At 42.9% G+C, this 57671-nt stretch carries 61 protein-coding genes (2 of these 61 cut by a window edge); 28 read left to right on the plus strand and 33 right to left on the minus strand.

The window, feature by feature from the left end; all coding sequences use genetic code 11:
• Both QSH61_RS05135 and QSH61_RS05140 read left to right on the plus strand, forming a co-directional pair.
• Window positions 1-1788, plus strand: partial view of an RCC1 domain-containing protein gene (locus QSH61_RS05135; RefSeq protein WP_206473639.1) — the 3' portion only. Its footprint begins 501 nt before the window's first position; 1788 of the gene's 2289 nt are visible here — the last part of the coding sequence; its start codon lies off the left edge, out of view; the stop codon is at window positions 1786-1788.
• A 212-nt stretch (window positions 1789-2000) separates the two neighbouring features.
• Complete coding sequence (locus QSH61_RS05140) at window positions 2001-2183, plus strand: hypothetical protein (RefSeq protein WP_010607278.1); 183 nt, start codon at window positions 2001-2003, stop codon at window positions 2181-2183.
• Window positions 2184-2345: 162 nt separating this feature from the next.
• Here the strand turns inward: QSH61_RS05140 and QSH61_RS05145 are convergent, their stop codons facing one another.
• On the minus strand, window positions 2346-2960 hold the full coding sequence (locus QSH61_RS05145) for a response regulator (RefSeq protein ID WP_206473641.1): 615 nt from the start codon (window positions 2958-2960) through the stop codon (window positions 2346-2348).
• Complete coding sequence (locus QSH61_RS05150) at window positions 2957-4093, minus strand: sensor histidine kinase (protein ID WP_248298756.1); 1137 nt, start codon at window positions 4091-4093, stop codon at window positions 2957-2959. The genes QSH61_RS05145 and QSH61_RS05150 overlap by 4 nt, the downstream gene beginning before the upstream one ends.
• Before the next feature lie 154 nt (window positions 4094-4247).
• Here QSH61_RS05150 and QSH61_RS05155 point away from each other — a divergent pair, with 154 nt between their 5' ends.
• From QSH61_RS05155 to QSH61_RS05165, 3 genes are all read left to right on the plus strand, one after another.
• Window positions 4248-4556 carry a hypothetical protein gene (locus QSH61_RS05155; RefSeq protein WP_174170791.1) on the plus strand — a complete coding sequence of 103 codons (309 nt, stop codon included), beginning with the start codon at window positions 4248-4250 and terminating at the stop codon, window positions 4554-4556.
• A gap of 232 nt (window positions 4557-4788) precedes the next feature.
• Window positions 4789-5037, plus strand: coding sequence for a hypothetical protein (locus QSH61_RS05160; RefSeq protein WP_010370628.1), 249 nt, complete (start codon window positions 4789-4791; stop codon window positions 5035-5037).
• A 128-nt stretch (window positions 5038-5165) separates the two neighbouring features.
• A complete protein-coding gene (locus tag QSH61_RS05165) occupies window positions 5166-5732 on the plus strand; it encodes a hypothetical protein (protein WP_017217868.1) in 567 nt (188 codons plus the stop codon).
• Window positions 5733-5928: 196 nt separating this feature from the next.
• On the opposite strand, the gene QSH61_RS05170 is transcribed toward QSH61_RS05165, so the two are convergent.
• Window positions 5929-6477 carry a CIA30 family protein gene (locus QSH61_RS05170; RefSeq protein WP_206473643.1) on the minus strand — a complete coding sequence of 183 codons (549 nt, stop codon included), beginning with the start codon at window positions 6475-6477 and terminating at the stop codon, window positions 5929-5931.
• A gap of 242 nt (window positions 6478-6719) precedes the next feature.
• Between QSH61_RS05170 and QSH61_RS05175 the strand changes: the two genes are divergently transcribed.
• A complete protein-coding gene (locus tag QSH61_RS05175; protein WP_206473645.1) occupies window positions 6720-9401 on the plus strand; it encodes a DUF2339 domain-containing protein in 2682 nt (893 codons plus the stop codon).
• 11 nt (window positions 9402-9412) lie between these two features.
• Here the strand turns inward: QSH61_RS05175 and QSH61_RS05180 are convergent, their stop codons facing one another.
• Complete coding sequence (locus tag QSH61_RS05180; RefSeq protein ID WP_248298757.1) at window positions 9413-9649, minus strand: hypothetical protein; 237 nt, start codon at window positions 9647-9649, stop codon at window positions 9413-9415.
• A gap of 90 nt (window positions 9650-9739) precedes the next feature.
• Entirely contained in the window at window positions 9740-9964 is a 225-nt protein-coding gene (locus QSH61_RS05185; protein ID WP_227387340.1) for a hypothetical protein, read from the minus strand.
• Window positions 9965-10016: 52 nt separating this feature from the next.
• Between QSH61_RS05185 and QSH61_RS05190 the strand changes: the two genes are divergently transcribed.
• Window positions 10017-10265 carry a hypothetical protein gene (locus QSH61_RS05190; protein WP_130126743.1) on the plus strand — a complete coding sequence of 83 codons (249 nt, stop codon included), beginning with the start codon at window positions 10017-10019 and terminating at the stop codon, window positions 10263-10265.
• Between the two features lie 100 nt (window positions 10266-10365).
• On the opposite strand, the gene QSH61_RS05195 is transcribed toward QSH61_RS05190, so the two are convergent.
• Window positions 10366-11751 (minus strand): hypothetical protein, encoded by a 1386-nt coding sequence (locus tag QSH61_RS05195; protein WP_102056308.1) that lies wholly within the window; start codon window positions 11749-11751, stop codon window positions 10366-10368.
• 133 nt (window positions 11752-11884) lie between these two features.
• Between QSH61_RS05195 and QSH61_RS05200 the strand changes: the two genes are divergently transcribed.
• Entirely contained in the window at window positions 11885-13255 is a 1371-nt protein-coding gene (locus QSH61_RS05200; RefSeq protein WP_206473647.1) for a hypothetical protein, read from the plus strand.
• Window positions 13256-13307: 52 nt separating this feature from the next.
• Here QSH61_RS05200 and QSH61_RS05205 read toward each other — a convergent pair whose 3' ends face one another.
• The 7 genes from QSH61_RS05205 to QSH61_RS05235 all read right to left on the minus strand — a co-directional run bounded on the left by QSH61_RS05205 (window position 13308) and on the right by QSH61_RS05235 (window position 20988).
• Window positions 13308-14030 (minus strand): hypothetical protein, encoded by a 723-nt coding sequence (locus tag QSH61_RS05205; protein WP_102056310.1) that lies wholly within the window; start codon window positions 14028-14030, stop codon window positions 13308-13310.
• Between the two features lie 100 nt (window positions 14031-14130).
• On the minus strand, window positions 14131-15213 hold the full coding sequence (locus QSH61_RS05210) for an MBL fold metallo-hydrolase (RefSeq protein WP_206473649.1): 1083 nt from the start codon (window positions 15211-15213) through the stop codon (window positions 14131-14133).
• 132 nt (window positions 15214-15345) lie between these two features.
• Window positions 15346-16044 carry a response regulator gene (locus QSH61_RS05215; protein ID WP_206473651.1) on the minus strand — a complete coding sequence of 233 codons (699 nt, stop codon included), beginning with the start codon at window positions 16042-16044 and terminating at the stop codon, window positions 15346-15348.
• A gap of 12 nt (window positions 16045-16056) precedes the next feature.
• Window positions 16057-17529 (minus strand): ATP-binding protein, encoded by a 1473-nt coding sequence (locus QSH61_RS05220; RefSeq protein ID WP_010607266.1) that lies wholly within the window; start codon window positions 17527-17529, stop codon window positions 16057-16059.
• A 20-nt stretch (window positions 17530-17549) separates the two neighbouring features.
• Window positions 17550-19046: a cytochrome-c peroxidase gene (locus QSH61_RS05225; RefSeq protein WP_206473652.1), complete on the minus strand. Its 1497-nt coding sequence runs from the start codon at window positions 19044-19046 to the stop codon at window positions 17550-17552.
• Window positions 19047-19291: 245 nt separating this feature from the next.
• On the minus strand, window positions 19292-19924 hold the full coding sequence (locus QSH61_RS05230) for a hypothetical protein (RefSeq protein WP_206473653.1): 633 nt from the start codon (window positions 19922-19924) through the stop codon (window positions 19292-19294).
• A gap of 155 nt (window positions 19925-20079) precedes the next feature.
• Window positions 20080-20988 (minus strand): hypothetical protein, encoded by a 909-nt coding sequence (locus QSH61_RS05235; RefSeq protein ID WP_010607263.1) that lies wholly within the window; start codon window positions 20986-20988, stop codon window positions 20080-20082.
• A gap of 168 nt (window positions 20989-21156) precedes the next feature.
• On the opposite strand from QSH61_RS05235, the gene QSH61_RS05240 reads away from it, so the two are divergent.
• Complete coding sequence (locus tag QSH61_RS05240; RefSeq protein WP_029215912.1) at window positions 21157-22269, plus strand: TRAP transporter substrate-binding protein; 1113 nt, start codon at window positions 21157-21159, stop codon at window positions 22267-22269.
• 71 nt (window positions 22270-22340) lie between these two features.
• On the opposite strand, the gene QSH61_RS05245 is transcribed toward QSH61_RS05240, so the two are convergent.
• On the minus strand, window positions 22341-23180 hold the full coding sequence (locus QSH61_RS05245; protein WP_010607261.1) for an SPFH domain-containing protein: 840 nt from the start codon (window positions 23178-23180) through the stop codon (window positions 22341-22343).
• Between the two features lie 99 nt (window positions 23181-23279).
• Between QSH61_RS05245 and QSH61_RS05250 the strand changes: the two genes are divergently transcribed.
• A complete protein-coding gene (locus QSH61_RS05250) occupies window positions 23280-23693 on the plus strand; it encodes a GNAT family N-acetyltransferase (protein ID WP_029215910.1) in 414 nt (137 codons plus the stop codon).
• Between the two features lie 39 nt (window positions 23694-23732).
• On the opposite strand, the gene QSH61_RS05255 is transcribed toward QSH61_RS05250, so the two are convergent.
• On the minus strand, window positions 23733-23918 hold the full coding sequence (locus tag QSH61_RS05255) for a hypothetical protein (RefSeq protein WP_010607259.1): 186 nt from the start codon (window positions 23916-23918) through the stop codon (window positions 23733-23735).
• Between the two features lie 95 nt (window positions 23919-24013).
• On the opposite strand from QSH61_RS05255, the gene QSH61_RS05260 reads away from it, so the two are divergent.
• Window positions 24014-24337 (plus strand): DUF7709 family protein, encoded by a 324-nt coding sequence (locus tag QSH61_RS05260; RefSeq protein ID WP_010607258.1) that lies wholly within the window; start codon window positions 24014-24016, stop codon window positions 24335-24337.
• A gap of 132 nt (window positions 24338-24469) precedes the next feature.
• Window positions 24470-24718, plus strand: a complete 249-nt coding sequence (locus QSH61_RS05265; protein WP_102056316.1) for a DUF3297 family protein — start codon at window positions 24470-24472, stop codon at window positions 24716-24718.
• Window positions 24719-24773: 55 nt separating this feature from the next.
• Here the strand turns inward: QSH61_RS05265 and QSH61_RS05270 are convergent, their stop codons facing one another.
• Together QSH61_RS05270 and QSH61_RS05275 are read right to left on the minus strand one after the other, a co-directional pair.
• Window positions 24774-25415, minus strand: a complete 642-nt coding sequence (locus QSH61_RS05270) for a response regulator (RefSeq protein WP_206473654.1) — start codon at window positions 25413-25415, stop codon at window positions 24774-24776.
• Between the two features lie 11 nt (window positions 25416-25426).
• Window positions 25427-26521, minus strand: coding sequence for a sensor histidine kinase (locus tag QSH61_RS05275; RefSeq protein ID WP_248298758.1), 1095 nt, complete (start codon window positions 26519-26521; stop codon window positions 25427-25429).
• Window positions 26522-26713: 192 nt separating this feature from the next.
• On the opposite strand from QSH61_RS05275, the gene QSH61_RS05280 reads away from it, so the two are divergent.
• Together QSH61_RS05280 and QSH61_RS05285 are read left to right on the plus strand one after the other, a co-directional pair.
• Entirely contained in the window at window positions 26714-27460 is a 747-nt protein-coding gene (locus QSH61_RS05280; RefSeq protein WP_174170779.1) for a hypothetical protein, read from the plus strand.
• Window positions 27460-28446 (plus strand): tetratricopeptide repeat protein, encoded by a 987-nt coding sequence (locus QSH61_RS05285; protein ID WP_206473656.1) that lies wholly within the window; start codon window positions 27460-27462, stop codon window positions 28444-28446. Before QSH61_RS05280 ends, QSH61_RS05285 begins: the two co-directional genes overlap by 1 nt.
• 61 nt (window positions 28447-28507) lie before the next feature.
• On the opposite strand, the gene QSH61_RS05290 is transcribed toward QSH61_RS05285, so the two are convergent.
• From QSH61_RS05290 to QSH61_RS05310, 5 genes are all read right to left on the minus strand, one after another.
• Entirely contained in the window at window positions 28508-28678 is a 171-nt protein-coding gene (locus QSH61_RS05290; protein ID WP_099642116.1) for a hypothetical protein, read from the minus strand.
• A gap of 399 nt (window positions 28679-29077) precedes the next feature.
• Window positions 29078-29707: an SDR family oxidoreductase gene (locus QSH61_RS05295; RefSeq protein ID WP_206473657.1), complete on the minus strand. Its 630-nt coding sequence runs from the start codon at window positions 29705-29707 to the stop codon at window positions 29078-29080.
• Between the two features lie 179 nt (window positions 29708-29886).
• The gene (dbpA, locus tag QSH61_RS05300) at window positions 29887-31275 is read right to left on the minus strand and encodes an ATP-dependent RNA helicase DbpA (RefSeq protein WP_206473658.1); all 1389 of its coding nucleotides are present in this window, start codon (window positions 31273-31275) and stop codon (window positions 29887-29889) included.
• A 98-nt stretch (window positions 31276-31373) separates the two neighbouring features.
• Window positions 31374-32183 (minus strand): fascin domain-containing protein, encoded by an 810-nt coding sequence (locus QSH61_RS05305; protein ID WP_206473660.1) that lies wholly within the window; start codon window positions 32181-32183, stop codon window positions 31374-31376.
• Between the two features lie 94 nt (window positions 32184-32277).
• The gene (locus QSH61_RS05310) at window positions 32278-33699 is read right to left on the minus strand and encodes a DEAD/DEAH box helicase (RefSeq protein ID WP_174170774.1); all 1422 of its coding nucleotides are present in this window, start codon (window positions 33697-33699) and stop codon (window positions 32278-32280) included.
• 266 nt (window positions 33700-33965) lie between these two features.
• Between QSH61_RS05310 and QSH61_RS05315 the strand changes: the two genes are divergently transcribed.
• Window positions 33966-34976 (plus strand): catalase family peroxidase, encoded by a 1011-nt coding sequence (locus QSH61_RS05315; protein ID WP_174170773.1) that lies wholly within the window; start codon window positions 33966-33968, stop codon window positions 34974-34976.
• A complete protein-coding gene (locus QSH61_RS05320) occupies window positions 34969-35496 on the plus strand; it encodes a cytochrome b (protein ID WP_174170772.1) in 528 nt (175 codons plus the stop codon). The genes QSH61_RS05315 and QSH61_RS05320 overlap by 8 nt, the downstream gene beginning before the upstream one ends.
• 32 nt (window positions 35497-35528) lie before the next feature.
• On the opposite strand, the gene QSH61_RS05325 is transcribed toward QSH61_RS05320, so the two are convergent.
• Window positions 35529-35858 (minus strand): hypothetical protein, encoded by a 330-nt coding sequence (locus tag QSH61_RS05325; RefSeq protein ID WP_286123395.1) that lies wholly within the window; start codon window positions 35856-35858, stop codon window positions 35529-35531.
• A gap of 134 nt (window positions 35859-35992) precedes the next feature.
• On the opposite strand from QSH61_RS05325, the gene QSH61_RS05330 reads away from it, so the two are divergent.
• Complete coding sequence (locus QSH61_RS05330; protein ID WP_286123397.1) at window positions 35993-36187, plus strand: hypothetical protein; 195 nt, start codon at window positions 35993-35995, stop codon at window positions 36185-36187.
• A gap of 282 nt (window positions 36188-36469) precedes the next feature.
• Window positions 36470-36883: a hypothetical protein gene (locus QSH61_RS05335; protein WP_206473665.1), complete on the plus strand. Its 414-nt coding sequence runs from the start codon at window positions 36470-36472 to the stop codon at window positions 36881-36883.
• Between the two features lie 340 nt (window positions 36884-37223).
• Here the strand turns inward: QSH61_RS05335 and QSH61_RS05340 are convergent, their stop codons facing one another.
• Window positions 37224-38195, minus strand: coding sequence for a transposase (locus QSH61_RS05340; protein ID WP_211868213.1), 972 nt, complete (start codon window positions 38193-38195; stop codon window positions 37224-37226).
• Window positions 38196-38545: 350 nt separating this feature from the next.
• On the opposite strand from QSH61_RS05340, the gene QSH61_RS05345 reads away from it, so the two are divergent.
• The 5 genes from QSH61_RS05345 to QSH61_RS05365 all read left to right on the plus strand — a co-directional run bounded on the left by QSH61_RS05345 (window position 38546) and on the right by QSH61_RS05365 (window position 42314).
• Window positions 38546-38704: a hypothetical protein gene (locus tag QSH61_RS05345; protein WP_227387324.1), complete on the plus strand. Its 159-nt coding sequence runs from the start codon at window positions 38546-38548 to the stop codon at window positions 38702-38704.
• Window positions 38705-39014: 310 nt separating this feature from the next.
• Window positions 39015-39392 (plus strand): MerC domain-containing protein, encoded by a 378-nt coding sequence (locus QSH61_RS05350; protein ID WP_010607824.1) that lies wholly within the window; start codon window positions 39015-39017, stop codon window positions 39390-39392.
• 23 nt (window positions 39393-39415) lie between these two features.
• Window positions 39416-40054 (plus strand): DUF1826 domain-containing protein, encoded by a 639-nt coding sequence (locus tag QSH61_RS05355; protein WP_206472638.1) that lies wholly within the window; start codon window positions 39416-39418, stop codon window positions 40052-40054.
• A gap of 12 nt (window positions 40055-40066) precedes the next feature.
• Entirely contained in the window at window positions 40067-41002 is a 936-nt protein-coding gene (locus tag QSH61_RS05360; protein WP_206472637.1) for an endonuclease/exonuclease/phosphatase family protein, read from the plus strand.
• 409 nt (window positions 41003-41411) lie between these two features.
• Complete coding sequence (locus tag QSH61_RS05365; protein ID WP_206472636.1) at window positions 41412-42314, plus strand: DUF808 domain-containing protein; 903 nt, start codon at window positions 41412-41414, stop codon at window positions 42312-42314.
• A gap of 54 nt (window positions 42315-42368) precedes the next feature.
• Here QSH61_RS05365 and QSH61_RS05370 read toward each other — a convergent pair whose 3' ends face one another.
• Window positions 42369-44144 (minus strand): sulfatase family protein, encoded by a 1776-nt coding sequence (locus QSH61_RS05370; RefSeq protein ID WP_206472635.1) that lies wholly within the window; start codon window positions 44142-44144, stop codon window positions 42369-42371.
• Between the two features lie 195 nt (window positions 44145-44339).
• Complete coding sequence (locus tag QSH61_RS05375; protein ID WP_039492137.1) at window positions 44340-45080, minus strand: hypothetical protein; 741 nt, start codon at window positions 45078-45080, stop codon at window positions 44340-44342.
• 405 nt (window positions 45081-45485) lie between these two features.
• Here QSH61_RS05375 and QSH61_RS05380 point away from each other — a divergent pair, with 405 nt between their 5' ends.
• A complete protein-coding gene (locus tag QSH61_RS05380; protein WP_206472634.1) occupies window positions 45486-46352 on the plus strand; it encodes an alpha/beta hydrolase in 867 nt (288 codons plus the stop codon).
• Here the strand turns inward: QSH61_RS05380 and QSH61_RS05385 are convergent.
• From QSH61_RS05385 to QSH61_RS05395, 3 genes are all read right to left on the minus strand, one after another.
• On the minus strand, window positions 46344-47519 hold the full coding sequence (locus QSH61_RS05385) for an alpha/beta hydrolase (RefSeq protein ID WP_206472633.1): 1176 nt from the start codon (window positions 47517-47519) through the stop codon (window positions 46344-46346). The two genes, QSH61_RS05380 and QSH61_RS05385, sit on opposite strands and share 9 nt — an antisense overlap.
• A gap of 121 nt (window positions 47520-47640) precedes the next feature.
• A complete protein-coding gene (locus QSH61_RS05390) occupies window positions 47641-48210 on the minus strand; it encodes a hypothetical protein (protein WP_095727337.1) in 570 nt (189 codons plus the stop codon).
• Window positions 48211-48240: 30 nt separating this feature from the next.
• Window positions 48241-49074: a DUF2306 domain-containing protein gene (locus QSH61_RS05395; protein WP_206472632.1), complete on the minus strand. Its 834-nt coding sequence runs from the start codon at window positions 49072-49074 to the stop codon at window positions 48241-48243.
• A 50-nt stretch (window positions 49075-49124) separates the two neighbouring features.
• Here QSH61_RS05395 and QSH61_RS05400 point away from each other — a divergent pair, with 50 nt between their 5' ends.
• On the plus strand, window positions 49125-50357 hold the full coding sequence (locus QSH61_RS05400) for a helix-turn-helix domain-containing protein (RefSeq protein ID WP_206472631.1): 1233 nt from the start codon (window positions 49125-49127) through the stop codon (window positions 50355-50357).
• A 14-nt stretch (window positions 50358-50371) separates the two neighbouring features.
• Here QSH61_RS05400 and QSH61_RS05405 read toward each other — a convergent pair whose 3' ends face one another.
• Window positions 50372-51331: a hypothetical protein gene (locus QSH61_RS05405; RefSeq protein WP_206472630.1), complete on the minus strand. Its 960-nt coding sequence runs from the start codon at window positions 51329-51331 to the stop codon at window positions 50372-50374.
• Window positions 51332-51368: 37 nt separating this feature from the next.
• Window positions 51369-52139: an NAD(P)H-dependent oxidoreductase gene (locus QSH61_RS05410; RefSeq protein ID WP_206472627.1), complete on the minus strand. Its 771-nt coding sequence runs from the start codon at window positions 52137-52139 to the stop codon at window positions 51369-51371.
• 91 nt (window positions 52140-52230) lie between these two features.
• Here QSH61_RS05410 and QSH61_RS05415 point away from each other — a divergent pair, with 91 nt between their 5' ends.
• Window positions 52231-53136 carry a LysR family transcriptional regulator gene (locus QSH61_RS05415; RefSeq protein WP_174170757.1) on the plus strand — a complete coding sequence of 302 codons (906 nt, stop codon included), beginning with the start codon at window positions 52231-52233 and terminating at the stop codon, window positions 53134-53136.
• Here QSH61_RS05415 and QSH61_RS05420 read toward each other — a convergent pair.
• The gene (locus QSH61_RS05420) at window positions 53117-54466 is read right to left on the minus strand and encodes an MFS transporter (protein ID WP_174170756.1); all 1350 of its coding nucleotides are present in this window, start codon (window positions 54464-54466) and stop codon (window positions 53117-53119) included. The two genes, QSH61_RS05415 and QSH61_RS05420, sit on opposite strands and share 20 nt — an antisense overlap.
• A gap of 380 nt (window positions 54467-54846) precedes the next feature.
• On the opposite strand from QSH61_RS05420, the gene QSH61_RS05425 reads away from it, so the two are divergent.
• Together QSH61_RS05425 and QSH61_RS05430 are read left to right on the plus strand one after the other, a co-directional pair.
• Window positions 54847-55635 carry a CPBP family intramembrane glutamic endopeptidase gene (locus QSH61_RS05425; protein ID WP_102056341.1) on the plus strand — a complete coding sequence of 263 codons (789 nt, stop codon included), beginning with the start codon at window positions 54847-54849 and terminating at the stop codon, window positions 55633-55635.
• A complete protein-coding gene (locus QSH61_RS05430) occupies window positions 55632-56696 on the plus strand; it encodes a helix-turn-helix domain-containing protein (RefSeq protein WP_174170755.1) in 1065 nt (354 codons plus the stop codon). Before QSH61_RS05425 ends, QSH61_RS05430 begins: the two co-directional genes overlap by 4 nt.
• A gap of 267 nt (window positions 56697-56963) precedes the next feature.
• Here the strand turns inward: QSH61_RS05430 and QSH61_RS05435 are convergent, their stop codons facing one another.
• Window positions 56964-57671: the end of an Ig-like domain-containing protein gene (locus QSH61_RS05435; protein WP_206472625.1), read on the minus strand. The gene runs 1845 nt beyond the window's last position; 708 of the gene's 2553 nt are visible here — the last part of the coding sequence; its start codon lies beyond the right edge, outside the window — the gene reads right to left on this strand; the stop codon is at window positions 56964-56966.

Raw genomic sequence — 57671 nt, forward strand, 5'->3', positions numbered from 1 at the left:
AACGTGCTCAAAAACGTGAATTTTCCAATTGAGTTACCTGCAGCTTGGAACGACTTTCAAAATACCTACTTTATTGCAGAAAAAGTGGTTGGTCATGTAAAAAGTTTAAGTAATGAAGTCACCACAACACACCAACATATTGCGGGCAACTGGGGCCGGCTATGTGCAGTTGAGGGGAGCAGTATTAGCTGTTGGGGTGATACTAGATACCGAAGCCATAAAATTATTGCACAACAGCCTGAAATAGTTGATGAAATTAAGCAGCTAGCAGTTGGTACAGTGCATCAGTGTAGTTTAAGCAAGGTTGGAGTCACATGCTGGGGAAATAGTGAAGATGAACGATTAGCTGTTCCTGAATTATCAGACCCCAGCTTCATCGCGATAGATGGTTCAACATCGTGCGCTATAGATAGTAAAGGAATGAAGTGCTGGGGTGAAAACGCATCTGCTCACAATAGGGTCGTATTACAAAACCCTAAAGAAGTTAAATTGAACGACTTCTCTCAAAATTGTGCGATAGACGATAGCGGTATAGTTTGTTGGGACAATTACGGTAATGTAAAACTTAAATTACCAGAGCTGAAAGCTTCGCACTCTTTGACGATTAGTAACCGCTTTGCTTGTGCGATTAGTGACAATAAAGTTGCTTGTTGGACGAAAAACGGTACACCTGTTGAGTTAGAGAGCATATTCAAAAACCCGAGTCAAGTTACAGTAAACAATGCAAGTATCTGCGTGCTGGATGATACGGGTGTAAAATGTATTGGTGACCAACAACATCCGGGCCAAAATGTTCCTCACCTAACAAATCCTCGTTCAATATTTAGCGATGATCAATACAATTGTGCAATTGATGACAATGGTTCACATTGTTGGGGAAGAACAGAGTATATATACAATGAGTTACCTCATTTGACTAATCCAACACAAGTCGCATTTGATAGCTTTACGGGTGAGAATCCTCTTAGCTGCTTTGCTGATGAAAGTGGCTTAGAGTGTTCAAGTAATTCTTACGGTCAGGTTTTGTTTGATAAACAATACTATCCTGATGACATTTCTTTGAGAGATGACAACTTATGTATCGTTGAAAATGGTAAGTTGGAGTGTTTCGAGTTGGTAAAAGAATGGAGCCAAGAAGACCCTAAAATTCGACTGCAAGCGCGTCCAACAAATTTAGATTCTATTAGTAATGGAAGCGCAGCAAGAAAATCTTACCTTAGTTGGGAAGGTATTAGCGTATGCGCTTTATACACAGGCGGCTTTTTGTGTGACAGCGACAACTCTGGGGCTGATTGGAGTTATCCTAGTATGTATTTTGATAACATATTATCTCTGGATTTAAGTGAGGACCGTATTTGCATGGTTAGAGGTTATCAGCAGATTAATTCTCGCTTTGTGCAATGTATCAAGGAGGGAACTCATGAAGAACTGTTTGTTCCTGGTGACTTATTAACTACAAAAAGTGTCTCAGTTGGTGCTATAGAAACATGTGTTTTAGAACTTGATAGAGCGGTGTGCTGGAATCGCGCTAATGATGTATATAGCAAACCACTCGTTAATCCGACGCAACTCAAAGTATACACTTACCAAGCTTGTGCAGTAGATGATAACGGTCTATCTTGCTGGCCCTTAGGGAGTAATGAAGGAAAGGGGATAACGCTTCCTTCGATTCAAAATGTGACGAAATTAATGGAAGACTCAACCTGTGCGGTGGGAGAAGATGGTTTATTTTGCTGGGATATTTTTCCATATTATGGGTATGGGCAAAGAGACCGAGCACTATACTAGTTTAAAGGCATTGGGCTGGGTTGAGCTCAGTCCATTGCACGCAGCAAATTATCCGATATGTAAAGATTGCATGCTAAGCCCTTAGTTAAAACTGAGCGAAAGAATTATTTACAATTTTAGTATTTGCTGAATTATTGTTCTTTATCTCTAAAGGTGATACTTTGGGGTACCCTTTTAAAAAGGGTACAAATTATCAATAAGGAAAATAAAGAATGAAATTGAAATTACAAAAAAAACCACTTAAATCTCTATCTAATAATACCGAACTCAATGCGCAAGCGACTCCTCAAGTTGCAGGTGGCGTGAAGCAAACTGAGTGGTGCAGCATGGGTCCAAAATGTTTAGTTACCGGCACTTGCTATCCTACGGATAAAGTTGCCTGTACGGAAATGTAATATTGATTCGTGATGCGGACCTAGTTCGTATCACGTTTTATGCTTTTTTGTATAAATAACCTTAGCTTCGGATAGTTAATGCCATCCTAGCCGTCAGCTTTGGCGCTAACCGGATTGAGCTCACTTTCAATAACCAGCTATCGTCACGGTTAAGCTCTTCATTTAAATCAAACTCTGGTTAATCGCCTTTATGACCGCTTGGGTTCTGTCTTTAACTTCAAGTTTTGCGAGTATTTGAGAGACATGGTTGCGAATGGTGCCTTCGGAATTGTGTAAGGTGTTGGCGATGATTTTGTTTGACATGCCGAGAGATAAACAGCGCAACACTGCTTGTTCTTTTTCAGTCAATTTTTCTTGTGGTGCTAATTGCTGATCTAGAAGGTAAGTCGTCAAAACGCTTTGTAGCACTTTTTTCCCTGCAATCACTTGTTGGATGGCGTCGATTAATGCCTCTAGTTCAATATTTTTAAGTACATAGCCCCGTGCACCAAGATTAATGGCCTTTACCAATACATCGCAATCTTCAAAGGTAGTGATAATCAAAACTGGAGTGGGTATTGCGTTAGTGCGCAATGCATTAAGTACACCTAGTCCATCTAAATTAGGCATGCGCATATCCAGTAAGATGATGTCAAATTGTTGTGAAGCGAGTAACTCAAGTGCCTGTATACCGTCTTCAGCTTGCCCTTTTATACAAATGTTTTCGTCAAGGTTAAGCAAGTTGGCTAGGCCTAACCTCACCAAGGTTTGGTCTTCCACGAGTAGGCAATTGATCATGTAATATTCTCGGATAAAAGGTTAAGTTCGGGTACAGGTATGGTTATCGAGCTGATGAGCTTTTGATTTTTAATTTTTTGTGTGAATGAGCCGTTAAGTAGTGCTAGTCGCTCATGTAGCCCAGATAAGCCATTGCCTTGTTTTGGCAAGCTAGACTCGCTTTGGTTGTGAAAGGCGCTAGCTTTTAGATTATGGTTTGCTGTGTCAATTACGACCTCAAAATTGATATGATTTGCTTTGGTATGTTTGAGCGTATTGCTTACCATTTCTTGACAAAAACGGATCACGCAGAGTGAATGCGCTTGCGAGATTTGTTCTGAACCACGGTCTAGCTCTAAGGTGTAGCGCAAATTGGGTGTAGCCGTGAAAATTGCTTCTAGTGCTTGTTTCAAGAGTGTTTTATTGTGGCGCTGAGTGGATACGATACTTCTTACTTCCTCAAGCAAAGTTTGGCTTAGTTGATGGCAACTTGCTAGGGTTGGCTCTATATCTTCGCTTGCCGTTCTTTTTGCGAAATCAAGATTAATACTCAGTGCTGTGAGTTTATGGCCTAGTGAATCATGCAATTCTCGGGAAATATTGAGTCTTTCTTGCGCTGCTGATATGGCTTCCATCATGTGTTGCGTGGCTTTAAGCTCTTTGTAATTTTGCCGAGATTGGTAGTGCATATTGAGGCTCTCAACTATGCGTCTGCTGACAAACCAGTTCATTGCACAAAAAAATAGCCAAACAGCAAAGATGATCCAAGGTACGCTACCTTCCCACATTGTATAGTGTGTAAATCCGTATACCAGCATAGCAAGTAACACGGCAGACAGAACTTTAGGGAATGAAAAGTGCGGACTAAAAATTGCAGAAAACATGACCAAATGAATAAAAACTAATGAAGTTGTTGATACCTGCATAAGTAGCGCTATCAATACTAGGTAGGTACAGGCTGCCGCATGGACTCGCTTATTTGGGTTGTTAATGATAAAAAACAGCAATGTCAAAATGGCACCGCTAATGATTAGCTGGCCGACCAATGCGAGCTGAGAGTTACGGTAATACATACATGCAAGTGTGACACCTAACCAAGAAGCAAGTGTTGAAAAACGCCAGTCTGTTGTATGGCGGATAGGAGAGTCCATCATTTCTGCGCAAAGTTTTTATTTTCGATTATTACAGAATCGCTATGGTGAGAACAGTGATAATTGTCATAGTCAAAATATGAGATTTATCACTGGTGACGTGACATCACTTTACTAAGATAGTGATGGGTATCGGTAATTCATATGAGGCTTATTTATGACGGATATGGCAACGGTTTCTTCAATGGCCACTGTTCAATGTGGCGTCGCTCGTGCTGATGGAAGATTATGGGCGACGGCAGATACACTGCATTTTACTCCTTTCAATACCTTGCTGGGGCTAGGTCCATATCAAATTGATATCGTTGATGTGATTAAGGTTGAACAGTGCCTTGGCAAAGGCGCAGGACTGCTTCCTCTTACAACTCAAGCGATCCAAATTACATTAAAGAGTAATCAAACGTTCAAATTTATTTTATCAGAACCTGAATCATGGGTAAGGTGGTTCAATTCTATTGACTGTTGATTAAATGAAAAGGATTTAAACCCCATAATTTATAGATGGCTTTCTTTAAGTTATTGTAAATTTTTAATTTTTATTTTTATTTTCTTGGTTGGTTTCATTTGATAACTGGTTTAAAAAAAGGGATTGTTCAGTTTGATAATTAACCTATAATTAATTTGGCAGGTAGAAATAAAGCTGATAACCTATTGTCCGTCTCAAAATAATCTCACTTAAACACAAGGATTATAGTGTTATGAATGCTCAAAGATTGGAGCGCATATTAAGTGCGTTTTTACCTTCTTTTATTGCCAAGCAACTAGCTAAATCACCAAAACTTTTGCTGTTTGTTGTGCTATTTATCACCTTGCTCGTCATTTTTATTATTAAAGTTGCCTCTTTTGCCATTTACTCTTTGGTCGTGGGAGCTGTGTTATTCGGCTGTTGGATGGCGTGGAGTGGCACTAAACGCATCATGTCGAAGCGCAAGAAACGAGTGTCTTAAAGTTAAATCAAGATACTCTGGGTTTAATACCTATTACTTAATTAATCTGAAATATATTTTGTCTGTTTGTCTGCTGGACTAGATATTACATAAATTGAAAATCTCAATCTATTTAAGGAAAAATAACCATGAGTCTATTAAATAAATTCAAAACTCAAGCGCAATCTATTGGCAGTAGTATTGGTGAATCTACCAGTAAACTAAGCGGTGATATTGTGTCTTCAACGAAAGACAATGCAAAGCTTGCTGGTTTGAAATCAGATATCGCGTCAATCGATGGTCAACTTAATATTGCATACCAAGATATTGGCCGCAAATATATTGAAAACCTAATCAAAAACGATGGTGCAAATCTTGAAGCTGTATTGCAAGACACTATCGAGCGTATCGATCCGTTAATTAAGCGTAAAGACGATCTGGAAGCGGAAGTTATCGCTATTGAGAAGCAACTAAAAGATCAGATAGTTATCCAGGAAAAAGCGGTTTTCCAAAAAGAATTTGATGGTGAAAAAGAGAAGCTAGAAAAAGCGCTAAAGCTTGATGTTATCTCGCAAGACGAGTTTGATACTAAGCTGGCTAAAGCACGTTTGAAACTAGACAATTTCGATGAAATTCGTAAAACCAAAAAGCAGCACGAAATGGGTCTAATCAATAAAGAAGAATTAAAAGAAAAGCTAACTGCGTTAGGTGCGTAATCTAACGCTTAATGACTCCCTGATTAGCCAGCGCTATTAATTTAACAATTATATGAGCTGGCTACACTATGCTTTATTGAAAAATCACATTCAAATCATTGCGTTTACGTTATTCGTTTTAACCTTAAATTGGCAGCGATTGTTTAGTAAAGTGGAATACCCCACATGTAGATGCACATCAATTTAATTGGCTAAATTACTCAATTCGAAGACTCTTTATTGCAAGGCTTGCTTCGCCACCTTCTGTGTCTGTCAAGTCTGGTACAAAGTAAAGTGCGGAAACATGCTTGAGTATGACCCCTTTGTCTTTTGACCAAGCAGGTGTCCAGTTGGGTCTGGCAAAATCATTCAGAGCTACGTTGATTGTTTGCCAAGTATCTGATGCTGGTAATTTAGATTGGTAGTGCGCATAGCTTTTATCACCTGAGCCGCCATACTCCTGCTGCGATAACTTAACTATCAAAGCGTTATCACTTTTATACGTCAATGCAATGTTGAATTGAGAGGGGAGCTGTTTAGTGGGCAAGTCGTAAATAAGCTCTACCCAAGAGTTGTTTTGTTTATCGACTCGCGGCACGCGTTTAAACTGAATAGCAACTTGCTCTTCATTAACAAGCGGGCCGTTCAGAATTGCTTGGCTGCCATGCGGATCGGTCGCATAACGCCATTGTTTTGGCTTTAAGTTCGGCTGAGTATAGCTACAGCCAGAAACCGCAATAACGAATAAAAGTGATAAAAAACGCATAGAAAAATCCTTAGAACAACGTCCCTAAAATATAATTTTTTAGTTTATTTACAAGAAGGTAATATGACAACGGGGCGCATGTGCATTTTTGGCCAATGTTAGAAAATTTCAAGTCATCATACTTCAATGTGGCTTGCTAAAGTTATGGCACCTATCATGAGAGATTGATTTATTGGTGTGGTTGATCTCATACTGTTTCTAATACAGGTTAGCTAGGGTCTAGCAAACAAATAAGGAATCGTATGGAAACGGAGTTTATCTCTTTTATTTTTTATCTTTTTGTATTTATTGGCGCTGTTTTTGCTCTACAAGATAGACAAAGGCTTAAGCAACTTGTCAAAAAAGTACATCAGTTACAAAATACGATAGAGCAGCAAAGTCGCCGGATCTCGACACTTGAAGGTCGTGAATTTTCAGATCAAGCACGTTCAGAGAAGAAGCTTTCTGTGCGTGGACAAAGGAATGACGAAACAGCTGATAGCACATCATTAACTGCACGAACAGCATTGGGTGGCTCCATTGCAACAGCCAATCCTACACAACCTCAGCAGCCTGAAAGCGACAGTATGGTGACTATCGCAAGAGCCAAGCCTAGTAAGAGTAAACCAGCCTTTGAATTTGACTTTACTTTAGATTCTTTATTAAAAGGGAATGGACTTTTTTGGATAGGTGCCGTAGTGCTAGCCTTGGGCGGCGTTTTTCTAGCTAAGTACTCTATTGAAGCCGGACTTCTTCCCCCTAGTGTGCGAGTGATACTGGGGGCCCTTTTTGGAGTTAGCTTGGTTACTGCCGCTGAAGTTGTAAATCGCTACAAAGAAAAGCTAAAAATTAATACGCCATACATTTCTGCAGCACTTGCCAGTGGTGGCGTGATCACTTGCTTTGCCATGACATTGGTTGCTTTTGATTTCTATCATTTTATACCGGCTAATATGGCCTTTGTTTTACTCGCCATTATTTCATTGGCTGCGACCTCTTTGGCACTGAGATTTGGCCCTGTGCTCGCAGGTATCGGCATCGTTGGTGCGTATGTCGTGCCTGCTTTGGTATCGACCGGTTCTAATAATATCGGTGCGTTACTGCTGTATATCAGCTTTGTTTCACTCTCTGCGATTTGGGTTGCGGATTATGTGAAGCGCAAATGGCTGTGGTGGCAAAGCTTTGTTGGGCATTTCTTATGGTTTTGCACCGCGGTTGCGGTTGGTGGAAGCGGCGACTTTTGGGTGCTGCTGATTTTTGCGCTTATCTCTATGTACTTATATGTGTTGGTAGACGTACTGGGTTGGCGGCTGACGAATTCAATGATAAGTCCGTTGCCGGTCAAAGATCTATTAATGCCAAGAAAAGAGCAATTGGGAATTTTACTCCCACTGTTACTTATCGCATGTGCGCTAATAATAAAAACCCAAATCGATACGCTTATTTGGGCTAATGTCTTATTTGCTAGCGTGGTTTTGTGCGCGGCTTATAGACATAGTGCATTGGATAGTTGGCCATTTTATTTACTATTGTTTGTACTTCTCTCATTCTACTTGATGCCCAAAGTGGGCACTTACGGCGACGTACTTTTTCCTTTCACCGGTAAGTATTTGTTTATCCAAGTAGCAGTGGTCATCACGATGTTATTTAGCATGATGATGATTAAGCGATATCCATCAAGACTCGCTTATTTGATGCTGTTGAACGTGGCACCACTTGCGCTTTACGGTGTAAGCTACGCTATTTCTCCTAGAGTCGCAGAAGCAATTTTATATCCTGTATGGGCGGTTGAGATGTTGGCCATCGGGCTCTTCGCTTCGTATTGTGCGATGAAAACGGATACTAATATTCAGCAGGTCACTTACCTTATTTTGGCGAATGCCATGCTGAGTTTGTGTTTTACGATGTTACTCTCGGCAAGCTCGTTGACTTTAGCGATTGCGGCACAGGTAGCGTCTATGAGTTATTTGAGCTGGAAGTACAAAGTGCGTATACCTGATTGGTTGTATAAGGCTGCACTTATTGCCGTTGTTACCCGTCTTACTTTTGCGCCTTGGCTTGCAGATTACAAGCACGAAACGATTTTAACTATACATTGGACACTTGTGGTCTATCCGCTAGTGCTGGGCATCATTTGGTTTGCTACCAAATACAACCCTTCAAAGGCCCTGAACACTTGGTTTATGGGCGTCGCAATGCATATTGTGGCGCTTCTGGTTACGACCGAAACAAGTTATCTCTTGATTGGTGACTACCCTGATTTTACTAATCTCGGTTTCCAAGAATCCGTGTTGCTTGCTTTGAATTGGCTGGTGCTTGGCGCTGTATATCTGTGGCGAGGGCAGCTCAGCGACAAGGGCAACAGACTTTATCCGCTTGCCGCGAGCTTGCTATTACTTGGAAGCGTGTCGCTCCACTTTGATATTTCGTTTGCCAATAATCCGTTTTTTGACAGGCAATATATTGGAGACGGCGTGTTTAATTGGTTACTTTTGCAGTGGTTGGTACCAGCATGCGTATTCGCTTTCATGCTCCAGTTTAAGTTAATACCACCGCAATTTAAGCGGTTGGTATACGGGCTGATAGCCTTGCTAGGGGTCTTGTTTATCAATGGTGAAATTCGGGCGTTATTTCATGAGGGTTTCCTTGTGCTGTCGATGCCGATGGAGCAATCCGAGTTATATACCTATTCGATTGTTTGGCTATTGATTTCAACCGTATTAATTTTTGTTGCCAAGCGGATAGAGCATAAAGTGCTGATTAACGCCGGTTTTGCAGGGCTAGCCATTGTTATTTTAAAAGCTTTTGTGGTCGATATGGCAAACCTCGAAGGCTTGCTGCGCGCCTTGTCTTTTATCGGTTTAGGCTTATGTCTGGTGGGAATTGGTTGGCTGTTTCAAAAAATGCAGGATCAGCCCAGAGAGGTAAAACCAACGGCGGACTGATCCTTACATTTTTACAAGCAGTAACCACCGTCAACAGTGATGTGCGCGCCGCGCATTGCTGTTGACCCTTCACCAGTTAAAAAGTCTAAGCTTGCTAGGGCCTGTTGACCTTTGCTGTTTGATTTTTGTTCTTCTGAGTGTGTTTTGGTCGCGACGCTCGACTTGCCGCCTAGTAATCTAGGCAAAAGTTGAGCAACAATGAACAAAGCGCACTCAGATGAACCCAAAGGGCAGCGCTTGATTAGCATTTCTTCTGTGTTGCCCCACAAGGATGTGGGGTAAGGTGACTTTGCAGGAGCACAAAGTCTTTATCGCCAGACTTACATAGAATGACTATGCTACGCTGGCTCTGCCTTGTATAAATACCAATCAAACTGCTGCAAAAACAAACTTGAAAGATCAACAGGCCCTAGTATTTCTGTGGCTTGTAACATGCGCCCTAATGGAATCGACGACAACCCTACATTTAGCTCGGCTATTTGTTGCTCGCTCATTCCCGCTTCGTTTTGGATTTCAGTATGGGTCAAACTGGTTAAACGCCATTTGGTGTTGGGTTCAATCATTTCAGCAGAACTGGTATTCTACGCGGCATACTGAGTAAGTGAGAGTGAAGAGATGATCAACGATAAAGATATCATTGAAACCTTGGACGAGCTGGAAGCTTTTTTGTTGCTAATTGATAACGGTGGCTTAGGTTTACAAAACGTGGCTGGTGTGGCGCTGGCAACGAACAACAGCGATGGTAGACCATTTATTGCGATTTTGGATGATAAACACCAATTGTTGTTGGGTCGTTGGGTATCTCAAGACGTGTTCGAAAACGGCAAAGACATGGTTCGTTACGGACCAAAGAAAGCACATTAATATCTTTTGAGTAGCCGCATCACTGGATTTGGGATTGGAGTGCAGGATAAACCTGCTTCCAATCCGTTTTGTCGGTGGTTATACGAAGCTGCGTCAGTGCTTAAGCGTCGTTTTCAATATAGACGGAATCGCTTGCCATAAGCTCTATGGCGACGATTTCAGAGCGGTTCATGGTGAGTTTATACCTTTCTAACTGTATTCCTTGAGAAGATTTAAACCGCATTACCAAGTTGATTTGATAGCGACGTTCAACTGACTTTTTCGAGACCTTTTTCCCTTCAAGGCTATAAAGCTTTCCTGCGCCTTTTTTTAGATAGCGTACAAACGAACTCATGTTAAAGGTGATACGTTGCTGTACTTCTTCGTAACCGGGTAAAAACTCATCAATATGTACTTGGTTTTTACAGCAAAAATGCAGTAGATGCGCAGCTTGTTTATTTTGCTGTCGACGTTTTTTTAGCAGCTTATCAACGTCTTCTGGTAGGTCTTTTTTGCGAATATGTTCCAGCCATATCGTTTGTGTACAAACGATGGCGTCCGTTACTGAATTTTTAAACTTGTTGCGCCACTTTGGCCGGCCGCGTTGAATATGACGCCATGCCCACTGGGTTAAGTCTTCTTTGAACGTTTCTCTAAGGCCATAAATTACGCCAAGCAAAGCAATAAGGGCGACGGTGACTTCTTGAAAGTTAGAGCGGGCGTTGAGCACAATAAACATCACAAAGGCCATGATAATACCAGTAACCACTCCGCGAACTAAACGCTTTAGGTTGGTACTTAAGTCGATGGTTTGTTTGTTAAAAACAACACCATATTCAATGAGTCTTTCAAGCAACTTCATTTTATTGGTAATGCGGTTTGGGTCATCCAACGTGACTTGCGAGTTGTAGCTCTGCTCCTCGCGGTATTGGCTCTCTCGTTGACAGAAACTAACAATACAGCTTCGCTCATGACTAAAGTCGCTTGACTTAGGCCCGCTAGCGATGAGTTTTAAAAACGCTTGCTCAGTATGCCAACTGAGGTAGTTATCTGCGTTTTGATAGTAAGGCTTAAGCTTATTGTCTGGTGGCGTGTAACGCCTGAGTTTTTTCAATAGGCGTTCGGTTTCTTCCACTAATAATTGTGCGGCTGGATAAAACTCATCAGCCTCTTTTAGCTTCAATGTCTGTTTTACATCGGCATCTAGCGCAATGCGGATCTGGTAGCAAAATAGGTTTAGATTAACGCGGTAATCGGTTTTTTGACCTTTGCTTTGGCTGATAAAGCGGCTACGTACCAAGGGGAGATGAAGCTGCTCCGAGTAATATGCACTGTGACTTTTTATATTGGCATTAAAGTAGTCTACTTCGTTCAATGTGTTGGTATTAATCCCCATATCGGTTGGGATTGAAAAATACAGGTCGAGTTGGTTTGTCTCTTTGGGAAGGAGTTGATAGTTGATTTTAAAAGATAAGCTTTCGTCTTGACTTAGTTTGGCTCTGCTCACTCGGGTATGGTGCCTCCTGATATTGTGCGCTTAAATATTACCATAAAATATTAGATAAAATGAGTGTAATTAAATTGTAATTACCTGTTCTTTTGTTTATTTTGTGTAATCTTATATTTAAAAGGAAAGTTAAATGAAATTATCATATCATCTAGTTGGTCTCTTGGCTTTTGGTGTGGGTTTTAATTGTGTCGCTGCTGCGCATGAACTCCCATCAATGGGAGAGATTGGACAGTTTAATGTAGATGAAAGAATGCGAACTCTATTTACAAATCCATCAAACGTTAAGCCGCTTCAGAAAGTATCATTTGCGATTAAAGAGAGTGTGGCGCAAATAACACCAGCATGTCCAACATTACATACTGGAAACCTATATACGTTAACAAATTCTCAGGCTGGGAATATAAATTGCTACCATTTTGAAATTACGGAACGAAGTAAGACCACTGCTATTTTAGTGGATCAAGTTGGTGCTACTAATGTAGATCTTTCTATTCTACGCCATAACAATGACGATACATATACGTTACTGGGTTCTTCGAAAAATCCCGGAAATCAGGATGAATCAGTTGTTATATTGACGGAACCTGGGCATTATTACTGGTATATCGAAGTTGTGGAGTCAGATGGTACACCATTTAACTTCGGTGCTGCAGTTGCAACTGAGCTTGATGCAAATGAATTCAATGATACAGTCGCTTCATCAACGATTTTACCTGATAGACAAAATAATATTGTCGGGAACATGGATAGTATTACGGACATAGATTATTTTCAGTTTACAGCTGTTCGAGGACAAGATCTTTCTTTGAAGCTTGAAAGTACAAACATTAATGAATATATTTTCGAGATTTACAATAATGGGTGGATGCCAATAAATAAAGGTAAATATATCCCAGTTACAGGTCTGCAGGAAAATCAACCAATCAACATCAGGGTTAGGGCTAACACAGCTATTTCGGCTAACCCGAGTAACACCTACAGTTTGCAAGTTGCTTCTATCATCACCTCATTTAGCAATCACGTTGTTTCTGGGGAAAATGGTGTAATTCGCATCCCTTATTCCGCATTTAGTAACCCATACCTCACAACTCAAGCTTATCACAAACTGAATTGGTCATTAGTGCTACAAGATTCTACAGGAGCACCGGTTCAGGGAGCTACGGCTACATTGAAGTTTGTAAAGGATTGGTACAACCCAGTTGACAGTATGGTAGGTTATCAGCAAACCTCTAATTCGGATGGTATAATTTCCGGGCTAGTTGATCTGAATCTCTGCGATGAAAACGAAGCGCGAGTTAGGCATGTCGACTATAGTATGGGCTATAAAAATACTTGGGAGTCGCAATTTGAACGAGGTGCATGGCGAATCGAGATACCTACCAATGTTGACTTAAATGATGATGAAGAAGTGGATTTGATAGGTGTTGGCGGTGATAACTTTCCATGGGTACATTTCGCACATATATGTTACCAAAGGTTAGTTTCCAGTACGCCTTCATAGACCAAAGGTATATTAGAGGCTTTAACGGATATTAGAGCCTCTTGATTAAAGATTAAGAATACCTAACCGTTGCATTTTGTCCCAGCTGCTCAGCAATATTTTGAATAAACCCATGCCCAGTCAATTGTCTTCCTAGTGCTAGAGTCGTTTGTTGTGTTTCTCTAGGACCATCCATCAGTGCTTTGAAGTCGATTATATCTGCGAAATTTTCGCTAGTAACATCATACTTTCCCCAGAGTTTACTGGTGCCGCCATTATCGTCTCGTTCCATCTGCGTATATTGTAAGAAGTTGGCTTTTACTTCATTTGCAAGGTTGACTAGTGCCTTATTGCTATTGAGCTTTCCTTCTAAATAAGTAATATCTTCAGCCGAGATATTACCTGTCACCTTCAATTCGCCCTGTTCGTTGACTGAAAACCCCCACTCATTTTCAGTCAGTTCAGGTCGTTCAGTGGCAATATCCGAGAGTGTTTTGTCATATTCTTTAGACATGCTGTCCGCCGATTTAAACATGCTGCCACCCAGATAAAGCTCGGCGATTGCTTCACCAGTCATAACGCTTGCACTTTTTATCGTTTGCTCGACCTCTTTTGATACACCTATCGTTATTGGTCGCTCATAAACTGGTGGGGTCACATGCTTAGCTGTTTGAGAAAATGTATCATTTTTCAGTGCGTCTCCGGATCTCTCGACTTTAGTCTGAGCAACTGTATCTGAGCTTACAGTTGATAGACTGTTTACCAACGTTTCTCTTGGTTGATTTATAATCTTCATATATTTCCTTATCTACGTATAGGTAACGATCTTTTATCGACAACTTAGAATTATAGTTTAATGTTATTTTTATGTAATCTGACTATGGTGCCTTTTTGGATTAGAGATGGATTTTTTCGCCTTCATTTAAAATATACAGTGGCGTTTGGGCTTTTAGTACTTGTTGCATATGCAGTAAGCGGAACAGCGCTGAATGTGAGGTTTTATCTCCCATTTTCCAACTAGCATTGCCATAGCCCCAAGGCATCATAACCTTGCAGCCCAGATCTTTTGCGGCAGTCAGTGCATCTTCTGGTGTGGTGTGTACTTTACGATACCAATCAGGATGTTCTTCGCTGTAGTATGAAGCAATTGGAAGTAGGCACACATCAATATCACCGTATTTTTCTTGAATGTCTTTAAAGTGCGGTGAATATCCAGTATCTCCAGCAAAAAATAGAGTCTTGCCTTGGTGTTCTAATATCCAGCCTCCCCATAGTGCAGCGCCATGATCTTCGTATAAAAACGGCACCCAAATACGGCTGCTAAAGTGATTTGCAGGCACAAAGTGTGCGGTTACTTCACCAAGTTGTTTGCTTGAATACCACTCCATTTCAGAAACCTTGTATCCATCTTCAGGAAAGTGCTCAGCAAATCCTAGTGGAGTAAGATAATTAGGCCCAGTACCAATCGCTTCGATATCGTTCTTGTTAAAATGATCGTAATGAATATGGGAGTACATTACGGCATTGGTTTGTTGTAACTCTGTTTGACTGAGCTGTGCAGGTTGCTTGCGATTAAACCCTTCTGAGAGGCGAAATGCCCAGTTTACAGGCCAGTCAAATTGAGCCGTGACGGGGTCAAACAAAAACTGTTGCCCATCTTTGGTGTTGACTTTAAAACTCGCATGTCCGAGCCATTGGATAGCAAAGCCGGTATTGAGCGAGAGAGTGGGGTTGTTGCCAACGTAAGTGCAATCTTGCATTTCGGACTGACATTGAATTTGTTGGGTGACTGGATAGCAGTTTTCTTCGCAGGTCACGGGATAATCTTTAAACTTATTGTAGATGTTGGAATATCTATCTTCATACCCTTCTACAGAGCTATGTTTTACCACGGAAGACTCTGATTTTATTCGCTCTACAACATTACTATTACTGCAGCCTGTTAATGTGATTATGACTGCCAAAGTAAGTCTTTTCATGCCCATTCCTTTTTATAATTATTAGTTATTTTTTGGAGTTTACCAATAAAAGGGAATGGGGTGTAGCGGTGAATTAATCCTTAGGTGAGCGTTGGATTAGTGTATAACCCAACTCTCATTGTAGGTTAGAGATTAAGAATTACGTTCCTGCGCCTCAAACTTATACCCCGCTCCGTAAATGGAGTGGATAAAATCGTATTTAGGTGCGATGCTTTGCAACTTTTTACGAATATTTTTAATATGGCTATCTATGGTTCTGTCGCTAACAATGTGGCTGTCATCGTAGATGTGATCCATCAATAAGTCGCGGCTATAAATTCGGCACGGGTGTCCGTACATTGCCTTTAAGAGCATAAACTCGACATAAGTGAACGTCGCTCTCGCGTCGAGGAAGGAGACAAACAAGCTCTCTTCGTCTAGTTTAAGTTTGCTCTCTGTTTCTGACACTGTGCCGCGCTCGTTTAGCGCCACGCGTCTTAAAATCGCCTTCACTCTTGCGACGACTTCTTTTGGACTATAGGGTTTGCACACGTAATCATCAGCACCCACTTCAAGACCAAGAAGACGATCGATTTCTTCTACTTTGGCAGTGATCATGACAATTGGCACGTTTGAATAAGCTCTGATCCGCTTGCAAATTTCGATACCGTCAAGATTAGGCAGCATGAGGTCGAGTAAGATAAGGGCAGGTTGCTGTTGTTTAAAAGCCTCTTCAGCCAAAGCGCCATCGTGAACACAATGGCTGGTATACTCGGCTTGAGCCAAATACTTACTTAAAATATCGGCAAGTTTTGGTTCATCTTCGACGATTAAAATATGTTTGTTTGGCACGGGAGAAACTCATTATCTTTTCAGTTCAATAATAATAGCGAGACCACCCAGTTCGCTCAAGTCCGCAGTGATTTTTCCGTTGTGGGCAGCAACAATACTTTGGCAAATGGCTAAACCAAGGCCAGAGCCACCCGTTTTTCTACTCCGCGCTTCCTCTACTCGATAGAGCCTATCAAAGAGTTTGTTTAGCTGTTCTTGTGGTACAGAAGGTGCGCTGTCCTGCCAGTAAATTATCGTTTTATCTTGTCGTTGTATGACTTTTACATCGAGATTTCCCGGCTGTTCAACTGAGGAGTCTGTGTAACGCAAGGTGTTTTGTAGTAAGTTGTCGAATAGCTGCCCAAGGCGCTGCTCGTCACATTCTAAGGTAATATGCTCATCGCATTGCAAGGAATAAGCAAGATGGTGCTTTTCAATTTGGTGACTACTTTTTGCAAATGTGCGTGAGAGCAGGTCGTAAAGATTTTCTTTATCCATGTTGTAAGTAAGTGCACCGCGGTCTGACAGCGATAGTTGATGTAAATCGTCCACCAGCCGAGTCAATCGTTGGATCTCTTCGTTAAGCGACATCAGTTGTTCGGGATTGCTTGCGATAATGCCATCAATCATGCCCTCAAGTTCCGCGCGGATCACAGCAATCGGCGTGCGTAGCTCGTGTGAAATATCCGCTATCCATTGCTGCCTAGCTATTTGGTTCTGCGCTAATGTGTCTGCCAAACGGTTCATATCTCTGGCAAGCAAACCGAGTTCGTCTTTACTCGCGATATCGACGCGAGCATCGTAATTTCCTTGTGTCAGTGTTTTTGCATTGCGGCGCAACAAAACGATTGGGTTGACCATATATTTACTAAAAGGCACGGCAATCACTAAAGTAACCAACAGGGCGACGAGCGCAATGATGATGAACTGTTTACGTTGTTGCTCTGCAAACAGTTGGTCGAAGTCATTGCGTACCAAGCCACTTTGCTCGACACCTAAGTAGGCGATAATCTGTTCGCGTTTAGGCTGCGCCAAGTGGTCGCTTTGATAGACTGGGAACCACAGCGAAGTCTGCTTACTTTTCGGTGTGCCCATAATAATATTGCCTTGTGTGTCTTTGATCAGCAGGCGTTTTTTATTGTCCAAACGCGGTGGAGGGCCATCACGTCTTCGTGGCCTTCCTTCGCCTCTTTCACGATGTCTTGGTGGTGGACGAGAATGTAGCCTATCTCGTGGGCGCTCATCCTCAGAAAGACCATAGAAGCTACGTACTATGTTATCCCAATCCTCTGAGCCCCGATACACCCAGTCCAATGAACCATGGCGTGCGTAAGTCTCGGCAACTTGCGTTACCACCTCTTTGAGTTGCGCCCGAGAGGTATTTTCAAGATAGGCCGTAAAGCTTTTTTCAAACGCTAATTTATTGGCGGCATAGATAGCCAGCACCAATGTGGTGTTGGCTATCAAAATTATCAGCAATAGTTTGACGCGAATGGTCATTTTCATGGTTGTTGTTATTCCACCGGTTAACGTTGTGCACGCAAGCGTAAATTATCAGGGTCTGGTGTGCGACGGTTTGGCATCCACTTTCTTACGCACCGTTGGTCTTTTGCACACTTGTCTGTCAAGGCATGTAAAAACGCAACGAGATCCTGCTTTTGTTGTGGCGCTAAATTGGCGGCAACAAAGGGAGATTGGCGCAGTAACGTTAACGCCGCTTCACTATTTTCTCTCGCTTGTAGGTTTAGTGTGTCACACTGAGCGGTTAAGGAAAACTGCTTTAATCCACAAGCACCACCACGTTGAAAAAATTGCTCGACGGTTTGCTCAGGGTTTGAGTAATGATTGACCACTTGTTCTAACGACTCGTAGGCTCCTGCGTGACCATATGGCGCAGTCAGGGCAACATTGATTAAGCTCGGGACTCTAAACGCAAATTGATTGCGAGGCGAGGGGTCAATTGCAGCGCGTCCGATATCGGCCTGATTATCTTGTGTGCCAATACCATACTGTGGAAAGGCGAGGTTAAAGAAACCATCGTTAGTGAAACGTTCACCACTGTGGCACCCAACACATCCTGCACCGCCTTCAGCTATAGGAGTAAAAAAGAGTTTAGCACCACGTTTTTGTTGAACACTAAGTGCGCCACGGTCACCACGGGCATAGCGATGCCAATCGGTATCCACCATCACAAATGACGCTTGATACTGGCCGAGCGCAAAGGCAATACTATCAAAGGTAATTAAGGTTTGCGCGTCAGCTTGCGAGTTGAATGCTTCTCTAAAGGCCTGAAGCCAATCATTGGTGGCCAAGCCTCCGGCTTCATCACCGTAATCGCCAATGCGCTGGGCTAAATGTGAGCGGACTTGTTCATTGGTTTCGGCACTTTCGAATGCCTCTCCACGCATTTCTTCACGAGAGGTGACAGGAAAGCGAGACAGGGTTGCAACTAGTGAATCTGCCGCGTTTACATCTGGTTGGTTAAAACCTGAATCAGGCGTACTGATAAAACTGCTTTCATTGCCTTGGTCGTCAGTGATCGTCACACGTTGAACACGGCCGTCCCAAAATAAAGCGTTGTTGGCAAATCCGGTATTAAAAATGGTGGGAGAGTTACGTGGAATATTGATGTCATCGTCGACTGCTTGGCGACCAGGGCCTATCACATCACTTTCTACTGCGTTTGTACCTATTGGCAACGAAAGGCCATCGGCACCACCGAGCCTTGGATCGTGACAGCTCGCACAGGCGACTGATTTTTCTCCCCCAAGGGCTTTGCTAAAAAATAACTGCATGCCGAGCTGAGCAATGGGATCTGAGATCCTCGGCAGTTGTTGCGCACCTGCAACTCTGCCAGTAATACCGCGAGCACGCATAATTTGTGAGAGTTCATCATCCAGCGCCGAGTTTGGTTGTGGCTGGCCTGGAGGCGGAGGTGGTAGAGGCTTATGTTGTGCTGCTATTGGTAAACTTGCCACCGCGGTAACAAGTGCCATTGCACGTAGAAAGTTCGCGTTGTTCATCGTTATTCCAAACCTTATTGTGATTCGAGTTTTTAAATTGGCAGGCAAAAGTGCAGAGAATGTGAAAATGGAAGTTTTTGTTTTGGATGAAGGGTTATCGAACGTAAAATATTTAGAATTGATGTGTATTTTAGTTGTTTTAATTTTAGTTCAAACATTGTGTTAGCATAAGCCACGAACGCTTTATGATGATTAATTTGCTCGTGGCGTAAAGATCTTATTCAATCAGAAAAGAATACACTTTATTATCTGTTTACATAGTTTCCGCGATATAGCCACATTGAATCCATGTTTTCATTGTGATTAACAAGACCAACACCTGTAACAACAGAGTTATTACCTGATGCTGGTGGGAAATATGAAACTTCAATACCGCCACTTCCAGGGTCATAGCAAGTTTTTGATTGGTTCGTTGATTTAACTCCCGTACCGTAGAATATCTCAGAGCCTAGATTTCCTTGACTATCAAATTTTCGGTAACTCACCCGCAGCGCTGCAATATCATCTGAACCATTGATGCGCCACTCCATACCTGTAATTGCGATATTGTCGGATGTATTTACGTACTGACATTCAAGCTCGTGACTTGGTTTGCTGCCGTAGTTTTTGCTGTAAATCGGACTAAATTCACCATTGCCTAATATTTGACGATACCACAAGGTGACGGTAGTTACCGTTGTGTTTCCAGCTCGAGCACCAATACCAACTAAAACGTGATCAGGAATTAACATTGGGATTGGGTTTTGCTCAGGAACCATAGTTGCACGTTCACCATACTTATATACATCGACATCAGTAATATAGTAACCCGAGTTATTTGCTTGTACTAACGGTGAGAGTATTAAAGCCGCGACCGGCAAGATATGTTTATTTTTCATAGTATAAGTCCTTTAATTAAAATATGAACAAAGAAGTTTGGTATCATTTCACACTTGTTTACATATGTAAATGAAATGAATATAATTTGTTTGGTTTGGGCTTGTTCATATTTCCTAATTAAAGCTAAAGAAGTCCCACCACGTATTTTATTGAGTCATTCGCTTAACCGATATTTAGCTCGTGTAAGTGGGATTTGTATGCGACGTATTGAGCTTGGGAAGGCTGATAGAAACATAGGCTCAACAGCGCTAATATCAAATGCGTATGCTGGCGCATTGTCATATTCGCCGAATAAGGCGGTAACCTGAGAAAAAGACGTAGGTACAAGCTTGTATGGCGCTAGCGATTGCGGTATATCAAGTTGATATTGATATGCTTTCACGAGTTGTAATGCGTGATCAAAGTGGCAAATATTCCAGCTTTGATTTTCATTGTTTAGCTGCAAAGCCCACACCCCATTTTTATCGGTAGCAACAGAGTATGGGTTTTCACAAGGCGCAGGTAGTGACTGTGTGTTACTGCGCTGCCAAATACCCTGATGATTCAGACAGAGATTCTCTTTGCTATTAAGCGTCACGACTCGTGTGCTGAGCCTTGCTTTACAAGCATCTTCCACTGGTAACCAATAAGCGGGTTTGGTGGTGGATAATACCATAAATCCGGCAGGTCTTTCTGGGTCGTGCGAGGTCCATCCAATAAAATAGTGGTTGTCTACGCGCCACTGATCATAGCTTAACCGACCTCGTTGGTATTGACTAACTAAAGGCAAAGCGCCTTGTCGGTCAGCAAACTGGCAATGGATGGTGTCACTCTTCAGTTTACAGGCTGACTGAACCTTATCGAAATTGAGAGGTATTGCAGCATCTGGATAGTTTGGCGTTAGAGGTTCTACATATTGTCGCACTGGGCGCAGGTTTGCATTTTTATCCTGTGAAAAATAGCAATCAGGTTTTGAAACTGAAGGGATGACGGCAATCGTTTTTGCTACAACAGCTAATTCACATCCCAGCACACTGAAGCTCAGAGCACAATGAACAGCAAAAAAGCAAAGAGGCATACGCATAGATAAGGCTCCATTTTCCATAAATTAGAAGATAGACTGGCGCTGTTAGCAATTGCAAGAGGAGCATGAATTTTGTGATAGGTGCGGCTAAAGCTATGTAACTATAGGTTGAAACAGCAAAGCAAACAGCTATCTTTAATTGAGGTATGGAATTTAGGTTGTACTGCCATGTCCAAGAGTAGACGTCAATTTCTTGAAGCTTCACTAGCGGCATGTTTGAGTGCTTCATTTCCGGTTAGCCAAGTACTTGCACTAAATTTACTCTCAGAAGATGAACGAGAACAAGAAAGGGCTAAGCGCAGTGCTGCCCTCCATATTTTAAGATTAGCTTCCCCATACCCTGCGGATCAAAGTGACTTTATCCCGCACATGCATCAAGTGTTTAAGAAGAATGTTGAGTCTATGACTCGCGGTAAAATCTATGTTGATGTTCACCATAGTGGCGCGCTTGGAAGTGGCCGCGAGTTAATGGCGGCAGTGACTCGTGGACATGTGGAGGCCGCACTTATCTCTGTGTCAAATCTGTCTCGGGCGTTACCTGTGCTAGATATCCTTAATATCCCATTTTGGGCGAGCTCAAATCGCGCGTTTCTCAATCTAATTTGTTCGCCACAATGGCAGTCACTTGTTATTAAGCCTATTAGTGAACAAGGAAAACTGAATATCTTAATGCATCATCTCGTTGGGGGTCGCACATTAACAAGCACAAAACAGTTCAACCGCTTAATTAACTTGCCTGAAAAACTCAAAGGAGTGGTGCTAAGAGTACCTGCTTCTAGGGTTTTGAGTCATTTTTACAGTATGACGTCGGCAAATGTTATTGATGTGCCTTGGGCGCAAGTGGCCAAAATGGCAAGAACAAAACATATAGAGGTTATTGACCCTAGCGTTATTGGTTTGTTCGCAGGTCCTGATCTGCTTAAAAACGAGATAGGGCAGGTAGCTTTACTCGAAAGTGTCCCCGATGCTTGGGTGACCGTCGCAAATCAGCATTGGTTAGATAGTTTGCCACTGCGCTTAAAAGGGGAAATCGAGGACGCGAGTAAGCAAACATTTCATACTCATATTGCGCAGATTGAGCAACTGCAAAAACGCTGTGAGCGCGAGCTCATGGCCTTGGGCGCAAAGCTGCACCCTTTAAGTGTGGACGAAAAGCGCGAATGGCAATTAAAGTTTGGTCATCACAATGCACAGTGGAACAAGGTAAAGCGAGAGCTACTTGGCAGTACTCGCGCATTTCAACAGCTGGTAAATGCGACAGAAAAAGAGTTTACTCAATAACCCTGGTTGAGAGCAACAACTGACCTTCTCGCTATTGTTACTCCCAACTCAAACGAATTATTGGTACTTTGTTATCGACTCTCTTTAACCAGTGGAATGCCGTTGGTGCCAACCGGAATATAAACCGTTGTATGGTTAGGAGATTCTGCCATTTTTAGCTGCGCATTTATCGCTTCATGTTGTAAGTAGTTTGCAGTAAGTGTGGCGTTGATGATCTTTTGCGCTTCAGCGATACCTTTTGCTTCTTCAATCCGAATTTCCGCATCTTTTTTCGCAATGGCCTTTTGAGTTTCTTTTTCTGCTAGCAGCTGTTGCGCAGCGAGTTTCTTTTCTACAGCATTGGCTACGATATCTGGATAATTAATGTTACCGATCACCACTTGCTTGATATCAAATGGCGCTAACTGTAGGTAGCCTTTTAAACGTTTTGTGACGATTTCAGCAATTTGTTCGCGTTTGCTTTTTAATGCGCCGCTGTCGTATTGTTGGACTTCGTCGCGAACATAGGTTCTGAAAGTTTCGCGAACAAAACGCTGATACCAGTTCTCTGCACCATAATTTTCGACGACATCTTTTACTGTACCTGGTTTAATTGCAATGACGGCATGAAAATCAAAACTGATATTCAAGTCATCCTTGGCTAAGATCTCAAAGCGCTCGGTATACGTGTTTGGACGCATATCGATATTGACGACTTGATTTCTAAGCGGGGAAAAACCATAGTTGCTCGGACCGATTAAGCTACCTTGGTAACCACCAGAACCAAAAAATCTAGGTTGCTCAAAAACATAGCCTTCATGTCCTGCGGGTGTGCTGGGGTTAGTGCAAGATGTGATGGAAAAAAGTAACACAATGCCAATCACGATAATAGATATAATTGAGCTTCCAATGCTAGATTTTGATTTCATCATAGATGATTCCTTTATAGGTACTTTGTTCGCTATGATAGGTGACAATACTAAAGCGAACAACAATTACCTTAGTTCAACGATATCAACCGGAGCGCAGTAGTGAAAATATCCGTGGTAGAAAATCCTGAGCAACAATTTGTCGATTTTTTAAGTAGTAAAATTAGCGAGTTTAACTGGGCTAATTGGGAGGTCACAGAGCGTCTTCCATTGGCGGTTGAAGTAAAGGGTGAGTCTGGAGAGGTTGTTGCAGGTGCAGCCGCGCGTACTTTTGGCAACTGGTTGTTGCTTGATACTTTGTGGGTTTCTGAGACACTAAGGGGTCAAAATATCGGCTCACAGATACTAGAAAGCCTAGAAGCGGCAGCCAAACAAAGAGGGTGCGTGAAATGCTTACTCGATACCTTAAATTTTCAGGCAATGCCATTTTATGAAAAGCATGGCTATGAGACCCAATGGATCCAAGAACATTACCCTAAAGATGGCTGTAAGTATTTTATGGTAAAGGTGTTATAACAAGTTTAGTGGGTAAGAGTACTTACCCACAATGGCGCATTAATACGGATTTGGACAAGTTCGAACCTGAAAGTGTGTAAACCAAGGACAGCCTTGATCGAACTTGCTTTCTGGGTATAAAGGTGGATTGCCAGCACCTGCAATATTTGGGGTTTGCGCCATTGGTAAGTCTTGTAAATCTTTTGAAAGGGACTTAATCGCCTTTTTGTTTAATTTAAGTTTCATACTTGTTTCCTTGTGTTAACTTCATTGTTTATCTTATCGAGAAAAGTGGAGAGTGCAAGGGGGATGGGTATTTTATTTATAGGAAGCATATATTGATGAAAAATGTAGAAAACACTGAGCAGTTGGCTGCGGTAAATCAAAAAGTAGTAAGAGAAGGTGAGTGCTTACCATCGGTACAATTAAAAGATGGTAGTAGAGTGCAAACGGGTACAGTAGCAACTATGTTGCATAACATTGACCTTTACAATGCTGGTGAGCGAGGACAAGTAGAGGACGAGCTAAAGCTTGCAATCCCAACGCTGTGTAAAATAGGTCTATTTGAGCTGTTTACTGTGGAAGAATGGTTGAGTGGAGATAATCCTGGCCGTCGATACGTGGGTGAATGTGCCAAGGCATTTCTAAGTAATAACGTTAGCTAAACTTCAGAGACCTCATAGTGCTCTTAAATCGATACAGTTTTTAATTCAATTGCGATTATAAGACGCTCAGCTATTGAGCGCACGCATGGGATTACCTACAATACAGCATGCTTAAATAATTGAAGAAAAACGATGACAGATTCAATCGAAAAACCAGCACTACCAGATAGACTTTCTATCAATCCTCGCAGCCCACATTATGCTAAAGAAATACTAGAGCACCACATTGGCATTCGTTTTAATGGAAAAGAACGTACCGATGTTGAAGAGTATTGCATTAGTGAAGGCTGGATCAAAGTCGCTGCGCCAAAAGCGCTAGATCGCCGAGGTCAGCCTTTGCTAATTAAATCAAAAGGAACGGTTGAAGCTTACTATTGCTAAGCGCCGTGACGATGCACCAATCTGCTCAGGGGTAAATTGGTGCGCTTTGTTTAAGCTACTGTAATATTCCCATCTCGATTGCTAATAGCACCGCACGGGTTCTATCCCTCACACCCAGTTTAGAAAGTAAATTGGAGACGTGATTTTTGATTGTGCCTTCTGACTTGTGTAAGGCTTCGGCTATTTCCTTGTTGGAATAACCATTTGCAACCAGTCTCAATACCTCTATTTCTCGTACGCTAAGCGTCTCTGTGGCTTTGAACTCAGAAAAATCATTGTCGAGTTTTGGTGCATACTTTAATAGGGTTTCTGTAATTGCCGGTTGAAAGTAGGTTTCACCATTGAGGATGGTTTTCATTGCATTCACCAACGAATCCAGAGCGATATCTTTGAGTACAAAGCCTTTGGCTCCATTACTTAAGCTGTCCAGAACGAGTTTGGGGTCATCAAAGGTTGTTAACACTATTACTGGGATCGTTATACCGCGACTATTTAGCTGCTTCAAGGTAGCGATACCGTTCATAACCGGCATGGATAGATCCAGTAGAATAATATCAGGTGCAACCTCTGATAGCCCATCAAGTAACGTCTGACCATTGTCGTACTGGGCAATCACTTCAACTTCTTCGTTGAATTGTAATAAAGTGACAATGCCTTCTCTTACGAGTTTCTGGTCGTCAACCACGACTACTTTCATCAATATCGTCCTTACTGTGGAGTTAACGGGAGTTCAATTTTATAGTGTAGGGCACGATTGTGCTCATAGAGATGCAAGTAGCCACCACACTCAGATACGCGTTCAAACATCCCCGTTAAACCATTCCCTTTGTGCCATTGTTCACTGATATAGCCATCATCATGCATATTGACGAAAAGCTTTTCTTCATCTTGCGTCATTACAATCCAAAACTGCTTCGCATGACTGTGTCTTAGGCTGTTGGTTATTGCTTCTTGAACACAGCGCAGCAGCACTTGTGCTATATGGCTATCGTCAACAGCAATATGTTGTGGAATGGTTGCATGCACTTTTAGCTCAGGAGTATGTTGGAGTAGTAAGGTAAGCGATTGATGAAAATCAATATCTCTGTGCTGTCTGAGCATATCCACGGCATCTCGTACATCATTGAGTAGTAATTTAGCTACGCTTTGACATTCTAGGATTTGCTGCTGGGCTGGTGCGTCGGCAGTCATTCTTTGCGCTATTTGCAACTTAATACTGAGTGCCGTGAGGTGATGACCTAACAGATCGTGTAAGTCCCGCGCGATGCGGGTGCGCTCAGAGTGCTTCGACAGCTCAGAAAGCAAGTGTTGTGTGGATTGCAACTGAGCATGTTGATTTTGTAGCTCAACCCTAGCTTGCTGTTCTCGTTGATGGGTGGTGGCTAATAGCAAGGCGAATAAGTGAAACAAGCCATATAGTAATCCCTCAATCCAAAGTAGATGCTGTTGCTTTACACTCTGCATTGTAAACCAGGCCAATACGATGATGAGGGTGAAGCAAGCTGATACGCGAATGGGGAGCAAATAAGCGACAACGGCAACCCAGATAATGGTAAGAATGGATAGGTATCCAAATTGCAGGATCCAGCCACAGGCAAAGGCTGAAAATAGCATGAGGACTAGGGCAAGCCATCGTAATTTGTGTTGACATTGCTCGCAGGTGCCAATGAGATAGCCAAGCGCATAGAAACAGAAGAAGCTGCTAAAGAGAGATATTTCGGGCGCTTCAGGCTGTTGACTCGTTATGTATACCGAGATAGCGAAAAGGGCTGCCCATGTGATCAGCGCTAGTAAATCTCTCATATCTCGATTTGCGATTAATATGCTGAATGCCAACGCTTATGTCCTCTTGCCGTTTTCTTCACTAAGTATGACAAAGTAACAAGGTTGTGCCTATAGGCCAAAAGTCATGGTTTTACATCATGACGTCTGGGACAGGCACTCCAAATGTAGTGACGTTAAGCTAAAGACCAAAATCGTAAAAGAGAAATTGTTATGCTTATTGTTCATCAGTTTGCTTTGTATTTGCACATAATTATTGGTGCTATTGCGCTAATTGTATTTTGGGTTCCAGTCGTGACCGTAAAAGGCAGCCCACAGCATAGACTATGGGGAAAAATATTTACTTGGTGTATGTGGCTAGTTTCCGTCAGTGGCATTGTCATGTGCCTAATTGTGATCTACGACCCATTGGCGATCCGTTACCCCTCTCAACACATTGATCAGGCGCTAGGGCAACAGCTGGTATTGAAGCAACGTCAATTAAGTGAATTTTTACTGATGCTGTCAGTATTGGTGTTGGCAAATATTCGTCATTCAAGCTTGGTTTTAGCGGCTAAACAGCACCGTGAGCGATTAAAAAGCGGGTCTCATTTATTGCTAATTGGGCTCTTAGCGGCAACAGGTGGGCGAGTGCTGTACACTGCGCTTACATTTGTCAGTACGCTCTATCTAATATTTTCACTTATTGTGCTCTCTACTGTCGCTACTATGTTGTTCTACATATTTAAACCAACACTCAAACCACGAGAGTGGGTGCTGGAGCATATGAGTACCATTTTAGGCGCTGGGATTGCGGTATATACGGCATTTTTTGCGGTGGGTGGACGTCATTGGTTAGCGCAGCTAATGCCTGGGGCTTGGCAGCTAGTGCCATGGTTGTTACCCGCTGTGGTTGGTACCTTGGGCATCCTGTTTTATAAAAAACAGCTTAATCACTGTCAAGCAAGGGGGAGCAAATAATGTTTCAGATGAATAAAGTACTTTGTTTAATGATGATACTAGTGGTAACTCCAAAAGTGTTTGCGATGCCGAATATTACCGATGCATTGGAGCATGCCAAAATACTATTTGAGCAACAGGCGATAGTGGATGCTGAGCAAGCTTTTCTGGCGCTGCAAGAAACGCATCCAAATGAGTCGTTCTATTATCTTGGCAGAGTTAAGTTAGCGTCGAATCAATTTGATGAAGCAGAAGAGTACCTTGAAAAAGCACTGCGTCTCGAGCCTAACAGTGCGGATGAGTATTATTGGTACGCCAAGGTAAATGCAGAGCAGATAAAGCATGCCTCTATATTTTCAAAACTGAGTTATGCCAGCAACACAGAAGATGCGTTTTTAGCGGCAATAGACAAAGACGCAACGCATATCAAAGCGCTGCAAGGGTTGTTCTATTTCTACCTTTCAGCACCAAGCATTGCAGGTGGCTCTGAGGCCAAGGCGGTGCGACAGATAAGGGCGATAGAAGCCTTATCTTCCCATGCCGCAATGAAGCTATGGATCGACTTTTATTTGCTGACTGGCAATGATGAAGCGTTGATAACCTATACTAACACCTTGCTCGAACGCAAAACTATTGATGAAGCAGTGTTGTTTAAAGCTGGAATAGCGCTGCAGAGTATCAAACATTACGATGGTGCATTTGCGTTTTTTAGAACTTTAATAGTAATTAAGGAAGCAAAGCATTACGCTGCGGGGCTTTACCAAATTGGTCGGACGGCGGTGTTTTCAGAGGTTAATGTAGACGAGGGGATCGCAGCATTACAAACGTATTTAACACTTGAGATCAGTACAGATGGTCCAGATAAAAACTGGGCACGGTTACGTTTAAGCCAGCTCTATATGCTCCAAGGAAATACCCTAGGTGCTAAAAAGTTAATCGGCAAATTAAAGTCAACGCGAATCAGCGACAAAGACCTAATCAAAGCGATTAGACAGCTGCGAATCTGAGTATTTAGCTCATTTGTTTTATTAGGATGGCAAACGTCGAGCAAGCTCGACGTTTTAGCGATTACTGAGCTGAAGTTAACCAGCTCAGAAATTGACGTGCTTCGCCGCCATTGGCGAATTGTGTGATTTTACGGCCTGTGCCGTCAGCAAAGATCACTTTAGATTTGTTCACCGAAATTGAGCGAATTGGTTGCTCAACACGGATCTCTGTTCCGTTATATGTATATGACATAATAAAACTCACTTTTATAATGCACAGCAAATTAGCTGATGCTTTTGATAGTAGATGAGCTTCATTACAGTTTAGCGAACAGAAGACACTGTCCTCGCAACAACCCGATACGGGTATGACAGCTTATACCAATTTTCTTGATTGGCTTGATTTTCGCCTGACTATATTAAGCTCTACTTGTATTTTTTATGCGGACTTACTGGATCAAGGCAAGGAGGCATTACTTGAGGTTTGCTTTATTTTGAGAGGAAGTTAAAGCAAGGGAGGGATAATATAGAATTGCATTTTTTAAAGCAAGCTTTTTATGTCGGCAGAGCGATAAATACTCTCAACACTTAGCCAAATTAAAGCACCTAAGTTTGCCCCGAGGCGTTAAGCCCCGAGGTTATAGTTACTCTATTAGCACAGTGTTTGTTCGACTGACTGCTTGCCGTTAAATAGCTCAAACGTTAGATTCTGAGGATGTTGAGTGGCAAGGTAAACTAGCGCGTCTGCGACATTCTCTCGACTTATTACGGCGTCTTCTCTATTTGTAGGGCGTGAAGTGGAGAACCCCCCGGTTGCAGGTTCATTTTGTAACGCACCTGGCCGAACGATAGTGTAGTTTACGACACTTCTTTGTAGATGTTGGTCGGCCATGTGTTTGGCTACCAAGTATGGTTTGATTTCACTTTCAATGTTATCAGGATCGTCGGCGCCAATAGAGCTGACCATAATAAAATGCTTAACGTTTGCTTTCACAGCATAGTCAATGGCTTTAATGGCGGCCCACAAATCAATAAGTAGGGTTTTATCCGCTTCAGTCTCTCCACCAGAACCTGCACTAAATATTACCTGCTCGACGTTGTCAAAGGCTGAATTAAAATCGCCTTCAAGGTCTTGCTCAATGATAGTGAGTTGTTCAGACTCAATATCTGCTAGCTTACTTTTATTGCGCACTAACGCCACGACGTCATGGCCTTGTTCCAGCATTTTCTTTGTCGTCATTTTTCCAATTTGACCACTGGCACCAATGATTAAGGTCTTCATAGATAAACTCCTTTAAAGTGTTTGCTTAACTAATACCTTGGGGTCATGGTGCAGATTTAAACCCCTATGGTGGAAATAGGTTACAAATAGGTTATTAATAGGCGAGTAATTGCTTGGATAATCTAAAGTCGTGGTGGTCAGGGAAAAGTTGACCACCATAGAGAGGGGAGAGTGACCTGTTACTTTGTTACTTTGCGAGCTCTAAAGTTACGGCCTTTCATTTTTCCTTCTGAGATTGTTTTAAGCGCCACGTTGGCAATACTACGCTCAACCGCAACATACGATGACATAGCTGTGACTTTTATCTTACCGATTTGCTCACCTTTTAACGCTTGATTTGAGGTCAGTGCACCTAAGATATCACCCGGTCTTAATTTCGCTTTTTTACCGCCGTCGATTTGAATGGTTACCATCGGCGCTCGGTTAATTTTGTTATTTAACACTTGGTCGCTTGGCAGGGTATTGGGCTCAATTGTCTTACCTAAATAGTCTTCGAGGGCATTTACTTTATGCGATTCTTTATAACTCATTAAAGAGCATGCCACGCCTTTATTGCCTGCACGTCCGGTTCTGCCAACGCGGTGAACATGCACTTCTGGGTCATGGGCGATATGGTAGTTGATCACCATATCTACATGGTCGACGTCGATACCCCGGGCTGCGACATCCGTTGCCAATAAAATGGTCACGCTCTTATTCGCAAAACGAACCAATGTGCGGTCACGGTCTTTTTGCTCTAAGTCACCGTGAAGTGCTGCTGCATCAAAACCTAGGCTATATAGGCTGTCGCATACGTTCTGGCATTCTACCTTGGTATTGCAGAAGATAACCGCTGAGTTTGGTTGAAATTGCATTAACAGCTTTTGTACCGCAGGCAATCGCGCATCGTTGTTGTCGACTTCGTAAAAGTATTGTTCAATTGAGCTATCATCATGCGTTGCTTCAACCGTGACTTTGGCTGCATCTTTCATGATGTGCTGCGCGAGCTGCTCTATTTTTGGCGGGTAAGTTGCACTAAATAACAGGTTTTGGCGTGCTGTAGGGCAGTGATCTATGATGCACTGCAGCGACTCTTCAAAACCCATCTCTAACATGCGATCCGCTTCATCCAGTACAAAGGTATTCACTTCATCTAGTGACAAACGGCCTTTGCGGAGGTGCTCTTCAATACGCCCTGGCGTACCCACAATGATGTGCGCACCGTGTTCAAGAGAGCCAATTTGTGGACCCATAGGTGCACCACCGCACAGCGCTAACACTTTGATGTTATGAACTGCACGGGCAAGCTTGCGAATTTCAGCCGCAACCTGATCGGCAAGCTCTCGAGTTGGGCATACCACAAGCGCCTGCACGCGAAAGCGTTTCACGTTTAAATTATGTAATAGTCCTAAAGAGAAAGCGGCGGTTTTACCTGAGCCCGTTTTACCTTGGCCAATGACATCTTTACCCGCCAAGATAAGCGGTAAGGTTTGTGCTTGAATGTCAGTCATGGTGTGATACCCCAATGACGCGAGGTTATCGAGTAAGGCGCTGGAAAGTGAGGTACTTGAAAAAAGTGGCTGAGTCAAAGTCGCTGTCTCTGTAGTTCTAAAACAGCAATTATAACATGGCTCGAACGGATAGCGCGTGTAAGGCCGTGATAAAATTTTTACCACGGCCAAGTGCGTTAAAAAATAATCTTAAACATTTCCCATGAACAGGGATAAGTGGCATTACAGCCTATGACGGTAGGATGCACATTGGCTCCCGCGCTACCATTACCTGCGGCTTGGATATAGTGACCATTGATTGACTTAAGCGCCACTTTATCGCCATTTTGGATCAAAGCACCGGGGTTATTCGGCAGCTCAATCGTGAAGGTTTCCCAAATAGAAGCCACCGTTCGATTGGCATTTAACTCAGCGCCACCACCTTGCTCTGCAACAAAGTAATAGCCAGTGGCTGTTTGAATATGGACGGTGTCGCCATCAAACAGGTTACCGCCGTTGACATCGATAAGATTAAACCGCTCCCAAGGGCCAATCGCAATACGATTGGCGTTTACTGTATTACCGCCATTGTTTTCTGCAACGAAGTAATATTGTCCGCCGGTTTCAAACGACACATTAGTAAAAATCGTCGGGCCACATGGGGCTGTAGTGAAGGTTAAGTCTTCCCCTTGAATGGTGGTGCGAGGTGGCTTTGGATCTCCTCGAAAACGAAAATGATATTCGCTGCCGCAATCTAGGTTCGCTATTTGTGCGCTAACCGGGCCATTCACACCACCCGGTGTTGCGAGTACGCTGTAGCCGTAGTTAGTAGTTGGGCCATAATCAAACGTTTCTCCACTTAAACCAATAGTAGAGGCGGAATAGCCGTTTAATTGAGCGGAGGTTTCTGTGATATTGCTCGCAGCTTGGGTCACATATTGCGTACCAGCGTGCGCTAAAAATGTACTACCAAACAATGTGAACAGTATCAATTTCAAGATATTCATTGTCTAGCTCCTTTGACTAAAAAAGCTGTTACGATTAACAGCCCTTTTAGCTTAGGAGAAGGAGTTGCAAATGCTATTACACCTGCTTACACCATTAATTGCCAGAAGTGGGCTTCTGACGTGGTGTACGCTTTTCTCCAGCGTGTTGGCTCTTTGGCTTGTTTGCAGACGATGATGGACGGCGTCTGCGGTTGCCATTGTTATTACCAGCAGGTTTACCGTTGCCACTTGGCTTATTGTTGCGAGGACCTGAATTTTGCTTAGGTTTGTTTTTCGGCTGAGCGGAAGGTGTTTGCTCAGCGTCTGTCGCCTTTGGCTTTTTAGGTTTCTTTGGCTTTTTCGGCTTGATTGGGCGTGTATCTAATTTTGACTCAGGTACGGCAAGTTGCGGCTCAAACCCTGGCTCCACTTTACGTGGCACCAGCTGTTGAATTAATCGTTCAATGCCAAATAAGTCGCTTGCGGTCTCTTGGGTAACAAACGAGATAGCTTCACCTGTCGCACCAGCGCGGCCTGTTCTGCCGATACGGTGAACATAATCTTCGTAAACATTTGGCAGGTCAAAGTTCACGACATGAGGCAGCTCTTGAATATCCAAGCCCCTTGCTACAATATCAGTGGCAACAAGTACACGCACTTCACCATTTTTAAAGCCAGCAAGGGCTTTCATGCGAGCGCTTTGGCTTTTATTACCATGGATTGCTGCGGCATTGATCTTGTCTTTTTCTAGATCCTTTACCAAGCGGTTGGCACCGTGTTTTGTGCGGGTGAATACCAACACTTGTTGCCAATCATGCGTTTGCACTAAATGCTTGAGTAAGTTGGTGCGTTTACTTTTGTCTACCGGGTACACCCACTGAGTCACGCTTTTTGCGGTGCTGTTTGCTGGTGCCACAGAAATCTCTACTGGATCATGAATTAGCCCTTTCGCCAAGGCTCTAATTTCTTCAGAGAAAGTGGCAGAGAACATCAAGTTTTGTCTGCGGCTTGGCAATACTTTGATGATGCGCTTGATATCGTGAATAAAGCCCATGTCTAGCATACGGTCGGCTTCATCCAATACTAGTACTTCAAGGTCATCAAATTTGACAGCATTTTGCTGGTAAAGGTCGAGTAATCGCCCAGGTGTTGCTACTAAAACATCAATGCCTTTACGCAGCTTCATCATTTGCGGATTGATCTTCACACCGCCGTAAACGACTTCAGAGCTGATAGGTAGGTGTTTACTGTACAGCGAAACACTTTGCCATACTTGGTCAGCAAGCTCTCTGGTTGGCGTTAGAATTAACGCGCGTACATTGTTCGCACGTGGCTTAGTACCGGCAATCAGCTTTTGCAACAAAGGTAATGTAAAGCCCGCTGTTTTACCCGTTCCCGTTTGCGCCGCAGCCATCACGTCTCTGCCTTCTAAAATAGCAGGAATGGCTTGCTCTTGAATGGGAGTCGGTTTGTCGTAACCTTGTTCGACAACGGCTTGATTTATTTCTGGGGCTAAACCTAGGTGGCTAAAGCTCATGATTTTGTACTCTGTATTGGGCGGCGGGCAAGAGTACAGTATTTACTCCGCTTAAGCAATTTCGCCGTGATGTTAAATAGCCTCAAGTTAAATAACGATAGGCGGGTAGATAACAAAGCATAGCGTAAACATCAGGATTACATACAAAATAAGTGAAAGGAAACGTTCGTACTACAGGTCTATTGATGGCATTAGTTATTCACGACCAGTTTGCGCTGTATATAAGTCACTAATTCGACAAACTGGGTTAACTTAGGAGCCGTTTTGTGAAATACACATCTGTATCCTTGTTAGAAAAGGGGTTTTATGTTGCGAGCCTTGCTGTTGCGTTGTTACTTTCACCATTAACACAAGCGCAAACCGAGCAAGTCACCGCCCAGCAATTTGTCGATTTGCAACAAGGACAAAACCACTTCCCTGGGTTTCGTAGGGCACACGCAAAAGGGATTTGTGTGTCAGGAGAGTTTAAATCGAATGGGCGGCTATCTCAGTACTCAGACGCAACCGTTTTTAAAGCCGGCACGCATCCATTTATTGGTCGATTGTCCATTGCTGGAAATAATCCGCACGCTGCGGAGTTGACTGCACCAGTAAGGAGCTTTGCGCTGAGCTTCGTAACAGGTGCTCAGCGTTGGAATATTGCGATGAATACGCCTCCAGTGATGGCGGTAACGAATCCGCATGATTTTTATCAGCAAATTGTTGCTCTGAAGCAGGGCAAAGAGGCAGTAAAAGACTTTTTTGCTGGGCACCCTGAGAGTGCGGATTTTTTGGCATGGAAAGCGAGTTACACGCCAAGCTCGAGTTTTGCCCTTGAGACTTATCATAGTATTAATGCGTTTTATTTGGTTGATGAAAAAGCGCAGCGTCAGGCTATTCGCTGGAAAATGCTGCCATTAAATGAAGAAAGTAAAAATCCTTACACAGGCAAAGACGCGCTACAGCAAGAATTTGCAACTCGATTAGAGAAAGGAGCTGTACGCTTCAATTGGCAGTTTATATTTGCCAAGCAAGAAGATGATGAAAATAATCCAGCCAAGCTTTGGCCCAGTAACCGCGCGAAGGTAGATGCAGGAGAGATCTTCATAACGCATTGGCAACCGCAATTATCGGGGAGCTGCCATGCGCTCAATTTTGATCCCTTGATATTACCTAGCGGTGTTAAAGCAACCGAAGATCCAATTCTAAGAGCGCGCTCTGCTGCCTATGCAGAGTCTTATCGCCGTAGGGCTAAGGAGCAATTGATGGGCGCACTTGAGGAGACAGTGAATGATTAATCAAATAACACGATTTAATCTCGCGATGAGAGTGCTTCACTGGTCTATGGCATTACTTATCTTTGCCATGATTTTTGCAGGACTTGCGATGGTACGTGCGCTTGAGCCTTGGCAGCTTACCTTACTTGGGCTACATAAATCATTTGGTGTGCTGGCACTTTTGCTACTTTTATTGCGCTTTCTTATTAGAATAAAGTCATCGACACCTAGCTTGCCATCTGGGATGTCGACAATACAAGTCAAACTGGCCAAATTCAGCCACTGGCTGCTTTACGCATTGATGTTAATCATACCGACTAGCGGCCTGTTGATGCAGTATTATGCAGCGCGACCAATAGTGGTGTTCGACTTTTTCACCATTCCAGCCGCAATGGTGCCTTACATCGAATACTTTGCTGTATTTCGCGAAGGACATGGTTTTGCTGTATTGCTACTGATTGCAGTACTTGCAGTTCATATTGGAGCGGCGCTTTATCATCACTTTATAAGAAAAGATGGCGTGCTAAAAAGCATGTTGTAATGACCCAAGGCCTGCTTACTGGCAGGCCGTTATTATAAGTATGCTTGCAGTGCTGTTAAGTCTACCTTAGCTTGTAATTTTACTGCGATTAAATATAACCCCGCCAGTTTGCGGTGAATAAACAACGCATCTACAGGTGGAGTATGCCACTCGTTAGAGCTGCCATTCAACGCTAGCCCTTTTTCACTGAGCCCTTTACTCAGTTGGCTATTAGCGAAATCAAATGGGCCGTCACATCGAAGTGGAGTCGTCGCAAGTAAAAACAGATCAATAACTGCGTCACAATAGTCAGGTGCAATATCTGTGTCGAAAAAACAAGCGAAAAAGCAAGAAAAGCAAGTAGCAAGAAAAGCAAGTGACACCCACTACGATTCATCAGCAAGCGAAAAAGCAAGTGACACCCACTACGAAAAACAAGGGACACCCACTACTATTTGCATCAAAAACAGAAAACAAGAAAGAATAAATCAATGACACCCATCACTATGAAAAACATGTGACACCCACTACTATTTGCATCAAAGCAAGAAAAGCAAGTGACACCCACTACGATTCATCAGCAAGCGAACAAGAAAAGCAAGTGACACCCACTACGATTCATCAGCAAGCGAAAAAGCAAGTGACACCCACTACGAAAAACAAGGGACACCCACTACTATTTGCATCAAAAACAGAAAACAAGAAAGAATAAATCAATGACACCCATCACTATGAAAAACATGTGACACCCACTACTATTTGCATCAAAGCAAGAAAAGCAAGTGACACCCACTACGATTCATCAGCAAGCGAAAAAGCAAGTGACACCCACTACGAAAAACAAGGGACACCCACTACTATTTGCATCAAAAACAGAAAACAAGAAAGAATAAATCAATGACACCCATCACTATAAATCGGCTGCATGTTTGACTAGCCTTAATTATCAATTGCTGCAGGAGTAGGCTTTCTACTCTTTTTATTAAGAGGTTTTATGAATAATACAGAAACACAATCAATCGAAAGTATATGGCAAGAGCAGCTTTCAGGTTATGGCTGTGATCCCGATTTAGCTTATGCCAAAAATACGTTTTTTAACCAGTCTAACGAGTCTATTTCAGCAGCATTTTCTCGCAGCGTAATTGAAAGGGCAAATGAACTAAGAGTTATGCCTAATGTGTTATTTAATACGTACTTTTACTTCTTCATTGACTTCCTAATGAAAACAGATCATGAACCATTCGACACTTCTGAGATAGCGAGCTGTTTTGCATCCCTTCTCAAAGAGAAGCTGGATTCAAACTCGATTGCTAGCTCAGAACTCGTCAAGCAATCCAAAGGCGCGGTGGACTATTTAACGCGTAACACTATTTTTTTAATGAGGATGCGGATATCTACGGTGATCTAGAAGCAAAGTTGAAGGCTTTAAAAAGCCAGTTAAAGACTTATCAAATTTAGGCTGCATCTGAGGTTAAAAATAGTGGTCAAATTGAGTTGGCCAATGAAAGCTAATAAATAGATAAAAGAAATAAGTAAGAAATAAGTGACATCCATCACTATTAATATCCAAGCTGAGGAAGTGAAGTAAAAAAGTATAAAAATACTTCAACCACTTTGGTCAAAAACGTTTATAGATAGGCTAATTTTTAGCGCTCAGGCGTATCTATTCAACAAAACAGGTTTATCGCGCACGACAAGGCGCTGTAAATACAACAGTAAGAAATTCTAGAGTTGAAAAGCTTGCTCTGCTAAGCCAACAAGCGCTCACAGTTTGTTAGGTTTGTCCGTCGTCGTTTTTGCAGTGTTTCACAGTAAGCGGTTATTGTTCGCTCTCGACCAACAGCACCGTGGAATACCCGAGAAAACTGCGTAGTGAGTTTTATCCAGTTTTCAGGCTCTATATTTAATCGAGTAAGAATAGGTTGCGCTTCGTTGATATAACCGCGTTTATCGGCGCGAATACATTTGCCCGTGAGCTCAACTAATTCAATATAGGACTTGAATTCAAAGGGCAGGCCTTTAGGCATATGTTTTCGTGGGCTACCAGCAAAGCGTAGTAGGCTTTTTGGTTGTTTGCCCAGCTTAGCGTGGTCGATGCGTTTTTTGATGCTGGTGTAGTCTGAGGTCTCAGGCGTTGCTGCGATTTTGGCTCTAATGGGGTTTAAGTCTACGTAAGCGAGACAAGCTGCCAATGCGGCCTCATCCAGTAATGCTTGGGATTTAAACCGTCCTTCCCAAAAACGGCCTGTACAATTATCTTCTTTATTTGCTCGGCGGGCGATGTCTTCGTTAAGCACTCGCATAAACCAGCTAATATCTGCGAGCCTTTCCCTGTACTTGGCGACATGCTCATCGAATATCAATTGTTCCGATTCATTGAGTGGTTCTCCCTCAACGAGCTTATGGGTTATCCAATTGCCTTTAAACAGCTTGTGCCACCGTATCACAATCGCTTTATCCGACAGACACTTAGCCTTTTTATCATCAACATATAAAACAATGTGGGTGTGATTACTCATCACGGCATAAGCACAGATATCAATACAAAACACGGAGCCCAGCATCAGGAGCTTTTCTTCAACCCAATCCCGGCGGTGTTCATATGATTTTCCAGTAAATTTATCTTCACCGCACAGAAAGGCGCGCCTTACGCAGCGGGAGATACAGTGATAATATTTGGTGTCGGTTAAACTGATTTGTTTTTTACGAGCAGTTGCCATAGTTTGGTTTCCTCAATCCTTTGAGTGCAAAATTAAAGCGTAGGCGGAATCTTAAGAAGGTGCAAATTAGTGGTGGGTGTCAGCTATTTAACAGTGGTGGGTGTCAGCTATTTAACAGCTATTTAATTCATAGGGAGTCAAAAGTGCTCATACATGGGGCTTTTAGCGCTTGCCACATTACAGCATTGTTTAGGCTTGGAGATCACATTATTAATATGTTTAATAAGTGTTTTACATGTTGATTTTTTGTTTCTCCGCTGCCAGTATAGCCATTAGTAGTTTCCGATTTGGAAACTTTAAACAATGATTATCGAGGAAATAAAATGAAACTAAGCCTTAAGAAAAGGAACATGAAAGTACTCAATAAAGACAATAGCCACGTTGTTAAAAATGTCACTTTGCAAATTGCTGGTGGTTATAATCGAGGTTATACAGACTTTTATTTTTGTGGGACAACGCATTGTCCATCTGCGTATCCAGAGTGTGAAACTATGGGGTGTAACGCGTAACCTTGCTCCATAGTTGGCGATTACTCATCAATTCATAGGTTTGTTCAGAATCTCAAACTTATGAATTGTAATTCAGTGCATTCCTATTTTATCAAACACCTTCCAAAGTGCCTTTGCGTTTACTTGCTACAACACAGAAAAATCACGACAAGTAGAGATTGACTCTCTGAGTGCTTTAAATATACGTCACTTTTATATGTTGGGCTTTGTATCGAACACTCTTTTGTAGTATGGCTTTTAACGTTTTACTCTTTTTTGGTTGATATGTTATATTGTATCAATTGCAGGCGAGCATGACAAAGGAGAAAGTGTGAACGTAAAAGTACAGTCGTTTGGAGACAAAGCAGCAATTGGGTTATCTATGTTGTGCTTAGTCCACTGTTTAATATTACCTTTTTTATTACTTGTACTTCCTCCCTTCGCGGGTTTATTAGCGCTCTCTGATGAAGCTTTTCACGAGTGGTTACTAATAGCAGTAATACCTATTAGCGTTTTGGCCCTTGGGTTTGGCTATGTGCGGCATAAGTCAGGTCTTGTTGTGGGTTTAGGGCTCGTGGGCTGCACACTCTTGGTGCTAGCAACTATTTTAGCTGAACAAGGTGGAGAAACCTTGTTCACAGTGCTTGGCTCTATACTCATCTCCTACGCTCATCTTCGAAATTATGCGCTGCGTCGCAATTTTCACTAAATAAAACCCTATTTGGAGTTAATATGAATAGCCTTATGCCTATAGAGCCCTTGCTTGATGCGGACTCTCTGCATCATGAGCAGTCAGAACATGCAACTGTGTTAACCAAGATTTATGAGTCCAACACCAATATTGTGATTTGGCAACATGCATTATCACCTGCTTTGAAAGCAGAGTTTGGCCACTACTTAGAAACAGCAAAAGAGATAGAATTAGCGCTACAAATTGCGACTAGCAATATCACTTGCGAAGTTAGTGAGCCGTTAAAGCAGATGAATTTTAGCGATGCGATGGTGGCGCATATTATTGAAATAGTAGATATGTTTAGCTGTTTATTTGAACTTCGCATAGTTGGTTTACGGTTAAAAATGCTCGAGACTGCAATGTGCCCAAAATTTCATGTTGATAAAGTACCTGTACGACTGGTGACTACACTAGCAGGCGCTGGCAGTGAGTGGCTTAGAAACCAGCATGTATCAAGGGATGGCAACAAACTGACTGTTGTCCCGGAAGCAGACGCAATATCACTAGCCTGTGGGGATGTGGCATTATTAAAAGGCGAGCGTTGGGAAGGCAATGAAGGCCGTGGCTTAGTGCATCGCTCACCAGCAGTAGTAACAGGGGAAAAACGATTGCTACTGACATTAGATTTTATCGCATAGACTGGATTTATTATGACAACAAAATTAACTGCATTTGTATTTAGCGCTATTTTTAGCCTCTCGCTTTTGGGATGCCAGTCAGAGCCTACAAATATCGGTACCTCCGCGGTAAGTGGCCAAGCAACCGTCGCTCCGCTTAAAATCGCGACTTGGAACATGGAGCATTTAGCATATCCATCGAACACAGGATGTAGGCCTCGTGATGAGCAGGAGATAAGCGCACTGCGCGATTATGCAAAAGGGCTTAATGCAGACGTTATTGCGCTGCAAGAAGTCGCATCGGTTAAAGCATTAGAGCAGGTCTTTCCAAGTAGTGAATGGCAATTACTGATTTCAAGTAGAGCTGATAGCGCGACGTACGACTGTAGAGGAAGTGGCAACGTCTCTACACAGCAGAAAACCGCTTTTGCAATTAAAAATAGCCTTGCCTCAAGCAAAGTGGATAACGTGAGCGAACTTAGCGTGGATGTTGAAGGGCTAAGACATGGTCTAGTTGTGACCTTAGATACTCAGTTTGGTGAGCTTTCAGTGCTTAATGTCCATCTTAAAAGCGGCTGTTTTGTTGATAACTACTCGACATCGGATAAAAAAGCCTGTCGATTGCTGGCAGAGCAATTACCAGTACTCAAGTCCTGGTTGAAGAAACACGCAAATAGCAACACCATTGTGTTGGGCGACTTTAATCATCGTTTAAGCCATGGCGACAATCAATTTTGGCAGCAGTTAACCAAGCACCAAAATAACGCCTTTACACCTTTGATAAATGCAACTAAGACGCTGACAGGTTGTCACCCTCGTTACCCTGTGCCGATTGACCATATATTACTGAGCAACAAACTTGCAAACACGGTAAAATTCGCCCCCAGCGTACACTTTTTTGCGGATATGTCTGAAGAGAAAATGCTCAGCGATCACTGCGCTATTTCGGTGTCAATTAGCATGCGTTAAGACTGTTGATAGTTGTACTAAAAGGGAGCGCATATAGCCAACCGCTGCCGCGCAAATATTATCAAGGTCTAATCAACAAAAAAGCAGCATCTTTAATGGCAACTTTAGTGTTGAAATTAGACCTTATTTGCTTTTGCTAACGGCTTCTGTTGTTGTGATTGGATAAAAGGGTATGAGGCTTATCTAACGGCATAGCAGGGCGACACTACGCCTTTGATCCCTTGGATCCGGTATAAAAAATTACCGAGCTGAGAGAATTAAAACAACATTTAAGTTGTCTTGAAGCGGTCATGCCTGCAATATCATGTTTGGCCTATGATAAAAATATTGTGTATTAGGGCCTGTTGCTAACATAAGCAGCTATTTGACAACCGCACTTAATGAATAACTTAAACGAAAGGAGTGTGCTATGCCATCCGCAAACTTACTTGCCTTGCTCGATGATGTCGCTGCGCTAACAAAATTAGCCGCAACCAAAACCGCTCCGGTGTTAGGAGACGATCTTGCCGTCAACGCAGAGCAACTCTCGGGCGGGATCAAACCAGATCGGGAGCTTGCAGTGGTATGGAAGGTGTTTAAAGGCTCCTTGCTAAACAAGTTTATTTTAGTGCCCGCTGCTTTGGCTTGCAGTTACTTTGCGCCGTTTATGATCCCCATTATGCTAATTTTGGGGGCGCTGTACTTGCTGTTTGAAGGTGGCGAAAAAATTCTCCACGCTATTTTTCACCGTCGGGAACAACAGCAAGAAACCGATGAGTTTGTCAAAGCGCTTGAGGATGAGCGTGTTGACTTAGTCGAGTTTGAAAAAGACAAAATCAAGGGCGCTATCGTTACCGACTTTGTTCTATCGGCGGAAATTATCATTATTGCGCTGGGGGCGATTGCTGATCAGCCTTTTGAAAAGCAAGCAATAGTCCTTTCGTTAATTGGGCTTGCACTGACAATCGGGGTTTACGGAATTGTGGCCCTGATTGTTAAGCTTGATGATATTGGTTTAGCCATGATTAAGGACGCAAGTGAGACTACACTTGCAGCGATAAAACGTGGGGTGGGTAAAGGGCTGCTTTATTTTGCTAACGGTCTGATGAAGTTTTTGTCAGTCGCCGGTGTGCTGGCAATGCTTTTAGTTGGCGTTGATATTTTGGCTCACCAGTTCCACTTACTTGAAGAAATTGTTCACGCTATTGAAAATCTGATCCCTGCATTGAGCTGGCTTTTGAGTATTATCGCCAAGCTTGGATTGGGTGCGGTGATCGGTGTCATTATTGCGGCGGTGCTAAGTCAGTTGTTGGCAATGTTTAAAAAAGCATAAATATCTATATCGCAAGTAGCCGTATATTTCAGGGCTACTTGCAGAGCCTTTCGATTACCTTCTAATCGGCACTTGCTGGTTGACTGGTTTTTGCGGTGCTTCATTGAGGTTTTGTGGTAATAAACGTTTGGCTTTACGCTGCTCCCGTAGCGTAAATTGCAGCGCTTTTAAAATCCGCGCATCCAATGGCGTTTCGCAAAACGGGCTTAACAGGTTGTTCTCTTCCGTCGGATCTTCACTCAAGTTATAACACTCGTATTCACTGGGAATGAACTGAGTGGTTGTTATTCCGTCTGGGTTGCTGACGCCAATGACATTACTCACAGACGATTGCGTGGTAGGCTCATCGTTACCACCAAGATCAACTAAATTCGGGTCTTGCTCATAGAATCTAGCGTTATCAAAATAACGCACAAACTTCCATTTCGTATCACCGCTGATATCCGGTAGTTGCGTTATTACAGCTTCGATATGGTTCGGTTGGATAATACTATTGTAAGCTTTACCGGTAAGCATATTCGTCATATCACTACCAACTTCGATGTTGTCATCGGTCATAAAGTAAATGGCTTCTTCTTTGGGCGACGCTTCACCCAAAATGACGTTAGCTAGGTTTCTGCCAACGAGTGGCTGTGCTTCGCTGTGATCTTTAGCAAGCTGAGTACGAGTTTGCTCAATATCTATATCCGCTAGACCAAGCAGGGTAGGCAGTAAGTCGATATGTGATGTGGTGATATCAAGCTGCTTAGGTTGATTGAAAAGCACAGGATTAGAAATAATAAACGGCACGTTTAATACTTCTTGATATGCGGTGTACCACTTTTGATGTAGACCGCCGTGAGCACCTAGTAGCTCACCATGATCTGAGGTAAAAACGACAATAGTATTTTCATAAAAAGATGACTGCTTTAATGCGTTAACTACCTGTTCTATATGCTTGTTCACTTCTGCGATAAGGTAGTAATAAAACTGTCGATAGGTTTCATCTGGTGGCTGTGGTAGATACATATGCGGGTACATAAGCTGATAGTCTTTTTGGCATCTTGGCTTGTCCATTAAGCTTTCATTTTGGCTTGGGGCTGGCGCAATACTTGGAAGGTTACCGGCTTCTTTTTCGGCATAAAAGTTGGAAAACCAATCTTTTTGTCCCATTAATACAATGTCGTGTGGGTTTACGAATGAAGAAACCAGTAAAAATGGCGTTTGGTCGCCGCTTTGTGCCTTTTCTTCAAGTTGTTTAAGGGTTTCACAAACTTGATTGGCAAATCCCGGATCTCGAGATGTACCTGAATTGTTCTCTGCAGCGCCATGAGGTTCAGGACCTATCCATTGACTAAAGCCAAACTTATCTAGACGCTCTGCGCGCTCATAGAGAGCTTGTTTTGCTGGGTAAGGCTCTCCAGTTTCAGAGTTACTATACAGCGCTTGCTGACTCCCCGGCACGATAATATCCTCATCGGAGAGGTGCCATTTACCACGATAATAGGTTTGATATCCCGCTTCGCGAAACCAAGATCCCATGGTTGGCACAGTATTGGGAGTCAGCCAGAACATGTTTTGATCAAATGACGACTTGCCAATTCCTGGTGTTTGGCTTACGCCGTGTAGGGATGGATATTGTCCCGTGTAAATGGATGCTCTACTCGGTGCGCATGCCGTCGCTGCTGCATTATGATTCATAAATTCCATGCCACAGCGGCGCATTTCTGCCATGCACGCACTGTGCTTGAGTCGATACTCTTTTGCTTGTGAATTTTCGTAAGGTGGAGGGAAACGCTCTTCATCGGTGGTAATGATTAGAAAATTCGGTTGTTTGCCATTAATCTTCATTACAATCTCCTTTTAACTTGCACAGGGCAAATGCCCACGGAGAGTGTAGTTGAAGATCCTTAGGTATTTGCGTTTTGTGTAATTTAATTGTTTTTTTATTTTAAATAATGTGTAAAAACGACATTCTGTATTTTCTCAACGGCGAATAGAAAAAAGGCCTTATCGGCCTTTATATATGCTTTGGTATTTGGTGAGTTACCAATCGCCTGGGTCGCCGCCATCTGAGTCGCTGATCTCTTCGTAAGTACCGCCGGTGTCAATACTCAGCTGTTTAAGAAACTGAAATGTAGGGGTACTAGATACCGACTGAGATGCAGATGAAACATCTAATACATACATCTTATCTTTATTAGCCAGAATATTTTGCACTGTGCCTGTATAGATTGTGGCATTGAATTGCACTGGTGGTAGCTCAAACAGGTATTTAGAGGTTACGCTCGTTTGCCAATTTGAGCCGCCACAGCTAGAGACTGGACTGTCATTTTCGCCGCCATCAGTAGAACCATACACTCTTAGCAGTGCGCCATTAGCGGCTTCCGTTGAGTAATTTGCTCTTAACTCATCAGCGCCATCACACATAGCTTGTGCAAGTGCAGTTAGCCCCGAGCACCCTTCTGGATCTAGTTGATAGAGTGCCATCATTGCCGCATTGAAACCGACAAACCCGTTAGTTAGGGATTGAATTTGACCGCCACTAGCAAACGTTTTCACATTTAGCTGCTGGCCATTAATTGTGGCATCTAAAAAGAACTTTGATACTTTTTGCACTGCCTGTTGCTTTGAGAATGAACATCGGCTTTGTCCATCTGGGCGCAACGTGTTCATTGAACTACTGCGGTCTAAAAAAAGCACGCCATAAGATTCAGGCGCAGCGAGCGAATTGAAACTCGACATTGTGGTTGCCAATACAATGGCAGATACTAAGATTTTCATCATCGTGAACTCCATGTCAAAAGATACCATTTGCATTATCTAATCGGGAACCTCACGGCAGCGACAAGATATTGTTCAAATGGTGTAAGAAGTATCTGGCTGTACTGCTGATGCAGATACATGATTTGCGCAAGTAAAAAAAATGAGCTTGATTGGTTGCAAATTTGTTGCGCAGCGTAAGGGTAGGGTAGATTCTAATTTTATCCATTACACCACATTACAGCGATAATTTATTTTTAAAACATAATGTTACATTGAATTGTGAAGTAAGTTTCAGTGTTTTCAGTATGTTATGTTTAGCTGCTTGATATTATAGCGGTTGCGATTTAGTTTCTAAAAAATATACAGTAGGATGAAGTAAACTGTATTCAAAAGTACGAAATAATAAAAACAATGACAGGAAGTTTTATGAAGCGATATCTATTTTCTCTCTTAGGTTTAATTGCAATCGTCGCTGCTGGTTGGAAGTTTACCCAGTACCAGTCTCATTACACTTCAGATTATGTTGATGTAGTGTTGTCTTCACAAGTGCTTAATGAAGATCGAAAGGTCTTTATTCGCCTCCCAAAAGGATATGACAAGGCACATAGTTATCCACTCATTATTCGCACCGACGGCAACTTTAATCTCGCGCGGTGGGATGAGGTACTAAGCAGCCTTGCCGAACAAGGTAGGGTAGAAGATGCCATTTTAGTGTCTATTCCCAATCAATTTTGGACGCAGACCCGCAACCGCGACTTAGTACCGCCTTATGCTCGACAAGATGTTGCGATTGAGGCTCGTCCAGAGAGTGACAATGATCCTGCCATTTTTGGTCGTGCAGATCGTTTTTTGCAATTTGTTGAAAGCGAGCTGTTACCCTATTTAGAAGCTAACTACTCAATTAACGACAACCGTGTGTTAAGTGGGTTCTCTGCTGGTGGAAGTTTTGTACTTTATACCATGGTGACTAAACCTGCGCTTTTTGATGGCTACTTTGCTTTTAGTCCTGCTGCGTGGTATGACGACTCGGTTGTCGTAAAAGAATTCGCAAAAAGCCTAGCCAATATTCAAGGCAAACCTAAGTATATTTACCTCTCCATAGGCGGTGCTGAGAATGACATCATTACGGGGTCATTTCGCGGTTTATTAGAGGCACTTGAACAGCATGCGCCTGCCAATGTGCGTTGGGGACACAGCATTAGCGAGGGCGCGGGGCATTCACAAAATCCAGTGGTTTCCGTGCCACTTGCCTTGAGTGAGTATCATCACTTTAGAAAAAATCAGTTAATGTAAGTGTTGCAATGCTTTGATTTCAGAGAGCAAATGTTTTTGTTCACTTTCACTTAGCCCTTCAAGCTTAAGCATGGCTTGGTAGGTCTTTAATAGTGATGGCTTATCTCCTTTTTGCTGATAAGCCATGGCCAATTGCTGCAGTGCATTGAGGGACGCTGAGTTGTGCTGGCTCACAAAGCTGAACAGGTTGATGGCCGCAGTGAAGTTACGTTCGAATAGGGCGCCATACCCGAGCGAAGTCAGTGCGTCGTAGGGGTAAGTCTTGAGTCCGTATAGCGATTTAGCGATGGCAACATGATTTTCCAGCTGAGTGACACCCGCGGTCGCTACCTTCAAGGATGGCTGATAATGGTTAAAGAGGTGCTGCAGACCATGATAATAGCTCGGGTAGACGACGCTCATATGGGATTCGCCGCTAAAGTGCTGCGCTTTGAAGTCAATTCCATTTGGCTTTCGCCAAGCATCATTAAGACGTTGAAATGGCTGCGTAATGATTGCGCTTTCGTCTGCCATGCTGATGTAGATACACTTGTTGATTAACGCTTTTGCCAGTAAGTCATTTAATAATCGCTCTTTATCCCACCAGAGGCTTGGACTTGCCAACATCACACCATTAAATAAATCGGGTTTTTCAAGTAGCGCATAGGTTGCAAACAGCCCACCGAATGAGTGTCCTGCTAACGCGCGATAGCCGGATGTTCGATAATGCTTGTCTACGTAAGGGATGAGTTCTTTGTCGATAAATTGCAGTAGCATTTCTGCACCGCCTGGATTTTGCTGCCGTGTTGGACCTGCAAAATGTCCCAGTACCGCAAGGCTACCTTTGCGATAAGACGGGGTCAGATCTCGAGTGCGGTGTTCGTTGGTTTCGATGGCAACAATGATAAGTTCCGGTATTTTATGTTGTTGTGCCAAGAAGCGAGCCGCTGAAGCGGTATGTTCAAGATTGCTCTGACCATCAGTTAGATATAACACTGGATAGCCTGTATTGCCTTGCTCATAGCTTGGTGGCAGGACGATATGAACCGTTCTTTTTTGCGAAAAATAAGCGGACGAAAGCTGCAGTGTCGAGTTCGGATCTACTGATTTATTAGCAATAGCGCTACCAATTGACAGCAACGTAAAAATAGCCACGATAACAATGTGAGTAACTAACCTAGCTTGCATAACCACTCGTTCCTTGCTTAAAAATCATCACTAATTTAACACGAGTCAAAACGACAAGGAACGAGTTATATAGCAGCGCCTAGGAATTATTTGTGTTGTCTTGAGCCTTCTAAGGTCACTATTACTCCATTCTCATTGGTGTTTGTGTCTTCTTAAGTAATTTAGAAAAGATAGGTTTTAAGCAAAAAAGAGAAAACACTGAAACGATTGCCATCACTAAAATGCCAACTAGTGGAATAGCATAACCAAAGGTAAAACTAGCACCGACCACGTGTCCCAATATGCATTCTGCGCGGTAGATTGGATAAAATAGCCCAGCTATCAAAAGTCCTAAGGCTGTATACATGGTGAGGCTTTGATAACCGAACTCCCAAAGGGCTGATTGCAACAAGCTAAAGAGTAACATCACAAAGAATGCGACCAAAAACTCAGTAGGAATAACCACGGGTGCTGTTTTTTTAATGCGCTCTGTGCCAATTGCTTTATGTAGCCGCAGTGCAGTAAGCCAAGCTAATACGGGAATTATGATAATGCCCCATGCGTTAGATACTGCTGGAAAATCAGCTCTGTGAAGTAAGTGGTGACTCACTATTCCGCCATTTAAATGTTGCCACATCAGCGTTAGTATCACGAGCAAGATTGCCGATGTAATTAGGCCTTTGTTGATTTTGTTCGCTTTGACTGAAAGCATGTTTCTACTCCTAACTGATTAAACTGTAATTTAACTAAAAAAGACGGCTGAAATGCGTGGCCACCACATCATGACAGCGGCCGCGCAGACACCAATCGCGGTGATCACAAAACCTAGGCTCATCATCACCGCGATTATCCACACCGGTGCGCTGACGTTGGTTTGGCGTTTTGCCCAAAAGTAGAGCTCTGCGAGTACCATTGGTAGCAGATAGCAGGCAAACGAAATAAATATATCGACAGGGCCATCTAAGGTTGCGGTATTGCCATTGAAGCCTTGATTGACCATGTACCAACCAAACAAATAAAGACGAAACGTCCACACCCCATTAACCAAGAAAAAACTATGTGCGGCATAACGTTGATGTGCGGCGATATTTTTTTGTATGGCAGCGCGCCAAGCAAAAAATATCGCAATGGGAATTAATATACCGTTGAGTGTTATCCCAATGGCACCAACATCGCTTAGCCTAAGACCGGTTACCCAAGTGAGATATAACCCTGTGAGTGCGCCCGAAATACCGAGAATAAAAAATACGCGTCCGTTGTAGCGATGAAAGCGTGGAAAGCGTTTTCGCACCGCAGGAATAAGCTGTAATAAACCGTTGGTGGCCAAAATCACAGCGGGTAAAACATGGCTAAAAAACACCTTGGCATCTTTTGTGTGTCCACTCGCCGGTGAAACCGCTGCACTTTGCTCTGTGAGTCCCACGATAAGCGGGATGGCATATAGGCCTAAGATATAAACAGCAAACATCCATTGCCCGAGCAGTGCGACACACATCCAGCTCTTTGCGGCACCATTCAATACGCTAAAGGGACTAAAGAAAACCCCTGTTGTTTTGGTTAGATTGAGGGAAGACAAAATACTTATCCTTATAAATCAATAAACTTGGTATATAAAATGACAAGGTTTTGCTATCTCGTCGCTTTGATTTTGAAAATCAAAGCAAAGAAAGTAGGCCGAATTTTAAAAATGCTGGTGTTAAGTTTACTTACAAAGTTAATTTGAATGCTTTTGGTGTGGCTGTTAGAGTTTCTGCGTCTATCAATATTCCTTCAATCGCCATGACTATTGAAAACTATTACCTACTTTTGCTTAGCCTATGTTGCACTTTGGTTGTTGCTCAGCTTTTTGTAAAAGAGAAAAAAGCAGCACATTTACTCTTTGCTTTGGTGTGCGGCTCAATAGCTTTGGCCACCACCAAAAAGCTGACGCAGGACTCCTTAAATGGATATCAGTATTTAATTGGCATGGGCGCTTGTGTGACCTGTAATGGGTTTTGGTTGCTTGCAAGGGCATTATTTAGAGAAAAACATGCCATTTTAAAAAGGCATATTGTGTTTGCAATCGCCATTGCTGCCTTAGTCGTGTGGCGGCAAGGCTATTTGTTTATCGACAGTCAATTACACATGGCTGCTAGCGGATTAGTTGAGTGGCTTAACATTGCGGCGTATGAGCTTACTTTGTTGTTGTCATCTAGTGTACTCATGCTGGCATTTTGGGAAGGGTGCCGAGGGTTCTCGCAGTCTCAAGGGCAGGAAAAAGCACAAAGGGTGCTATTCTTATCCGCTTATTTTATTTGTGTCGCAGGCACCAAATTAGTCGAAAATCGCTTTGCCGATAATCGTGAGGTTCAAGAATGGGCAGTGACAAGCGCAGCTATCCTCATCATATTGACAGCGCAAGTGTTACTGCATTGGCGATTTTCATCTCAACGTACAATTACATCTGTTAGGTGCGTTGAATCAAACGAGCCAACACAAACCGAGGATGATATTGCGCTCCAGCAACAGGTGGAACACTTTCTTATCGAGCAAAAAGGTTTCCTCAAAGAAGGGTTAAAAGTCGCTGACTTAGCTCAGCAATTTAATGAACCTGAATACAAGATAAGCCGAGTGATACGACAAAACCTGCAAGCGCGAAATTTCAGCCAATTGGTCAATGAGTTGAGGGTTGAACATGCCAAAGTGCTGTTACAAGACCCCGCTAAACAGCATTGGCCAGTACTTGTCGTTGGACTGGAAAGTGGTTTTGCGTCGGTTGGACCATTTACTAGAGCATTTAAAATCGCCACTGGAACCACGCCAAATCAATTTAGAAAGCAAAATGGTCAAACGCAAGTGCTACGTGAAGCACAAGAGTAAGTGGCAATTAGGGCCTAATCTAGCGTAGTCAGTTTGTATTGTAGCTGCTGAATAGGCAGCTCTATCGTCTGTGGGTCAAGCTCTGGCGTAATATCACTGACAGGAAAGACGTTATCTATTTCCACCGAATTCGCGATAGCGTTAGTATCGCCATTGGATAAAAAAGTAAGTTGGGTGTAATCACTGGGCTGTAAGTCATACCGAGCCAGCGTTGCCTTTAAATCTATACTGTATTCGTATGCGGCTAATAGGCTACCTGCGTTATCGTTGTATCTGCAGATCTGCCATTGATAGCTACTTTCGATAAACTCCAGCGCCCAAATCCCACCTTTATCTTGGATCATTTGTTGTGGTTGTTGGCAGGGCTGTGGTAGGGGTAGTAAACGGCTATGAGACCAAAGCCCCTCGTGGTTTTGGCACAATAAGTCGCCCTTACCAAGGTCGATAATATGCGAGCTTAGACCATATTGGCAAAACTGGGAGGTGGGAATGAAAAAGGGAGCGCTGTGCTTGTTAAGCGCGCCAAACGCAATATAGCCCATTAATACCTCTGTGTTGGTCATCCAGCCAAGGTAAACATATTCATCATCTTGCCAGTTTGTTGATGCGATTTTCCCCTGTTTAACGGTGTTAGTCAGCGTGAAGTGGTCGCTTTTACCATTAAATGTACAAGTCAAACTGCCCAGTGTAGTGTCGATGTTGCATGATTGCTGAGCTTGCTCCTGTGATAGCGGCTTTATTTTAGAATTTGGCGTTTGATGAGTTAGCGCGGAGGTGAACTTAGCCACAGCAGACAATTGGCCGGTTTGATCTTGTTTAAAACGACATTTAGGCTGTATCTTTGAGGAATTGAGCACGACATTACCATCAAGTACAGCAAGCTCACAGCTATTGGCTATGGTACAAGCCGTGAGCAGCATAACGCCACAAAAGGCAATCCAAGTGTTTTGCAAATCACAATACTCATCAGTCATCAGCTACATCCTATAAACATAGCTGATAACACCTTGATTAAGCAATATGTGCAGCAATACCCGATTTTCCCATGGCGACTTCGGCTTTTAGTACTTGGCCGTTGATGTAATCGCCACTATTTTGCTTTCGATAGGGGATTGGCTGTTCACTAAATACGTGTGTTAAGCGCTCTGACCAATTAGCGATTTCATCAGCTATACGTTGATTAGGCTCGCCTTTTGCGTCGAAAATAACATGGTTTTGTAGAACGTCCATACCTGGGAAAAACAAAGTCCCGTGCGTGATCGGAAATAGTAATTCGTCCATTGTGCCGTTTATCCCTAAAGGAGAGTAATCCTTATATCCACCACCTGTGGTTACACAAATTAACGCTCGTTTTCCCTGTAAAACTCCCTCGCCGTAGCGCAATTGGTTCCCTTTGTTTTGATAACCGTAAGCAAAGCCATAGGCATAGACTCTATCGAACCAGCCTTTAAGTATGGCAGGCACGCTGTACCACCAAAGCGGAAAATGAAAAATAACCAAGTCGGCAGCCAGCAATTTTTGCTGCTCTTGAATAACGTCTTCGGTTAGGGTGTTTGAGTGATATGCCTTGCCAGACGCTGCAATAATCGCAAGTGGTGTTTGAGAGTCATTTTGCGGGAAGTCGGCTGCGTCAACCACAGCCTTCCAGTCCATTTGGTATAGATCTGAAGTTTGAACTTGCAAGCCCATGCGCGTTAAGGTTTCGACACTTGTTTTGGCGAGTGTCTGGGTTAAGGAAGTCGGCTCTGGATGTGCCGATACCACTAGTGTGGATTTGGTCATGATAAGTGCTCTGTAACGAATAGGAGTTGTTACTATCTCTGTAATCTTGCTATAAATGAAATTGAATATTTTTACCCTAGGTATAAATTAAATGGATAGCAAAAAGGTGGACTTAAACCTGCTTCAGACTTTGGTGGTGCTACTGGAAGAGTGCAATGTGACCAAAGCGGCAGATAGGCTGAACCTCAGCCAGCCAGCAGTAAGCACTCAGCTAAGTCGGCTGCGCGGGCTATTTGATGATCAGTTATTAGTCCCTATTCATAAAGGCATGCTACCAACTGCCAAAGCGCTTGCTTTGCTGCCGGAACTTCGCGCTGCGATGAAGCTTGTAAGTAACGTGTTAGTAGAGCATCAAGACTTTATCCCTGAAACGGCCAATTTAACCTTTAAAGTGGCATGTACCGACTATTTACAGCTGGTGGTGATGACAGAGGTGATACGGCGTTTAAAAATAGCTGCGCCCAATATCAAGGTCGTGCTTTGCCACTTAACAATAGCAACACTTGCAGCCCAGCTACAACACTCAGAACTCGATTTGGCATTAATGTCGCCGGAATGTGGGCCTGATTCGTTAAGATTTAAAACCTTATATCAAGAGAAGTATGTCTTGATTGGCAGAAAACACCATCCACAGCTAACGTCAGAAATGACAATCGCAGATTATGTAAAGCTTGAGCATATTGTGGTGTCTTTTGAAGGAAATAGCACCTCAACATTCGTTGATTCAATCTTGCAGCAATATGGTGTATCGAGGCAGGTGATGACGTCAGTGCCCTCATTTTTATTGGTGCCGGAACTGGTGAGAAATACCGAGTTGGTTGCACTGATTCCGGCTCGTCAGGCATCAAAACTCGAAGCAGATTTTACCCTCGTTGAAAATCCGATACCTGACTGTGCTTTTGACGTCGCTATGGTGTGGCACGAAGTACAGCATCAATATCCTGCACTTCGTTGGTTACGAGCGTTTATCAGTCAGACTATGGCTGAGGTTTGTTAGTTATTTCGTCCAGCTCCTCGGTTGGCTCACTATTTTGCTCATTGTCGTCGAGTTCATCGTCGTTATCGCGAGGCGTGTCTTCGTCAACGACAAGCAGCTGTTCGTGTGCTGTTTTTTCTTCGATACGCGGGTCCATGGTGGCTGCGAGCGGTGAGCTGGTAATATCAGAAGTCGCAGCAACATAGTCGCTAGGCTCTGGTTGCTCAGCTTTTTGTCTGGCGTTGATAAAGTGGAGCAGTAAGAACATGACAACGGTTAGTGCGCTTAACGAAGCATATAGGGCTTGATGACCAAAATGGGACATGATCTGTGCAATAGCGGCCGAGCCAACACAGGCACCTCCGCCAAATGCCACCAACAGTGCAGAAGAAACGCCAACACGGTCTTCATCATCAACGCGGGAGTTTGCTAGTGCCGAAGAAAGTGGATACATGGTAAATGCGAATAACCCAAAGCCAAAAGTCAGCCAGAGACTGTAGCTTGGACTCAGTGGAAGCAAAAATATACAAAGAGAAATCAAACCGATAAAAACAGCGTTACTGCGCAGTAAGATACTTCTGCGAACTCGGTCAGAGATAATGCCCATTGGCCACTGCGCAAGCAAACCTGCAAAAATCGTTACCGACATATACATAGCAATTTCTTCGGCATTAAATCCTGACTGGCTGGCAAAAGTCGGGGCAAGGCCATAAAAACTACCATTAATCACTCCGGCAAAACAGACCGCCGTGAGAGACTGAGGCACTTTTTTGAAGTAGGTAAACAGACTTACTTGAATAGGCTTAAGTGGCTTAGGGTGGATCCGCCTCGTCGTTGAAATAGGGATAATTCCAAAGGATAAGGCAACAACAATTAAAAACAGCGGCGCATAGCCAAGCTCAGGAAAATTAGAAAGCGCAAATTGCCCTGTTACCATACCTAGGTAGGAGGTGAGCATGTAAAAAGAAAATACTCGTCCCCGCTGCTCAGGCGCTGCTTGTTCATTTAGCCAGCTTTCGAGCACCATAAAGTTACACATCATGCCAAGACCCACCACAAGTCGTAGTCCAAGCCAAAGATAGATATTGTCACTCACCCCATGTATTGCTACGCAGGCAGTCACTGCCGCTGTGCTTGCCGCAAACGCGCGAATATGTCCAACTGATTTGATCAGGTGATAGCCTAGTTTGGCACCGAACAACAAACCCAAGTAATAAAACGAGGTAAGCAAGCCAATCCAAAACGTACTGACGCCGTGCTGGCCTAAATAAAGCGCTAAGTAAGTAGTCAGCAGGCCTGTCCCACCGACTAAGAATAGATTTGTTAAATAAAGCGATGGAAAAGATTTCATATCGACCTTGGGACTCATTATGGATTTGCGTGTAACGCTATAATAGTAGGGGACAAATAGTTTATTTCCAAGCAATCTTTGGTGTTTGGCTTAGATTCTACCTAGTACATTTTTATTCAGGTTTTCAGCTTGTTGCTGGGGGGATCTGATAAGGCGTTGAATAACGAGAGTGAACCTTCTTTAGCGCCAGCATTTAAAGATAACTGTGCTCAAAAAGCAAAGTAACGAGTGCATAGGCGGAGAAAATGTATGAGTTAAAGCTCTTTTAACTAATTGAAATAGAAAGTTACTTTTTTATATTTACTCCAATTAACTAGCAGGACGTATAAACTGAGCTAGTGCGGTAGATTCATTGCTCAAGTTTATAAAGGAGTAACAGAATGCGTTTCAATTTTTCGCAGCGAGCAATTTATATTCAGGTCTTTCTAGCATATCTTGGAGCTATTTTAGTACAGCGACTAGGGTGGGAGTTAGCAGGATGGTTTAGTGGATCTCCACATTGGCGTAACTTTACTGAGAATTTACTCGGTGTAGTGTTTGTCATTTTGATTGCTAGATACTTAAAAGTCTGGGAAAAAATATATTGGTTAACCGTAGATGCCAAACAATACTGGTATCTTTTTGTATTGCCACTGGCATACGTATCAATCAATATTTCTCAGTGGTACCCGCATTCGTTTTCGGAAATTGCTATTGGTAGTATCTCAACCCTTTTCACTGGAATTTTAGAAGAGGTGTTATGCCGAGGTATTGTAGTGTACATATTACTTTGCTGTTATGTCAGTGGTGGCGCTCGGCGTCCAGTGTTGAAAGCTGCATTCTTCTCTGCGCTTTCGTTTGGTATAGTTCATTTGGTGAACGTGTTTGAAAAACCGGATTCAATTGGTGTAATAATTGGACAGGTTATTTATGCGACCTTTATTGGTATGGGGTTTGCGGCATGTTACCTAAGAACTAGAAGCTTAATTCCGCTTATTGTTATACATATACTCATTAATTGGTTTAGCTTTATGGGTCATGATCCTACGAAGGCTGAAGCTGCCTCTTTTATTGCCACCGTTCCTGCTATCATTGTGTGTTTTCCGCTGTTTGTTTACGGCGTGATGATCCTTTATAAATCGGAAGAAGCGGTGCTCAAGCGTTGGTTAGTGAATAAGGAAGTAAATTGATAGATTGGAAGACCTTGCCGCTATTTATTGCCAGTATTTTATACATACTACTTGCTGTGCGACTAATGCGATTGAGGTATGCTCAGCTTGATGATGAGCATACCTCGGGTCACCTGATTGGACTGTTTGTTGTTTTGGCTACTTTGTTGGCGGATGAGTTTTTTGTTCAAAACAGACTTTTGACGGAAGGTCAGGGTTATTGGGCGTTACTTATTACCAGCCTAAACCTAGTACTCGGGCCTTTGACCTATTTATATGCATCGGCACTATGTAAACGTTTTAGTTGGAGTAAAGTGCTACTGCACTTAAGTCCGATTATGATGTTTTTCATACTGAGTATTTGCGCTCAAAAGATATATCCAGAATTACAGCAAAATAGGTTGTTTCTCACTTTTTTTAGTTTACTTTTTTTGGGAAGCTTATTGCCATATCTCATGTTTACGTTTGCACTATTGAAGGAATATCTCGACTCTATTAAGGCACACTTCTCAAACGTGCAACGTCATGATGTTAGCTGGTTTAAGTGGTGGCTCTACTTAATTACGGCGATGGCGATTTTAGTCTGTACATCGCCATTTATGCCTCAGCTCTTTTGGCTTGATACACATTGGCTGTTGTTTATTTTTGCTCTGTTACTAAGCACCAAAGTTGATTTTATTGCTCCTTCTGCAATTGCCCCTTTAGATACTCAAGTGACGGTAGAAAAGGAGGCGTTAAAGGGCATTGAGAAGGTGTTTACTAAAATAGATAGCGAAGTTAAGAAGCAGAAATTGTATCTGCGCAACGGTTTAACGCTTAACGAGTTAGCCAATGCGTGTGTGATGACTACCCACGAAGTGTCTCAAGCGATAAACCTGATCTATCATTCAAACTTTTATGATTATATGAACAACCTTAGGGTAGAAGAGTCAAAGCGTTTATTACTGCGATCACCAGCCCAACAAGTTACAACAATAGCTTATGAATCAGGGTTTAACTCTAAATCTTGTTTCTATAATATTTTTAAGCAGCGAGTGGGTTGCACGCCTACAGAGTACCGTAAAAAGTCGGTATTGAATTAGCTTAAGATGACAGGCTAGTTTGCAAATTTCAAGAGCTGTGCTTGATTGGCATTTCTACATTTTGCCAGCCTGCCGGGCTGAGTGGACTGTTGTAAAAGCCAGCTTGAAAATGAACACTTCCTTGTGTTCATAAACAATAGTGATATTTATGTGGCTTAGTATCAGTCCTGTTCGAGGAATAATACCAATTGAAGTAATACTCCAATACTTAAAATAGCTGGTATAAAAAATCACACAATCAGGGCATCTCACCCTGAGCAGTTGGTATTAATTCCCCTGATTCATCTGCGTTAATTTATCACCAATGGGTTGAGAGAAGTTATAGCCATCGTATTTGTCCCAGTTAATCGACCATGTCATCACGCCACCAAAGTTCGGATAAGTCTTGCTTGGTTGGATAGTGCCACATCCTGTACCTTTGGTTAAACAATCTAAGGCATTGATGATATTGCCGATAGGCGCTTGACCTGAATTTGCCGACTGTGGACCAGAAGGTAGACCGATGGCTACTTGGTCATCCCTAAGTGGTGCAAAGCGGGTGCCATCAGCAAGATCAAATCCCTCAATCAACATTTTTGCATGGGCAACCATCATGTTCACTGAGCCCTCAGGGGCGCTTCCCGGTTCGTATGGGTTAGGTAGGCCGCCATTGTTGTATAGCTGTACGTGAAGTAAATCTAATGTATCGCGTAGCTCGTTTATAAGTGGAATATAAGCGCCCCAAATACCTGAATAGGCAATCATGCCACCATGTACATAGGGATGTTCAGGGGCCATGGTAAGTACCATATTACCACCAATATTTTGTTCAATTTGCTTTAATGCTCTTGGCAGCCGAGCTTGGATCTGAGAGCCATGCACAAGGTTCGAGCCACTCTCTAAGTCGATATCGAGCCCGTCAAATCCCCATTGTTGAATAATATCGGTGAGGCTACTGACAAATGCCGCTTCATCGGCATCCGTATTGAGGGTAAT

It is taken from the genome of Pseudoalteromonas sp. JC3, from assembly GCF_030291895.1.
Taxonomy (GTDB): Bacteria; Pseudomonadota; Gammaproteobacteria; order Enterobacterales; family Alteromonadaceae; genus Pseudoalteromonas.

Coding starts and splice junctions, on each gene's coding strand:
- QSH61_RS05140 (WP_010607278.1), top strand. CDS start 2,001: ATGAAATTGAAATTACAAAAAAAACCACTTAAATCTCTATCTAATAAT.
- QSH61_RS05145 (WP_206473641.1), bottom strand. CDS start 2,960: ATGATCAATTGCCTACTCGTGGAAGACCAAACCTTGGTGAGGTTAGGC.
- QSH61_RS05150 (WP_248298756.1), bottom strand. CDS start 4,093: ATGATGGACTCTCCTATCCGCCATACAACAGACTGGCGTTTTTCAACA.
- QSH61_RS05155 (WP_174170791.1), top strand. CDS start 4,248: ATGACGGATATGGCAACGGTTTCTTCAATGGCCACTGTTCAATGTGGC.
- QSH61_RS05160 (WP_010370628.1), top strand. CDS start 4,789: ATGAATGCTCAAAGATTGGAGCGCATATTAAGTGCGTTTTTACCTTCT.
- QSH61_RS05165 (WP_017217868.1), top strand. CDS start 5,166: ATGAGTCTATTAAATAAATTCAAAACTCAAGCGCAATCTATTGGCAGT.
- QSH61_RS05170 (WP_206473643.1), bottom strand. CDS start 6,477: ATGCGTTTTTTATCACTTTTATTCGTTATTGCGGTTTCTGGCTGTAGC.
- QSH61_RS05175 (WP_206473645.1), top strand. CDS start 6,720: ATGGAAACGGAGTTTATCTCTTTTATTTTTTATCTTTTTGTATTTATT.
- QSH61_RS05180 (WP_248298757.1), bottom strand. CDS start 9,649: ATGCTAATCAAGCGCTGCCCTTTGGGTTCATCTGAGTGCGCTTTGTTC.
- QSH61_RS05185 (WP_227387340.1), bottom strand. CDS start 9,964: ATGATTGAACCCAACACCAAATGGCGTTTAACCAGTTTGACCCATACT.
- QSH61_RS05190 (WP_130126743.1), top strand. CDS start 10,017: ATGATCAACGATAAAGATATCATTGAAACCTTGGACGAGCTGGAAGCT.
- QSH61_RS05200 (WP_206473647.1), top strand. CDS start 11,885: ATGAAATTATCATATCATCTAGTTGGTCTCTTGGCTTTTGGTGTGGGT.
- QSH61_RS05205 (WP_102056310.1), bottom strand. CDS start 14,030: ATGAAGATTATAAATCAACCAAGAGAAACGTTGGTAAACAGTCTATCA.
- QSH61_RS05210 (WP_206473649.1), bottom strand. CDS start 15,213: ATGAAAAGACTTACTTTGGCAGTCATAATCACATTAACAGGCTGCAGT.
- QSH61_RS05220 (WP_010607266.1), bottom strand. CDS start 17,529: ATGAAAATGACCATTCGCGTCAAACTATTGCTGATAATTTTGATAGCC.
- QSH61_RS05225 (WP_206473652.1), bottom strand. CDS start 19,046: ATGAACAACGCGAACTTTCTACGTGCAATGGCACTTGTTACCGCGGTG.
- QSH61_RS05230 (WP_206473653.1), bottom strand. CDS start 19,924: ATGAAAAATAAACATATCTTGCCGGTCGCGGCTTTAATACTCTCACCG.
- QSH61_RS05235 (WP_010607263.1), bottom strand. CDS start 20,988: ATGCGTATGCCTCTTTGCTTTTTTGCTGTTCATTGTGCTCTGAGCTTC.
- QSH61_RS05240 (WP_029215912.1), top strand. CDS start 21,157: ATGTCCAAGAGTAGACGTCAATTTCTTGAAGCTTCACTAGCGGCATGT.
- QSH61_RS05245 (WP_010607261.1), bottom strand. CDS start 23,180: ATGATGAAATCAAAATCTAGCATTGGAAGCTCAATTATATCTATTATC.
- QSH61_RS05255 (WP_010607259.1), bottom strand. CDS start 23,918: ATGAAACTTAAATTAAACAAAAAGGCGATTAAGTCCCTTTCAAAAGAT.
- QSH61_RS05260 (WP_010607258.1), top strand. CDS start 24,014: ATGAAAAATGTAGAAAACACTGAGCAGTTGGCTGCGGTAAATCAAAAA.
- QSH61_RS05265 (WP_102056316.1), top strand. CDS start 24,470: ATGACAGATTCAATCGAAAAACCAGCACTACCAGATAGACTTTCTATC.
- QSH61_RS05270 (WP_206473654.1), bottom strand. CDS start 25,415: ATGAAAGTAGTCGTGGTTGACGACCAGAAACTCGTAAGAGAAGGCATT.
- QSH61_RS05275 (WP_248298758.1), bottom strand. CDS start 26,521: ATGAGAGATTTACTAGCGCTGATCACATGGGCAGCCCTTTTCGCTATC.
- QSH61_RS05280 (WP_174170779.1), top strand. CDS start 26,714: ATGCTTATTGTTCATCAGTTTGCTTTGTATTTGCACATAATTATTGGT.
- QSH61_RS05285 (WP_206473656.1), top strand. CDS start 27,460: ATGTTTCAGATGAATAAAGTACTTTGTTTAATGATGATACTAGTGGTA.
- QSH61_RS05290 (WP_099642116.1), bottom strand. CDS start 28,678: ATGTCATATACATATAACGGAACAGAGATCCGTGTTGAGCAACCAATT.
- QSH61_RS05295 (WP_206473657.1), bottom strand. CDS start 29,707: ATGAAGACCTTAATCATTGGTGCCAGTGGTCAAATTGGAAAAATGACG.
- QSH61_RS05305 (WP_206473660.1), bottom strand. CDS start 32,183: ATGAATATCTTGAAATTGATACTGTTCACATTGTTTGGTAGTACATTT.
- QSH61_RS05310 (WP_174170774.1), bottom strand. CDS start 33,699: ATGAGCTTTAGCCACCTAGGTTTAGCCCCAGAAATAAATCAAGCCGTT.
- QSH61_RS05320 (WP_174170772.1), top strand. CDS start 34,969: ATGATTAATCAAATAACACGATTTAATCTCGCGATGAGAGTGCTTCAC.
- QSH61_RS05335 (WP_206473665.1), top strand. CDS start 36,470: ATGAATAATACAGAAACACAATCAATCGAAAGTATATGGCAAGAGCAG.
- QSH61_RS05340 (WP_211868213.1), bottom strand. CDS start 38,195: ATGGCAACTGCTCGTAAAAAACAAATCAGTTTAACCGACACCAAATAT.
- QSH61_RS05345 (WP_227387324.1), top strand. CDS start 38,546: ATGAAAGTACTCAATAAAGACAATAGCCACGTTGTTAAAAATGTCACT.
- QSH61_RS05355 (WP_206472638.1), top strand. CDS start 39,416: ATGAATAGCCTTATGCCTATAGAGCCCTTGCTTGATGCGGACTCTCTG.
- QSH61_RS05360 (WP_206472637.1), top strand. CDS start 40,067: ATGACAACAAAATTAACTGCATTTGTATTTAGCGCTATTTTTAGCCTC.
- QSH61_RS05365 (WP_206472636.1), top strand. CDS start 41,412: ATGCCATCCGCAAACTTACTTGCCTTGCTCGATGATGTCGCTGCGCTA.
- QSH61_RS05370 (WP_206472635.1), bottom strand. CDS start 44,144: ATGAAGATTAATGGCAAACAACCGAATTTTCTAATCATTACCACCGAT.
- QSH61_RS05375 (WP_039492137.1), bottom strand. CDS start 45,080: ATGATGAAAATCTTAGTATCTGCCATTGTATTGGCAACCACAATGTCG.
- QSH61_RS05380 (WP_206472634.1), top strand. CDS start 45,486: ATGAAGCGATATCTATTTTCTCTCTTAGGTTTAATTGCAATCGTCGCT.
- QSH61_RS05385 (WP_206472633.1), bottom strand. CDS start 47,519: ATGCAAGCTAGGTTAGTTACTCACATTGTTATCGTGGCTATTTTTACG.
- QSH61_RS05390 (WP_095727337.1), bottom strand. CDS start 48,210: ATGCTTTCAGTCAAAGCGAACAAAATCAACAAAGGCCTAATTACATCG.
- QSH61_RS05405 (WP_206472630.1), bottom strand. CDS start 51,331: ATGACTGATGAGTATTGTGATTTGCAAAACACTTGGATTGCCTTTTGT.
- QSH61_RS05410 (WP_206472627.1), bottom strand. CDS start 52,139: ATGACCAAATCCACACTAGTGGTATCGGCACATCCAGAGCCGACTTCC.
- QSH61_RS05415 (WP_174170757.1), top strand. CDS start 52,231: ATGGATAGCAAAAAGGTGGACTTAAACCTGCTTCAGACTTTGGTGGTG.
- QSH61_RS05420 (WP_174170756.1), bottom strand. CDS start 54,466: ATGAAATCTTTTCCATCGCTTTATTTAACAAATCTATTCTTAGTCGGT.
- QSH61_RS05425 (WP_102056341.1), top strand. CDS start 54,847: ATGCGTTTCAATTTTTCGCAGCGAGCAATTTATATTCAGGTCTTTCTA.